The sequence below is a fragment of the Paenilisteria riparia FSL S10-1204 genome (assembly GCF_000525995.1).
Taxonomy (GTDB): Bacteria; Bacillota; Bacilli; order Lactobacillales; family Listeriaceae; genus Listeria_A; species Listeria_A riparia.
The window spans coordinates 1-57,671 of record NZ_AODL01000022.1 but is presented as its reverse complement, the minus strand read 5'-3'; the positions used below and the strand labels follow the sequence as shown (position 1 = coordinate 57,671).

The window sequence follows — 57,671 nt, the reverse complement described above, 5'->3', positions numbered from 1 at the left end:
TTTTATGAACAAACACTGTTCCAGCAACACCACGTCGACCTGTTGTAAACGAGCTGTCCTCCACGGCGATATCGTCATTCACAAGAACGGACGCGACGTGAATATCTTCTGCTTCGGCAAGTTCCGCCGCCATTTCAAAATTCATCACGTCACCAGTGTAATTTTTCACGATTAGAAGTACGCCTTTTCCTTGATCTGCGGCTTTAATTCCTTCCAAAATTTGATCTGGTGTCGGAGATGTAAAGACGTCACCACAAACTGCTGCGCTAAGCATGCCTTTGCCAACGAAGCCTGCATGCGCGGGTTCATGACCAGAGCCACCACCGCTTACTAGTCCAACTTTTCCGGGGCGTTTGTCGTTTCTGGCAATGACGCGCGTGCCTGCCACACGATACACTAGGTCATTATGCGTTTTGACTAGACCTTCCACCATTTGTTCCACGGCTTGATCCACTTCATTTAGAATTTTTTTCATGTTTACTATCTCCTCCTTGTTTTAGTTCCTACCATGTAAATTTCCCTGATGGTGGGAGATTAAACGTTATGATACAATAGATGAGATAAGATTGGAGGGCTTTAAATGCAAAATAAGATGCCAATTGTGGAGGCTTTGAAAAAACATGAGAATAGAGCTTCTCTACACGTACCAGGACACAAAAAATGGGCTATTATTTCCCCAAATATATCGTGAAGTGTTGCGTTATGATCTTACAGAAATTTCGGGTTTGGACGATTTGCATCATCCAGAAGGTGCGATACGTGAGGCACAGCAACTCCTTGCCGAATCTTACAATACGGATTGCAGTTATATGCTGGTGAACGGTTCGACCGTAGGGAATTTGGCAATGATTCTGGGAACTTGTAAGCGTGGAGATACGGTAATAGCATCGCGTGATTGTCACAAGTCAGTGATGCACGCACTAGATTTAGCAGGTGTCCATGTGATTTATTTGGCGACACGAAAGGAATCACAGACAGGGACAGCAAACGGTATTGATAACTCACTATTACTCGAAGCCTTACAAATGGAAGTGATTCGAGCTGTTATATTTACTTATCCGAGCTACTACGGTTTCGATTTTGATTTAGTAGTTTGCATTGAAGCGTGCCGAAAATTCGGTGCACTCGTACTCGTTGATGAGGCGCATGGTGCTCATTTTCAAGCGGATGCATCGTTGTTTCCAGCCTCGGCAATCAAACTTGGCGCTGATGTTGTTGTGCATTCCGCGCATAAAACTTTACCAGCTCTAACGATGGGATCCTATTTACATATACCAAAATGGCGGGACGAACTAGCCGGAATTCCAAGCTATCTACAAATGTTGCAATCAAGTAGCCCTTCTTATTTAATTATGGCATCCCTTGATTATGCGCGTCATTACGTGTCAAATTATAATAAAAAAGACGTAGAGGCATTCCGAAATATGCGCACAGAGTGGCTAATTTGGCTTCAAAAAAATAAGCTTGCCGTCATTACACCCGATGACCCACTAAAACTTATCGTGCGCAAAGACGGATTATCTGGTTTCAATCTTCAAACAATATTTGAACAAGCAGGCTACTATCCGGAGCTTGCAGACACTAATAATGTTTTACTTACACTGCCCTTAATTAAAGAGGGTATGGAATTCCCGACACCAACAACTGGTTTAAATTGGGCAGATGTCGAATTTCGCGCGTTAAATTCACCAGATTCAATTGCAATCCCAACCATTACTCGAATTCAAGCTTTTGATACATCCCGTCCAACTCTTTTTGGAAAAAATTGAACATACAATCGGCAAAAAAGCAGCAGAAATGGTTATCCCATATCCACCGGGAATTCCCATCATTATAACTGGCGAGACAATAACCGCAGCGCATATCGAGATGCTTCTAAGTGCCAAACAACATCATTACCAAGGTGGCGAAAAACTCCACGAAGATAGACTTAAGATTTTTATATAGATAAAATTGTTCTCATTTGGTTAAGTTACAAAATCAATGGGAACTTTTTTTAGTTCACAAAATGTTCACATGGAATCCCCTTAAAACACCAATTCGACCTCTTCACGATATTCCTGCTATCCCTTATAGTGAATTCAAGGGTCATATTTTAAATATGAATAGCCTAAATGAATTAAAAGAAAAGAGGAAATAATAACATGAAGAAAGTCGCAGTCCCAGTCATCGTTTTTTGCCTTGGGATGAGCTCATTAGTACCGCCAAATCAAGTATTAGCAACCGAAAATACAAGTATAGCTATTGAAGCTAGATTAGCTACTAGTGGCCAACTCATTAATAGTCCTTACTCAATTAAAGTACCAACACAAAAAGATCCACTACTCTACATTCCAAGTGAATACTCCTTCTTCCCAAGGTTTACATCAGATACAAAGATTTCCTACGTAGTTAATGGTGCAGAAAAAGCGCTACCAGCAAATGATGTTGTTTTTCAACCGAATACTATCACACCTGGAGCAGAAGATACCTATATGGAAGCCTCAAGAGTCGGTATTTATAACTCGAGATGGGTTGATTTGCGTCTTATCCCACTTGAGTTAACTTCACCAATTACAGTGGGGCACGCAGCGAACACGTTCCTAAGGTTCACGAATACAGGTAAAACATCAGATCCTATCGTTAAAATTCAATATTTAGATCACGAAACAAAAAAGCCCATCGAAGTATCTGGATTTTTCACGTACACAGATATTGATAACGCAGAGAGCCTGAAAATTTTCAAGGAAAGCAAAATGAAAAATATCTACGTCATGGAAAAAAGTACATTGCTATATAGTGACGACGAAACATCCACTTCTATCACATCTGCAGGCATTGCAAGCGACGAATTTGTCAAAGAAAGTTGGGGTTCTTTCATATACGGGCCAACTGATCATCTTATTATGGCACCGCGAGCAGAAGGAACGAGCGTTATGGGTTACATTGGTAAATCCCTTATAGCCATTGATTTTCCTAAACCACAGTTCATAGCAGACGAAGCTACATCAAATGTGGAGGACAATCAGGTAGAATACACGACAATCCAAGAAGTACCATATCGTGATACAGATGATCTTGAGAGCAAGCTAGTTATGAAGACATCACTCGAAAATATTCTCGACATTCGAGATGTTAAAATAACAAATATCGCTGGTAAAGACGCGTCATCTTTATTCACCATTGCTATCGATAAAAATTCGAATACGGTGACAGCAACAGCTACTGCAGCAGCGCTTAAAAACGCAGATCTATATGTCAATAGCTACATGTTAAAAGTAACTGCTGATCTAAAACCAGATGCTGATTACGGGTCTTACTTGAAAAATAAACATTTAGAAATACCCGCAACATCGGAAACTGAATTAGCGGACAAAATATTAAAAAGCGATAGTTCGATTGCTAAAATTCGAATTTTCGAAGCACCAGTTTTAACAGCAAGTGATCTTCATGCAACAGCTGGTTCTACCGCGTCAGATATCGATTGGGTGACTCCTGTGTCCGCGATAGACGAAGTTGATGGCGATATCTCAGATAATGTTACCATCGATTATAGCGCAGTAGATTTCAAAAAAGAAGGGCAATATCCAGTCACATACACGATTACAAATAGTAAAAACAAAATTGCAACGAAAACGGTGACGATGACAATCACAGCTGATGCTCCTATTATCGAGGCAACAGATCTTGATATCATCGCAGGAACAGACGAAAATGCAGTCCCATGGTACACTGGCGTTAGTGCAACAGACAAGGTAGATGGCGATTTAAGCAGCCAACTTGTCGCGGACTATAGCCAAGTGAATTTCAAAAAAGAAGGAAACTATCCGGTTATTTACAGCGTTAAAAATAGTAACAATAAAGCTTTAACGAAAACCGTGACAGCAAGAGTAACCGCGAACCTACCAGTCATCGCAGCACAGGATATCAATATTATCGCCGGAACAGCAGCAACGGATGTTCCATGGTATCAAAACACATCTGCAACGGACACAGTAGATGGAGATATTAGCGCAAATTTAGCAGTCGATTACAGCCAAGTGAACTTCAAAAAAGAAGGCCAATACCCAGTCACATATACGGTGTCAAACAGCAATAACAAGGTGACAGTGAAAACAATCCAAGTAACTATAAGTGCTGATTCACCTATAGTTCAAGCTGCGGACTTACAAATTCTAGCTGGAACAAAAATAGAAGACATTGCGTGGTACCAAGACGTGACGGCAACAGACAAGGCAGACGGAGATCTTAGCACTGAAGTAACCGCCGATTATAGCGCCGTTAATTTTAAAAAAGAGGGCACATATCCGGTCGTGTACACCGTGACAAACAGCAATAACAAAACAGCAGCAGTCACTGCTACTGTAACAATTACAGCAGAAGCACCGGCGCTGCAAGCTAGCAATCTAGCCGCATTAGCAGGGACAAAATCCGACGATGTGACGTGGTTCCAAGGCGTTTCGGCAACGGACAGAGCTGATGGAGATCTAAGCACAGATGTAAAAGTCGATTACAGCCAAGTCAATTTTAGCAAAGAAGGCAGTTATCCAGTCGTGTACAGCGTAACAAAACAGCAACAACAAAACAACAAACAAAACAGTCAATATGAATATTACTGCTCAGAATCCAGTGCTCCAAGCAATCAATCTAGCAACAATTGCTGGAACGAAACCCGATGAAGTCCAGTGGTTCCAAAATGTTTCCGCAGATGATCGCGTAGATGGTGATATTAGCACCGACATTCAGGTAGATTACAGTGCAGTAAACTTCAAAAAAGAAGGCAGTTATCCAGTCGTATACAGCGTAACAAACAGCAACAACAAAACAACAACAAAAACAATCAACATCACTGTTACCGCAGAAAAACCGGCCCTGCAAGCTAGCAATTTAGACATTTTGGCAGGAACAAAAGCCACAGATATTCCGTGGTTTCACAGCGTGACAGCACTTGATAAAGTAGATGGCGATATCAGTAAAGATATAACGGTCGATTTTTCAAAGGTTTCATTTAAAAAAGAGGGCAATTATCCAGTCATTTATACGATAACAAACAGCAATGGAAAAACCTCGACTAGCACAGTAAACTTGCAAGTTACAGCTAAGGAACCTGTCTTAACAGCAACAGATCTCGACATTGTCGCAGGAACTGATGCGCAAGATATCCCATGGTATCAAGGCGTTGCTGCAGAAGATTTGTCAGACGGAAACATCAGCACCGACATTACAGTGAATTACGACGAAGTGAATTTTAAAAAAGAAGGCAATTATCCAGCCACGTACAGTGTAACAAACAGCAATGGAAAAACAACAACAATGACAATCAACGTTCGAGTAACTGCTGAAAATCCAGCCCTTCATGTAAGTGACCTAGAGACTATTGCGGGTACAAAAGATCAGGACATTAACTGGTTCTATAATGCTAGTGCCGAAGATAAAGCAGATGGAAACATCAATGACCAAATTCAAATCGACTACAGCAGCGCGGACTTGAACAAGGAAGGCAATTACCCAGTCACATACACGGTCACAAACAGCAACAATAAAACAACCACAAAAACCGTGAACCTACAAGTGACCGCCGAAAATCCAATCATCGAAGCAAGCAATATCAGCGTTCTAGCAGGATCAAAAGGCGAAGAATATCCTTGGTTCCAAAATGTGACAGCGACCGATAAAGTAGACGGTGACATTTCACAACAAATATCCGTCGATTATAGCCATGTAGATTTCAACAAGGAAGGCAACTATCCAGTCAGCTATACCGTAACAAATAGCAATGACAAAGAAACAACTATCACAATCAACGTGCAAGTCACTGCTGAAATGGCAATTTTGAAAGCATCGAATCTAAGCGTGATGCAAGGGACAAGCGAAGATAACGTTGCATGGCTAGAAAACGTAACCGCCGAAGATAGTGTTGACGGCGATATAACAGATAAAGTCACCTACGACGCGAGCCAAGCGGATCTAACGAAAGCAGGCAGTTATCCAGTTATCTACAGCGTAACAAACAGCAATAACAAAACAACAACCATGACGGTAAACCTGCAAGTCACCGCACCAAAATTAGCACCAGCACAACCAGCGCCAGAACAGCCAACACCAAAGAAACCAATCATCAAAAAGATACTACCAAAAACAGGGGATACATCTGCTCTGCTTTACGTACTTCTTGGTTCTGCATTTATTCTATTCGGCACATTACTACAAAGACGACGCAAACAAGATTAGGCGCTAAATAAATGGAGGTAGGAAATCAGCATTTCGATTTCTTACCTCTATTTTCATATAAATATAAGCGTTTTGTGTCAGTTCATGGTATGCTTAGAACTAAGAAAATGAATAAGGATGGTAACAAAGATGAACGGTATTTTTATCACGTTAGAAGGTCCAGACGGATCAGGAAAAACAACGGTCGGCACACGTTTAGCCGAGCGTTTAGAAGAAGCAGGAATCCAATTTGTAAAAACGAGAGAACCCGGAGGAAGCAAGATTTCAGATGTTGTGCGAGAAATTTTTCTAAACGATCTCGACAGCAGAATGGACGCGAAAACCGAAGCTCTCTTGATTGCAGGAGCGAGGCGTCAACACGTGGTGGAACTTATTCGTCCAGCTCTCGCCGAAGGAAAACTAGTGCTATGTGATCGCTTTATCGATAGTTCACTTGCTTATCAAGGCGTTGGGCGCAATATTGGAATTGACGAAGTTTTGAAAATCAATCAATTTGCTGTGGAAGCAACAATGCCAGATGTAACATATTATTTAGATGTCCCAGCAGACATTGGCTTAGCAAGAATTGCTGCGAATAAAGGCCGCGAAGTCAATCGTCTCGACATGGAAGATGTGACATTTCATAATAAAGTACAAATAGGCTATGAAACTGTGCGCGACATGTTTCCAGAACGGATTGAAATCATTGATGCGACAAGAACTATTGAAGAAATCGTCACAGATATTTTCGAACGAATCCAAGCAAGACTGGGCTAACATCAGTTGTTACATACCAAGATGCGCCTCATCTGCCACGAGGTTTTATTAGTAAAGCTTTCGCCTAATTTCTGATATAATAAAGAAAAACATTGTAAGGGGATGGAAAATGATGAAACTTATTTTTGCGATTGTTCAAGACCAAGACAGCAACCGCCTATCCGATGCGTTAACGGATGCTAATTTCCGTGCCACTAAATTAGCATCAACAGGTGGCTTTCTAAAAGCAGGAAACACAACTTTTATTATAGGTGTGGAAGACGAGCAGGTCGAAGCCACGCTTGAAATTATTAAAAACAACTGCAAAGCACGCGAACAAATCATGAGCCCAGCAGCATCGCTTGGCGTAACGGTAGACACATATGTGCCGTACCCGATTGAAGTCCAAGTTGGCGGTGCGACTGTGTTTGTAATGCCAGTCGATCAGTTCCAACAGTTTTAGAAGGATTAAAAGCGCACTGTATTATCATACGCATTCAGCAAACATAGTTCATAAAAATCTCGAAAAAGCCAAAGTTACACGTCGTTTCATCTGGACGCGTAGCTTTGGCTTTGTTTCTATATTCAGGTAGATTGCATTGCTAAGATTATGTGGTAAATAGTATCCCAATCTTTTGTCGTAGGATGCCGTGAAGTCTTGTATGTTTGGCAATCAAATTGTTCAGAAGTCTCTTTGTAATTTTTAACAATTAAGTCCACGCCAAGCTCATTGGCGAGTTCATTCGTAATATGTTTATTATAGCTAAATGTCACTTTTGTATTACCACCCATAAAATTCTCCATAAACATATGCAAGTAGTTCAAATAAGCCGTTTTCCCATCAAATGAAAATAGAATATGGGGCATGCTATCCACATCTTTGTTCTTAGCATACAATGTAAACATCGTTAAGTTTACGCATATATCTTCCACGTATTTCAATTTTTTTAAAATCAGCAATCTCACTAGACGAAACAGCATCCATCCATTTTCTAAAAATTTGATAATGCGTGGACTTCACAAACTGATTTACTTCAAAAAAGTTCTTTTGAAAAAGAGGCGTTAGTTGCGTTAACAATAGGATATTCCGAATGTAAAAAATAAAAAGGTAGCGTGTTGCATCATTAGGTTTTGGAAGGTTTTCTTGGGCGAAAAAGTCACTTACAAACTGATTTAAATCTTTCGTTAAAAATGGGTACAGATGCTTTTCAATCGGGCCAGCAATACCTTCTTTATACATATAGTTATCAAGAATTAACATATCTAAAAACATGACCTCATCAACCGGTATAGCGGATTTAGGAGCAGCTACTAATATTTCATGTGCAAGCTTATCAATATATTTAAACGTTAAGGATTGGGCTTGTTTTGTTTTTACTTCATCAGGAATTTTAATATAATGTTCTTGCTCTATCCGTTTGTTTACAACCATAATCCAGTAAAGAATGCTTCGATGCTGTATAGAACCTTCGATATCCGTATTTTCTATAAAGAAGTCATAATTTTTTTTTTAAAATATCAAATAATTCTTGCCCAGGACGGTACTTTGGAGAGATATCATTCGTACTATAGAAAAAGTAGAAATAAAAATAGCGAATGTCTACTTCTGCGCCTTCAATTTTAACAGGGGTAAGAGACAGCGTTAGATTAAAGTCTCGTAGAATGTTTTTAAAACTGGAAAGATAGCGATATAAAGCAGATGACGACAAAAATAAATCGTCCGCCCACTCATCTATAGTTAAATAAATCTCTTCATAAATATTCTGGATAATTACAAAAAGGGGCGACTGTTCTGATATATCAAGTAGGAGTTCATCAATTAATGCGGTATTTTCAATCTCATATCCGACCGCTTTGTGCTGGACAATGAAATGTTTATCGACAGCACTTATTTCCGTTATATCCCGTTCAAGCGTGCGGACAGATATATCAAACTCAGTAGCTATTTCATCCAGAGAAATAGGATAAGGAGACTGCATAATTTTTTCAACCAAATGGATTTGACGCCGTATTTTTTTATCAGCTATAATGCTTAGACTAAAATTGTTCATTGCATCCTACTCCAATCACTCAATTTTTTTGTGTCGGAAAAATCGACAAAATAAAATAGCGAGATAATAAGCATCTCTGTATAATCTAAGTATACCCAAAACGACAGGTGATGAGCACTTGAAAAGTAAGGTATTTAATAAAATTCAAAGAAAAGACATAATATTGAGATGAAGCTGTTCAGATTGTGAATTATCCTTAATCGAAAGGATGAGATACTAACATTCAGGAAGGTGATAATATGGTTTTAAATGATCTATATTCGCGAGAAATTATTGAGACCGAATTTAACAAAGAAAAATTATATTCATTACTTTTAAACAATGATTTTTTTGAGGTGAAGAAGCAGGAGATAGTATTAAAAAAAAAATGACAACATAACATTGAGAAGTGGGAAAGTTGACTATGTCTATTACATCAGTCAAGGTATTGCCTTTACAAGCATCGGTGATCAAATTATGGATTTTTGTGGACAAGGAGAATTTGTTGGATTGGTAGACAATAGTTCAGTGAAAGAATCCGAATTTTATTTGAACCCGCTGACAGAACTCACTGTATGGAGATTTAAAAAAAGTGATGTAATGGCCAAAATCATGAGTTTACAAGATGGCTATCTATATTATTATAATTGTATGCAAGAACGATACCAAAGCTATACTAATAGAATAATGTTACATGAAGAGACAGATGAACAGCGCACTTTAATAGCATTACATGACATTGGAGAGAAATTTGGACGTTACATCCAGAGCTTAAATAGGTATGTGATTCCTAGGACTTTTACTAGAACACTGGTAGCCGATTACTTAGGAATCAGTCGAACTAAACTGAGCGATATATTGTCCAAATTAAAAAAAGAAGGTAGAATTTCTCTGAATGAGCGTCGGCAGATTACTATTCATAAGTGAATACAAAAAAGAAAAATCTTTTTATTATAAAATAAAGGCTGATATTTCTGAATAATAAATATGAAAAGAATTATGTTGACTTGTGCACTAATAGCTATTTTGGGGAAAACTTAGTTACCCTATTAAATGGTTTCAGTGAAAGTAGCAAAAGAGAGAACAAAGAACGTAACAATCAAACCAGCAACAATTTATATAAGTATCCAATCGAAGCGAATCTTATAAGTTGGTAATTATATCAGAATCAGATTCATCCAAAATGCCAATCCATTCAGATTCTCTACACGTGGTTTTGGATATGACCCACACACCTATACGCACGTTTCAACGACTGTTAAAAAAGTATAACGCGATAAGTAATGCATATTTAATGCGAGTCGCTTAACAAAATTCGAAAAAAAAGTCATAATTTCTGTAAAGAGACGACCAATAAGAGAATAATTCGATAATGGAAAGATGCGATAATGAAATCAAGGGGGTGAGGGACATGAGTTTAAAAGAATTGTATTCACAAGAAACTATCAAACGGGAATTTCGCGCCGAGAAATTATTTTCATTACTAATGAATAATGATTTTTTAGGAATACAAGCTCAATTAATGGCTGTTAAGAAAAATGAGAAGATGATATTTCAAGAAGATGGTGTAGATTATGTTTACTATATTCGTGAAGGAATAGCTTGCATCCATATTGAAGAACAGATTATTGACTTTCGAGGAGCGGATGAATTTGCGGGATTAGTGGATAGTACTCCTATGAACAGAAATGCATTTCATCTGACCCCTTTGGTGGACTTAGTGGTCTGGCGATTTGAAAAAAATGAAGTAATAGCAAAAATTATGAGCACGCAAGATGGCTATTTATTTCATTACAACAGCATGATAGATTGTTACCATATTTACACAAATCGAATTATGCTGAATGAAGAAAGCGCAGAAGAACGCACCCTTGTAACACTTCAATATATAGGAACTAAGTTTGGCGAGAAAAATGGTGATTATTTCGTAATTCCAATAGCTTTTACACGAAAGCTGTTGGCTGCATATTTAGGTATAAGTAGAACAAAGTTGAGTGATATTTTAAAGAAGCTTAGATATTTGGGATGGATTTCAATCGATAAAAAACGCCAAATAAAGGTTTATAGCAATAAATTAACATCCAAAGCAGATTTATGATATATAAAGATAGAATATTCGGAGTAATACTCTATTTTAAGGAGGCGATTAGCATGTAAGTCCCATTTAAAACTTGCTGAAATAGGAAAAGGATTTAAAAATTAGGAGGAACTAAATAACATGAAAAACGTATTAAAAAAACCATTAACAATTACACTAGCAACACTTTTACTAGCAAGCCAACCAGGTATGGCAAGCATCGCAGCATTTGCGGCAGAGGCTCCTGCTGGCGGAACACAAGCAATTCAAGGTCGCTCATTGGCACCTGTATATGTAAAGACCGCAGCAGAATTAAAAGCGGCAATGATAAATTCGTCTGTAAAAGATATCATTTTTACGGCAGATATTAATTGGTCAGGAACTATCAATCAAAAAGGTAGCAAAAGTATATACGGAAATAACCATAAAATTAACTTCAATGGTGGCAATATTTATGGTGATTGGGACAGCGTAAACGAATTGTACGATATGACTGTTGAAAATGGAGGCGCTTGGGGTGGCTTCTTCGGAGGAACTGATAACACAATCAACTCGTTTCACAATGTCAGCTTTACAGGAGCGAACACCCAGGCAGCATTTAATGTGCCTAATGGGACCCTTAATTTGAGTGGAAATATTTATGTATCAAGCAGTGCAAAAGATGCTATCCAAGCTGCTAGGGTGAATATTGATCAGAGCGCGATTGTTACTATCTATAGCTCTGCGTCAGCTTTAAATATAACTCCTGATACTGTAGGTAAATTGCCATCTCATTTAATGATTAATGACAAGGCAACTGTTACCTTACAAGGGGGAATAGCCTCTAACGCAATCAATAATACCTCAAAAGCGATGGTCTTTAACTGGGGTAGTTTATATGCTAACGGAGGCAGTGCCGCTTACGCTAGTAATGGGGGTAAAGTCTTTTTGGACGAAACAAGTACTAGTGAATTTACATCGAAATCAGGTGTAGCCTTTACTGGTGGACTAGAAATTGCAGACAATGCGAACCTTTCTATCAAGACTGGAGGAGGCGTAGCTGCTGACTTTTCACAATCAATAGGCTTTACTGCAGCACCTAAGGCGAATTTCGTTATTGAAGCCACAAATAAAGCGATTATTGGAGATTCAGGAACGCCAGTTTCATTACAACCAACGCAAGGGATATCTGTTTGGAACATATCAAGTGATCCAAAAGGAGCTCCAACAAACGCATATGCCTTTTCAAAAGCTGAATTCAAGATAGATAATAGCGGATTAGTAGCCGGAATGGTTACAGATAGCCCTACTTTCGCAAGCACTTTTAATAATGCATATATCAAGAAAATCGCTTACGGTTCTTACTCTGTTAATGTTGCTGAGCACAACCGCCAAGCAGCAGCAGAAAATGCTGTGAAAGATTTGTTCAATAACAGTGACGTAACAGGCACAATCAAAGATACAACTAACCAAGAAGCAATTGATAATGCACAAAAAGCAATCGATGCCGTAACAGATGCAACGAAAAAAAGCAGAATTACAAAAAGGCCTAGATGAAGCACAAAAACAATTGGACGCAAAAAATGCAGCAACAGAAGCAGAAAAAGCACGCCAAGAAGCAGCAGAAAATGCTGTGAAAGACTTATTCAACAACAGTGACGTAACAGGCACAATCAAAGATGCAACTGACCAAGAAGCAATTGATAACGCACAAAAAGCAATCGATGCCGTAACAGATGCAACGAAAAAAGCAGAATTACAAAAAGGCCTAGATGAAGCACAAAAACAATTGGACGCAAAAAATGCAGCAACAGAAGCAGAAAAAGCACGCCAAGAAGCAGCAGAAAATGCTGTGAAAGATTTGTTCAATAATGGTGACGTAACAGGCACAATCAAAGATGCAACTGACCAAGAAGCAATTGATAATGCACAAAAAGCAATCGATGCCGTAACAGATACAACGAAAAAAGCAGAAATTGCAAAAAGGCCTAGATGAAAGCACAAAAACAATTGGACGCAAAAAATGCAGCAACAGAAGCAGAAAAAGCACGCCAAGAAGCAGCAGAAAAAGCTGTGAAAGACTTATTCAACAACAGTGACGTAACAGGCACAATCAAAAATACAACCGATCAAGCAGCAATTGATAACGCACAAAAAGCAATCGATGCCGTAACAGACACAACGAAAAAAGCAGCATTACAAAAAGATTTAGATGAAGCACAAAAACAATTAAATAATCGAAATGCAGTTTTAGACGCACCGACGATTAATAAATATGAGTATTTAGATAGCTTTGTCACAGGTAAAGTAAGTGCTGGAACAGCAACTGTATCCCTTTATGTAAATGGCGTTCGCGTGAAACGTGCGACACCAGATGCTTCAGGTAACTACAAATTTGACGCATACGGCCTAGGCTTAAATGATGGTGTTACTTTTGAAGTACGTCCTGTAGATGCAAATGGTAAAGAAGGAACAGCCGCAATAGCAAAAGTAGAAGGAAAAAATATTCTTTCCAATGCTTTGACAGCAAATGATGCAGGTATCTCCACATCAACAATTACAGGAACAGTAGGCAATGGTATTGACAATGTCCGTCTATCTATTGATGGCGTTATTGTAAAAGTGGGTCAAATCAGCAATGGAACATATAGCATTGCTACAAACGGCCTTATCAAAGCAGGTTCCGTGGTACAAGTCGTGGGCTATAGTAAAACAAAAGTCGAACTAGCTCGTGTAACAGTTAAAATTGTGAACGATGAAAAACCAACACTTAGCCCATTAACAACAGATGATGATATGATAACAGGCTATGTAACAGCAGGATCAGCAACTTCTTTCCGCGTAAGCATTAACGGAGTAGCAGTGAAAACAGGTACTGTAGCAGCTAATGGAACTTTCCAATCATCTATTGGTAAACAAGCAGTTGGAACAGAAGTGAAGATTGAAATCAGAGATGCTACAGGTTACAATGCATTACGTGTTTCTACTATCACAGTAACAGGTTCAGCCGTTGCGAAATTAGACGCTCCAACACTAGTTCGCATGGATGGTAACTATATCATTGGTACAGCAGTAAAAGGAACAGAAACAGTAGTTCTTTATGAAGATGGCGTTGCAAAACGTACTATTTCAGCAGCACAAATGACTACTAATCCAGATGGCAGCCTATCTTTCCGTGGTTATGTAGCACCAGGTACGAAAAATGTTCAAGCAGCAGCAAAAAATAGCGATAAACGCATGAATAGTGTGTTGTCAGCAAGTTTTGAACTATAAGTTTTAATGAAAGGTTATGGGAATCAAAGGTTTTTGGTTCCCTCCCTTTCTGTTATTTTTTAAGTGTCGAAAAAACCGACAAAGTAAAATGGTGAGCATAGCAATAGTGATGTAATATATAAGTATAGCCGGTCAATAAAACGTTGCGGTATAAAGATTTAAGGAGGTATGAATGATGAAAAAAACCTGGAAAACAGTGATTATTTTTTCAGCGATTTTACTCGTATTAGCAGGATGCTCCAAAAGCGAGACAAAAAGAAAAAATTTTATCAGCTACGAGAAAGCATTGAAGCAAAGGCTTGGGAGATAAAACTAGATCAAGCAATCTATACGGACGAACGCGATCAAAAAAAGCAATCCTGTAGAAAAAGTACTCCGCTTAAAAGTAACCATAAAAAACATATCAGCAGAGGAACAGATATTTGATACAACGAAGCTTCAAGTCACAGATAGCAAAGGCCAATCACTAAAAATATACCCTTATGAAAACATGATAGAGAAAATATCCCCGAAACAAAGCCTTACAGGTTATAGCTACTTTATTGCCACAGAAAATGCCCCGTATCACGTGACTTACACGTATCCCGTCACAAAAGATGTTTTCACATGGGAAGTAAAACCAGAAGAGAAGTAAAGGCTCGAGTTAAAAATAATAAGATAGTGGAGAGGTGCCATATAATCGTGTTGAAACGAACACTAATAATAGGTGGTGGTGAGGCTGCGCAATATGTGCTCCACACCATTACAAGCGACAAAAAAAAATCAAATTATAGGAGTACTAGATGATAGCTCAAAAGTCCAATTGCAAACAGTACCACTCCTCGGAAAACTGGCTGATTTAGAACGAATTATCCTAGAAGAGGCAATTACAAGTGTTGTTCTAGCCATACCATCGTTGAAAAGCTACAAACGTAAACAAATATTAGAAACATGCCAAAAGTTAAAAATGGAAACAAAAGTTCTACCAGCATTGCAAGACATTCATTCGAAAAAAGAAACACTAGCTTTGCGAGCTGTCTCCTATCAAGACATCATTGAACGCGAAGAATTCGAACTAGATTATCAAAAAATAGAGACGGAAATATCAAATAAAACGATATTAATTACAGGTGCAGGTGGTTCGATTGGATCTGAAATAACACGGCAACTCATGAAAAGTAAACCTAAGAAATTAGTTTTATTAGGTCATGGAGAAGCGAGTATTTATGAAATCCATCGTGAACTCCAAAAGTTAAATGAGCAGACGGAACTTATACCTTGTATTGCCGACATCCAAAATGAACAGCGGTTAGCAGAAATCTTTCTGGAGCACAATCCCGATATTGTGTACCATGCTGCAGCACACAAACATGTGCCGCTTATGGAACAAAACGTTGCGGAAGCTATCGCGAACAACGCAAAAGGTACTTGGAACTTGGCACATATATCTCAAATACACGATGTAGAGAAATTTGTAATGATTTCAACAGATAAGGCAGTAAAACCTACGACAGTTATGGGTGCTTCCAAACGAATGGCAGAAAAAATAGTTCAGCTTTTTAATCAGACATCGAGAACATTGTTCTGTGTCGTTCGATTTGGCAATGTGCTCGGTAGTAGTGGCAGTGTTGTCCCACTTTTTTACGAGCAGATCTGTAATGATGAGCCAGTTACGCTGACACACCCAGACATGGAACGCTATTTTATGACTATTCCAGAAGCAAGTAAGCTCGTGATTCAAGCGAGTATGATTACGCGTGGTGGAGAAATTTTCGTCCTTGATATGGGTGAGCCAATCAAGATTATGGATGTGATTCATAAGCTCATTGACTTGACAGGAAAAGACCGTGAAGCCGTACAAATTACTTTTATTGGAATTCGACAAGGTGAAAAAGTACAAGAAGAACTATTTGAAAGCGATGAGAAGTCACATGCTCAGATTTTTGAAAAAATATTAGTTGGAGAGGGACATCCTCATCCATCAGAATTAACGAATATTCAAGTATTGCTAGGTAGTTATATGGACATGACAGACAAAAGACGTAAAGAACTGCTATTTGAACTAATAGAAGCAGATTGGAGCTATGAAAAAATATGATGAAAACAGTAACCATGAACAAAAATAGTTATGCTATATTATCAGAGAAAATCAAAGCAAAACAGGCCACAATAGGTGTTATTGGCATGGGATATGTTGGTCTTCCTTTAGCGATGGAACTCGCAACAGAAGGTTTTTCGGTGATTGGCGTCGACATTGATTCTCTAAAAATCGCGGAGCTAGCAGACGGGAAGTCCCACATCATTGATATTCCAACCGCAACGGTACGAAAAGTTATTGAAAACAATACATTCCTGCCAACAACTGATTATGCAATGTTACAAAATGCCAATGTCATTAGTATCTGTGTTCCAACACCACTAACCAAATCACATGAACCAGATATGAGTTATATACAAGATACGGTTACAAGACTGAAACCAGTTCTTCAAAAAGGAACACTTTTAGTATTAGAGAGCACGACCTATCCTGGGACAACGCGCGAATTGATTGCAACTGAGTTTGAAAAGGATGGTTGGATAATTGGTGAAGATATCTTTATCTGCTTCTCACCAGAACGTATTGATCCAGGAAATAAGCAATTCGAACCAAAACAAGTACCCAAAGTAGTTGGTGGAATGACAGAGAACTGTTTGGCGCTCGGACAGCAGTATTATGAACATGCTTTTGATACAATCGTTCCAGTCTCCACACCAGAAATTGCAGAGATGACCAAATTACTAGAAAACACTTTCCGTAGTATTAACATCGCTTTTATTAACGAAATGTCGCTACTTTGTGAAGAACTGGGGATTGATCTTTGGGAAGCTATCGACGCGGCAAAAACCAAACCATTCGGATTTATGCCATTTTATCCAGGACCAGGTGTAGGTGGACACTGTATCCCACTTGATCCTATGTATCTTTATTGGAAAGGCAAGGAGAAGAATTTCTTCAGTCGATTCATCGAGTTGGCGCAACAGGTCAATACATCCATGCCAAAACACGTCGTTGAGTTAGCCAGTCAAGCGCTTAATAAACATGGCAAATCGCTTAGTGCCTCTAAGGTTTTACTAGTTGGTATGGCTTATAAAAATGATATTGATGATGTTCGTGAATCACCGGCACTACACGTGTATGAACAATTAAAGCAAGCGGATGCTCAGTTGGATGTTTTAGATCCATTTGTAACGAGTTTTCGTGATGAAGCTGGTCAATTGATAAAACCGGTATCGACAGTAGCGAACATGGCTGATTACGATTGTGCGATTATCATGACGAAACATTCCAATATTGACTATGATGCACTTTTAACATCATGTGATTGCATTATCGACACACGAAATGTTTGGGACGAAAAAAAAAGCCAATGTATATAAAATCGGTGGCGTATAAAGAAAGCGAGTAAGATAGATGAATCTGAAAACAATGGAACTGGGCGTCGTACTAAAAATTATTAAAACGAATATTTGGTGGCTCATTGCGCTACCAGTTGCCGCAATGGTGTTAGCTTTTAGTATTAGCAAATATTATATTCAGCCTGTGTACACCTCTTCTGCTCAAATTTTTATTACAACCAATGTAGAGGCAGAAGAAGGGAAGACTACGGTTTATTCCGAACAATTAAAAACCAACATACAGATGGCAAACACATTCAACACTATTTTGAAAAGTTCGCGTACATTGGAAGCGGTGCGAGACGAATTACAGCTAAGTGAGACGAATGAAGAATTAGCAAAGAAAATCAGTATTCAATCAGATAAAGATTCACTCGTGTTCAGAGTCTCTGTAGAAGATACAAGCCCGAATCGCGCACGTGAAATTGTTAACAAAATTACAGAAACATATAAAGATGATTTGCCGAAATTAGTAGATAATAACAAAGTGATTATTTTAGAACCTGCGAATCTCCCATTGGAGCCAACATCTCCAAGTATTGTATTAAATACATTGATTGCTTTTGTACTGGGAATGATCGCTAATTTTATCTTGGTTTCTAGTATCTACTTGTTCCGAAACCATGTTGAAAACGAATCAGATTTAACCGAACTATCATTGAAATTTGTTGGTGATATCCCGCTAATTAAGGAAGGAGGACGCAATATCAGATGAAAACATACCATGACTTTAAACAAAATAAAGAGGTTCCCTTTTACAAAGAGAAATTTAACAGCATCCAAACTAACCTTCAATTTATGCTAAAAAAACAAAATATCCGAAACTTCATGATTACATCAGCAAACATGAGTGAGGGGAAAAGCTTTGCAAGTGCAAATATTGCGGAAGTTTTTGCGGAAAAAGGAAATAAGACATTACTAATTGATGCTGATTTTCATCGACCATCTTTACGCAAATATATGCAGGTTAGTGAAAATGTAGGGACGATTGATTACTTGATGGGCGATTTAGCGCTTGAAGATGTTTGCCAAGACACATATCATCCCAATTTGAAGCTAATGCCAACAGGAATTGCGCCACCGAACCCGAGTGAATGGGTGGATTCGGTGGAGATGAAACAGTTGATTGAGACAGCGAAGCAATCGTTTGATTATGTGATTATTGATGCGCCGCCATTATTACCAATTACGGATAGCCGAATTTTGAGTTCCTTGTGTGACGGTGTCCTGTTTGTTGCATTTGCGAAAAAGACCAAACGAAACGAAATCAAGCAAGCGATGCGTTATCTGGAAATTGCAGATGCAAATGTTATCGGCGGAATTTTAAATGGTGTTGCGGTGAGCAAAAATGATCGAAAAGGCTATCGCTACAAATATTGATGGGAGAGGATGTAGCTTGGATAGACCACTTATTTTGAAAATCGCTTATGTACTCAGTTTTCTTATCACATTAGTTCTTAGTCTTTTCTATCCACTACTGATAATTGTGCCTCTTCTCGTTGGGCTTCTTGTGTTTAGCTGTTTCTTTACACTGAAACAACTTGCAGAATTAACATGGTTCATGCTAATCATCGCCTCCTTTTTTGGGTCTATTCTCTCAGTTCCAGGCTTTGAAAGTTTGTTCCTCTATCGCGTACTGCTACCTGTTCAAGTCATCTTATTTTTGCTTACTTGGAGTAACTGGTCATGGATGAGCAAACGAACACGGGTAATGCTGCTTCTGCTTGTCGGGTGGTTGATTACGGCGATTATAACGATTAGTTGGGCCGAGTATCAAGGCGTCGCTTTTCGAAATGTGTATTTTATTATGGAAGCAATATATTTGGTATTCACAGCAGTTTATTACCTGAAAACTGAAAAGAAAATAGAAGGGCTCATCAAGGCAATTAGTATTGTTATTGTAGTCAATATCGGCATCGGGTTATATGAAATCAATACAGGATTACATTTAAAGAAATCAGGCCTTACAGATATCATTGGTAATGCCCAATTTTTACCGAGTGGTACTTTCTTTAACCCGAATGACTTGGCATCTTTCTTGGTTTTATTTTTGCCAATGACACTAGTCTATATGAAAAGTAAAAGTATTATTGGGAAATTATACAAATTATTGTTAGCGATTGGCTCTGTTTATATCATTATTGCGACTCAATCACGAATTGCGCTCATCCTGATTATAGTTATACTTTTCTTCCTTTTATTACGCTATTCATGGAAATGGGCAGTATTAGTACTTCTATGCGTACCACTTTTTTTACAACTACCAAGCATGCAAGAAACGATTGGACAAGTCAATCAAACGTATACAGATAAAACGAATTCGACAGATTTACGTCTCGATATTACGAAATATACATGGCAAACTGCAAAAGACAGTTATTTTCTTGGTGTTGGTTCAGGAAATGTTCAAATTAAATTGGCCCAATACTTCCCAGCGGACGAGCAAAATAGTGATGGCGCTGTATCAGTCCACAATTTCCTTTTAGAAGTGCTTGCGAATTATGGTTTATTATCTCTACTTTTTTTCCTGTCTTTTCTGCTATATCTTTTCTATCAAAGCTGGTATTACTGGCTGAAAAATAAAGCAAAAGCAGTAAAATATTTGATTCCGCTACTAATCAGTATCGCTTTCCCGTTCATTACTTTTGCTTCCAGTACGACGCTTGAAAAAAGTTACATCTGGATTAGCTTTGGGATTATTTTAGCGGTACTTAATCAATACGATAAACGAATGGAGACGAAAAATGAAACGATTTAAATGGATACCATTGCTACTATTAGCGGTATTTTGTATAACGGCATGTACGAACGAAGCAGATGTTATCAAAGAACCACAACAAGTCCAAGCATCTTTTCCAGAAGATAATAAGGTAAATGTAGCAAGCTTAGATATGACAGTAGGGGAAGTAACGGATGCCAATAAAGATATTCCGGTTGGTGATAAGCTTGGGAACAACAAATTGGTGAAGTTAGATGTGACATTGAAAAACACAACAGAATACGGTATTCCGATTGCTTCCAGTACATTTCGCATATTGGATTCTAGTGGTAAATACCATAGGAATTATGCGATGGAAGATGAGTTAGGTCAAATTATTTCAGGCGGTGAAGTGCTAGAAGGTATGATTTACTTTGCCATTCCAAAAGAACGCACGATTGAGAAAGTAATCTATGAAGACACGACAAGAAGCGCTTACCAGGAATGGAGGGTGGAGAAATAGATGATAGAAGCAACGACGTTCAGAAAATTAAATATATTGATGGTATCGGATGATTTTTATCCACGTGTTGGAGGAATTGCGGCACATGTACTAGAAATTAGTAAAGCTATTAGTCAGTTGGGCCATAATGTGGTGTTACTAACCAAGATATACGATCCCCATCATGAACTACCAGAAGAAGAAATGGTCGATACAGTACGAGTAGTGCGTGTAAGAGTCAGCGAGAAACGCAAAATCCGTGCCTTACAATTCATGTACAAGGGTCGAAAAAAAAATAAAAGAACTACTAGCAAAAGAAGATTTTCAAGTGATTCATTGGCATAAATTAATTGCTGATTCGATGATTACGAAAATACCATTTGATGGTGTGAAAATATTTACGAACCACTCATCCACTTTCCTTCATTGGTATAAAGATGAAAAATTTGCAAGATTACGATTTTTATTAGGTCATATGGATGGCGTGATTGCACCGAGCACCGAGTTAACATCAAAAATTGCAACGGTTTTTCCGAAGACAAGAGCTTTAACGATTTCAAATGGTGTTGATACGACGAAGTTTTATCCAGATATAAAGAAGCGTGAGCAGATGCGTGAGAAGTTAGGATATCAAGAAAATGATAGAGTCGTAATGATTGCTAGGCGACTAGAAGCAAAAAATGGCGTCTTATATTTTACAAAGGCTATTTCTACAATGCTGGCAAAAGATGCTCGAATTCGAATTTTGATTGTAGGTAGTGGGAGTCAAGAACAAACGATTCGAGATTTCATCCAAAAGAATGGATGGAAAGAGAAGGTGACCATCGTGACAGGTGTTGCTAATCCAGACATGCCTTACTATTTTAATGCAGCAGATGTCGTTGTTCTTCCTTCTTTAATGGAAGCTACAAGTATTGCTGGTTTAGAGGCAATGGCGTGTGGAAAGGCTATTGTTGGTACGAAAGTTGGCGGGATTCCTGAAATTGTTACACCAAATGAAACAGGACTGCTCATTCCAGCAAAATCGGAAACAGCTATTGCTACAGGTGTCTTGACCATATTAGAAGACGATAATATGCGTCTGAAAATGGGACACGCGGCCTTAGAATCCGTTCAGAGAAATTTTGCATGGCAAGAGATTGCGCAAAACACAACGGCTTTTTATTACGAACAATTACAACGCTCAATATGACATAAAGTAGGTGGATTATAATTTCTAATAGACTGTTAACATCCTTCTTATGGATGACTTTACTCACCATATCGATTCAATTTGTTGGCTTGGTTAAAAATATTTTTATTGCGAAAGAGTTTGGGGTTAGCACAGAGATAGACGCATACAATTTAGCGAACACATATACTGTCTCGATTACGAACTTAGCAATACCAGCTATCATCATTGTTTTGATTCCTTTTCTAACTAAACGAACGGGCGAATTATCAATGCAAGAGGCGCTCAATACCTATATCAGTACGATTTTACTCAGTATTTCGCTACTTGTAGTTGTAGGGATAGGAAGTACCATGTTCTTTTTGCAAAGTGGTATGCAATTATCTGAGACGATGCGTTGGACGCTCTTGATTATTATGATTTTGAATGTGGCGCAAATATTCCGTGTGTTAAGCGCAATTTTAACGGCATTTAGACAAGTAGATAATGATTTTATCACGCCAAAAGTAGCAACTTTGTGTAGCACGATTTTCAGCGGTGTATACGTTGTTGTAGCTTCTGAGCCATCCATTATTGGTGTCAGTATTTTTCTAACCGCTTCTTTCCTCCTGGAATGTATCCTGCTTGCTATCAAAAATAAAGGCTTCTCTTTCAGGTTCCAATTTCAATGGAAAAACTTAGCCTTTCGTCAATTGATGCGTCAAACAGGGCCGGTTGTTTTCAACTCGATTGTATTTCAAATTTCGTTAATTTTTTCGATGACGTTGGCGGGTTTTCTCGGTTCTGGCTACGTGGCGACGATAGGTTATGCCAACCAGATGGTAAGCATTATTCAAGCGCTTGTGATTGTTAATATATTGACGGTAGTTTATCCAACATTGTCTCGTATTTTTAGTAAGCAAATCGAAGCAGGAAAACAACTTTTCATCCAATATGTGACGGTGGCGAACATGCTCGTAATTCCACTTCTTGTGGGGATGGTGGTTGTTGGTGATCTGCTAACGGCTTTGTTATTCCAACGTGGTGCATTTACGGCTGCGGATACGACGCAAGTGACGTTTTTTATGGTAATGATTAGTATTGGGTTACCTGGCTTGGTTTTGCGAGATTTCGTGTATCGCGTCTACTTTTGTCTGGATGACACGCGCACACCTTCCCGAATTTCGGTGATTACGATTGGCGTAAATATTCTCTTATTGCTTTGTTTGACACCGATTTTTGGAATTTATGCCGTGCTTCTGATTCCAAGCATAATGAATATTGTGTCGGGATTAGTCGCCTATCGATTACTAGAAAAGCGAATAGGTAAAATAGATCCGAAGCGCACATTAGTAAAGCAACATATTGTGATGCTATTGAATGCAAGTGTGATGGGCACCGTTCTTTACTTACTGCGCATACACTGGAGCTTGACATCAAATGTCGCGTTTTTAGTATTAGTGATTATCGGAATACTGATTTATGGGTTATTGGTAGGCATGACACAACGAAACGTCATCCGAAAATTGAAGAACAAAGGAGTTTCAAATCAATGAAACAAGTAATAATCATGAGTTCCGTTCACCCCTGGAATGACACGCGTATTTTTCACCGAGAAGCCGTTAGTTTAGCAAATGCAGGCTACGCGGTGACTCTTTATGCGATTGAGAGTAACCGGAAGTATCAGAACGAAATACCGAATTTAACTGTGAAAACATTGCCGAGAACAAGCAAACTGAAACGATTTCAAACATGGCTTAGGTTGTATCACATTGCGCGAAAATCGCAGGCGAGCATCATTCATTTACACGACCCCGAATTACTGCCACTTGGCTATTTCCTTCAAAAACTCCACAAAAAGCAGGTTATTTTCGACATGCACGAAGACTTTCCTGCAGTACTACAATCAAAAAAAATAGCGAAGCACATATTTGCTAAACCGATTCTTCGCTTTATCGCTTACATGGAGAAAAAAATGCTTCAAAAAGTCAGCGCCGTCGTTTTTGCAGAAGCTTACTATAAAGAAAATTATCAAGATGTCACGACGAAACAAGTAGATATTTATAATTATCCGTTTTTGCAAGAACAAATGTCCATCCCGAAATATGAAATACCAACCTTGATTTATGCAGGTGCCATTCACGAAATCCGCGGATTTAAAGAAATGCTAGATGTGGCTAGGTTGCTAAAAATGGCAGGTTATACTTTTCAAATACTAATCATAGGTCAAGTTCCTGCAAGATTGGAAACCTACGCTATAAATTTTCAAAAGGAACATAGACTTGAACAAGAAGTGAAACTCATCGGAAGAGTGGATCTAAGCCAATTAACGACATACTATGCAAAGTCCCATATTGGCCTGGCGTTGCTTCATCCAGTGGACAATTATTTACGATCTTTACCAACTAAAATATTTGAATATATGTCGTTCTCCTTACCCTATATTCTATCCGATTTTGAAGCTTATAAGAAACTAGCGACGAGTACATCGAGTGGGATTACAGCAAATGCTGAAAACCCACATGAAATCGTAAAGCACATTCAATTTTTGTTAGAACATCCTGAAGAGCAGAGACGCTAGGTAAGAGCGGTTATGCTTATCATCAAGCAAGGTTTAATTGGGCGACACAAGAACAACAACTATTACATCTATACCAAGTAATATTGGAGGAGAAATAAGGTTTGAAAATTTTATATTTACATCAACATTTTCAAAAAAAAGCGGGAGCAACGAGGTCCTATGAATTTTCTAAACATTTCTTGCAACGTGGACACGATGTCACGCTTATTACGGGCACTGGCAAAAGTGAGCGAACAGAAGAAGGAATTGAAGTGCTATCCACAGCAACGAAGTATAACCAGAAAATGAGTAAGGGACGCAGAATCCTAGCGTTTGGACATTTTATGCTCGGAAGTTTTTGGCGAGGCTTGACACGTCGGCAAGTGGATGTCATTTATGCTACATCGACACCACTAACAGTTGGATTTATAGGCTTGCTACTTAGCAAAATAAAGCGAATTCCACTCGTTTTTGAAGTGCGGGATGTTTGGCCGGATGTTCCGGTTCAACTTGGATATATCACGAACCCGTTACTGATACAAATGCTTACAAAGGTAGAAAAGATGATCTATAACGAAGCAAGTGAGATTATTGCTTTGTCCTCAGCTATGAAAGAAAGGATTGTTGCCAAAGGTATAGCTGCTGAAAAGGTAACCGTTGTTGAAAATGTAGCAAATAATGATTTGGTGGCGAAAATCGAAGTTCAACCATGTGTGGATAAGGAGCTACAACAATGGATACAAGATCGTTTTGTGGTAATACATCCTGGGACAATGGGAGAAGTCAACGGATTAAAGCATCTTCTAACAGTAGCTTCTCATATGAAAAAAGATAAACATATTGGTTTTCTGCTTATTGGGGAAGGCTCGGAGAAAGCGGCATTACAAGAACAAGTCACAGCCATGCAATTAGAGAATGTGAAAATAGTTGATGGCATGGCAAAAGAATCCGTTTTTAGTGTGATGAAACAATGTAATATAGGCGCTATGAGCGTTAAAAATGAACGCATTCTGTGGGATAACAGTGCGAATAAATTTTTCGATTTTTTAGCAGTAGGTTTGCCAGTTGTTTTGAATTATCAAGGATGGCAACATGAGGTTTTGCAAGAAAGTGGCGCAGGTCGTGGTTTTTTGTATCACGATATAGCGGGTTATTGTGAGTTTTTACAAGATATGGCTGAAAATGAGCAGAGCTACCATCAAGCGCAGGTCGCAAGTAAAAACTTGAGTAAACGTTACGATGTCACTTTACTTTCAGAACGTGTGGTCAACTTACTGGAAAAAATGATAGAAAGGAAGAAATGATGATGAAGCGTGGAATAGATATTGTTTTTGCGATTTCGATTGGATTAGTTGCTTTGGTTCCGATTTTTGTTAGTGCCATGCTGTTTTTAATTTTATATCGCGAAACACCGTTTTATGTCAGCATACGAGCGGGAAAACAGGAGCGTAGCTTTAAGATATATAAGTTAAAATCGATGCGTCAGCTTTTTGATGAGAATGGAGAAGCCTTACCTGATTATATGCGAATCACGAAGTTCGGCCAATTTTTGCGTAAGTATAGTATCGATGAGTTACCGCAGTTATGGAATATTTTGGTTGGAGATATGAGCTTAGTGGGCCCTCGCCCTTTGCCAGTTGCGTATAATAGCCTCTACAATCAGCGTCAGCGTAAAAGACTTTCTGTAAAACCTGGTCTGACAGGTCTAGCTCAAGTAAACGGGAGAAACGCGATTAGTTGGGAAGAAAAATTTGAACTTGATGCACAATACGTCGAGCAGCAATCTTTGAAGTTAGATAGTAAGATAATTCTCCAAACAATTGGAAAAGTATTTCGCGGAGCCGATATTAGCCAAGAAGATCATGTGACAGTAGAAATTTTTCAGGGAACGACGAAATAAAAAACAAGGAAGAGGTAGAACAATGCAAACACCGATTTTATTATCCACACCACATATGAGTGGTCGGGAGCAAGTATACGTACAAGAAGCATTTGATACGAATTGGATTGCGCCGCTGGGGGCAAACGTAACAGCGATGGAAGAACAAATAAAGGCATACACAAATGCAAATGCGGTCTGTGTGACAAGTTCTGGTACTGCAGCCATTCATTTAGCTTTGCGATTACTAGAGGTCGGTGTTGGGGATACCGTTTTTTGCGCCTCGTTTACTTTCATTGCTAGCGCAAATCCGATTAAATATATGGGTGCTGACGTGGTGTTCATCGATTCAGAACCAGAGACGTGGAATATGTCACCAGAAGCATTGGGACGCGCTTTACAAGATGCAAAAGAGCGAGGACAACTACCGAAAGCAGTTATTGTGGTGCACCTCTACGGTCAGAGCGCGAAAATGGAAGAAATCGTAGCAGTATGTGAACAATATGGTGTCCCAATCATTGAAGATGCCGCAGAATCTCTAGGCTCGACCTATAAAGGCCAACAAACCGGAACATTTGGTGATTTTGGTATCTACTCATTCAACGGCAATAAAATTATCACAACGTCTGGCGGAGGCGCGCTTGTAGCTAAGGATCCAGCCATGATTGAAAAAGCTGTTTTTCTAGCTACGCAAGCACGAGAAGAAGCACCACATTATCAGCACGAGCAAGTTGGCTATAATTACCGAATGAGCAACGTTTCAGCAGGGATTGGTCGAGGTCAGATGGAAGTTTTAGATGAGCGTGTGGCGGCGAGACAAAATATATATCGCTATTATGAACGTTCTTTAAGCAACGTAGAAGGTATTACAATGATGCCGGAATTAGCAGGTACTGTTTCCAATCACTGGCTCACAACGATAACGCTAGATGTGGAAGCACTAAATATGTCACCGTACGATGTGATGGAAGAAATGAAAGCAGCAAATATTGAAACGCGCGTACTGTGGAAGCCGCTTCATTTGCAACCAGTTTTTGAAGGCACGACTTTTTATCCGCATGATACGACACAATCAGCTATTTGCGAACAATTATTTAAGACAGGACTTTGTTTGCCATCAGGTTCGAATTTGACAGAAGTGGAGCTTGAAAGAGTTAGTAAAGAATTGAGCCGTATTTTAGTTGAAAGTCCAAGCATTGCTGTCTAGTAACCGCAAGAAAATAAAGGGAGAAAAGGGGTTTTTATCATGACTAGATTTACTTTGGTAGTGCCAGTTTATAATGCAGAGGAGACTATTAATCGCTTACTAAAGAGTATCTTAGAGCAAACATACAAAAATTACCAAATTATCCTTGTAAATGATGGTTCTACAGATAAATCAGGAGAAATTTGTGATATGTATGCAGAAAAATATACGAATATACGCGCTGTGCACAAAGATAATGGGGGACTTTGCGCAGCGCGGAATCAAGGCATGGCGTTGGCACAAGGAGAGTATACCATTTTCCTAGATAGCGACGATTACGTAGAGCCAGAAATGTTGTCTGGGTGGAATGAGATTATCATAAAGCAAAATCCAGACTGCATTATCAGTGGTTTTAAAAGAAGGAATATAGATACCGGTCAGGAAAAAATATTTCAAGCAGAACGAGCAGGTTTATGTCGATTTACAGAAGAGGAAGGGGCTTTATTTGGAAAGCTTTACTGCGAATACTTACTAACTTCTGCCTGGGCGAAAGCTTTTAAAACAAAAGTAATTACTGAAAATCAAATCCGATATAAAGAAGAAATGTTATTTGGTGAAGACGAATATTTTTGTATGGACTTCTTTACCCATAGCAAATCCAATTATATCGATTCAAATAGCTATTATATCTATATAAAAAGTGAGAATCCTAATGCGCTAACGAACAAGACAATCGATTTCAATTTTTATAATATTTTATACGAGCGAGTAAAACAGTTTTGTGAAGAACGTAGTATTTGGAAAGGAAACAAAATACATGTCGCAAACATGTACCTGAGAGCAGTGCTAAATCATGCAACAAAGCTAAAATCACAACAAAATAAGTCATTAATTAACTACATAGCAATCAGGTCGTCGAAGCCGGTACGCAGTAACCATAAAATAGCAAAGATATTACTACTAACACCATTTTTTCGACACATGATATTCTTTTTTAAAAATAGCCACACTATAAAAAAACCACGCGAGGATAAAATAGCGTGGTTTTTTATACTAGTATTTAGCTCACCCTTTTTTATCTGACAGTAGCAACGCGAGCCGTAATTTAAGTGAAAAATCTGCATGTGTAATAGGGTGGTCAAGAAGTGCCGCACATTTTGCAATTCTGTATTTCACTGTATTCCGATGAATATACAACTGCTTTGCCGTCTCGGTGATCTCGCATTGACAACTTAAATACACCTGCAACGTTCGCCGTAACTCTTGATGTGTCTCCGATTGCGGATAGGCCAGTGTCTTGAGTGTAAACAAACAGAAATGCTGAATCTGCTCCACTGGAATAAACTGCATCAATTCCATAATCCCTTTTGATTCATAGAAATGAACAAACGAATGATAATGGTCCTTCTCACTCTGCCGATACGTATCCACAGCTTCCATATACGAATAGTGAATAGAAGCTGTTTCGTACACTTCATTACCCGCGGCAAAAGAAATTGAAATCGGGAACAGGCGATCAAGGGCTGTCTGGATTGCTACTAATTTTGCCTTCAAATCCGTCTCATATTGTTGCAGCAAAATAATAAATTTCTCTTCTGTCGGATGTGGAAATATTAATGCATTCTCGAAATTCCGATGTAATTCTCGTTCCAACCACTCATACGTCAACGAATAAACTTCCTCTTGCAATGTCGCATTTTTTAAAGCCATCGAGCTCTCATCGATACCAGCAACTAAGCAACGATAATAATCCGAAGGCAACAATCCATAACTTTTCCCATAGTCTAGCAAGTTCCGCGTGTATTCCGCGTCATCCTCGCCTTTTTGTAACAACTTCGTAAAAAACTTCCCGCGCAACGTCCGGTTACTCTCCGACAACTTCTGATTTTTATAAATCGTAAATGAAATAATCGTATTCGCCTGCTCAATAGCTAGCTGGGAATAGGGATACGGAATCTGATCCGCCTTCAAAATTACCAAAAAATACGGATAATACGTCGTCACTTTCACTGGAAAAACCGAAATGAGTAGCGAATCATTGTCTAATAAAAACGTCAACTCCGTCGCAAGCTCAGGCGTTTTTTTTTAATCGATCCTGAATCTCATCCAATTTTGCAGCATAGCCCGCCTGTTTAAAATGTTGCGTACTTGCAACGACTTCCAGAAATGGATTCACTAGCAAAACAGGCCGTTTCAAAATCCCGCCTAAATTCTGAATCAAAGACTGCAACGACGCGCCTTTAATCATCATCTTTGAGAACTTCTGCTGAATATCAATCGCATAATGGAATTTCTCCGTTTGATGGTCCCAAATATAAGACAGCAACTGGTGCGAAATCGTTCCTAGCGTTACTGTCAGCGGAATCCGTAAAATAGGAAACCCTAACCGATTCGCCGTCTCAATCACCATCGGATCTAACTTATCAATAAACCGACCAAGCTTTATACCGAGCCCAGCAGCAGGTAAACGATGCAAGTCCTCAATCAATTTGCACAACGCTTCTGGATCATTTTGAAAAGCCATCGCCGTGGTTAACAAAAAACGTGTTTTTAGGTAAATAAGCGACAACATCTGGCGTCTCTGAAATCTCAATCGTATCGACCACATTATCTAAATTCGCAGCCTCATTTATCACTTCAATATTGGAAAACCTTGGCGTTAGTAATAGTTCGGACATTGTTGTCATTTTAAAACCCCCTCATTTTACAGATGAACAACATGGTTGCGCTTACTTTCTGTTTCCATTGTACTATACAAAAGCCCAGTTTGTCGTTAGAAAAATTTGTCTACTATAGACAAAACCTAAGTATCTTTTCGTGCTATCTAGCTAATGTTTCCGATTTCAAAATATTTTAAAATATAGGTAGAACATAGCTATTTAAGGCGGTCAGTCACTGGAGAGTGTATACATTTTCAAAATAGTTGTGAAACGGTGTACATAATAAGGCTGATCGCTCTTTTTGAATCAGAGATAACTTAAGGAGGAACTAAAGATGGTAAAAGAACTACAAGCTTCCATTCGGACAATTATGACCCCAGGGCCCGTTGAGGCGGAGCCACGTGTATTGCGAGCAATGAGCACCCCGATTCTAGGACAATATGATCCGGAGTTTTTTGCGTTAATGCAAGACGTTACAGACCTGTTAAAAATGCCATTCCAAACAGACAATGAATGGGCGCTAGCCGTTGATGGGACAGCGCGTGCAGGACTAGAAGCAGCGGTTTGTGGCATTATCGAACACGGCGATAAAGTACTTGTTCCCGCTTTTGGCCGTTTTGGCTATTTGATGGCAGAACTTGCCCAGCGTGCCGGTGCTCAGGTGAAAATAATCGAACAAGAGTGGGGCACCATTTTTGATCCAAAAACAGTCATTGATGAAATAAAAGCGTACAATCCAAAAATGCTAATCATGGTGCATGGTGAAACATCGACAGGTCAGATGCAAAACCTGAAAGAAATCGGCTTATTCTGTAAAGAAAACGATGTGCTTTTCATGGTCGACGCCGTGGCTACCTTCACAGGCGCAGACTTCCAAACAGATGCGTGGGGTGTAGATATCGCCGTAGCCGGAACCCAGAAATGTCTGAGCGTCCCAACAGGTATGGCACCACTCACATACAACGATAAAGTAGAAAAAATCCTAGCATCTCGCTACCAAGTGGAATTAGGTTTAACAAAGGATGTTCGAAATGACCGCTTCATTTCAAGTAACTACCTTGACCTTAGCCAAATTCAACAATACTGGGGACCAAAACATATCAACCACCATACAGAAATGACATCGATGATTTACGCACTACGCGAAGGCTTGCGCATCGTCCACGAAGAAGGCTTAGAAAATCGCTTCGCTCGCCACCGCAAACACGAGAAAGCCATGATGACAGGCTTGAATGCGATGGGCTTAACGCTATTCGGCGACATGTCCAGCAAAATGCCAACCGTGACTTGCGTCAACATCCCAGAAGGATTAGACGGAGAAGCCGTTCGCGCCACATTATTACATCACTACGGCGTTGAAATCGCAAGCTCGTTCGGTTCACTAGCCGGCAAGATTTGGCGCATCGGTAATATGGGCTTTAGTAGTCGCAAAGAAAACGTCCTACACACACTAAACGCACTAGAAGCTTCGATCACATTCCACGGCGGCAAAATCGCAAAAGGCGAAGCAGCACAAGCCGCGTTGAAATTTTATAACGAGAATTAATAACGAAAGAAAATCCCCGTTCCGATGTAGAGTGGGGATTTTTTTGTGGCGACGTATTTTTTACTTTCATTTTAAAAACCTCTCAACTCTCGCTTGAACCAAGGCACGCAAGATGACAAATTGCTGGCCATCGTTGAAAGTCATATTCAATTGGAACGAATCTATCTATTTAGCAGTGGAAATGGTAGGACAGGTAGAATGATAATGAACTATCTCTTTGCACAACAGAAACTACAAGACGACCAAACAATTCCTAAATAGCGCCTAATAAACAAAACCAGAAGCCACATCACCATGGCCTCTGGTTCTTAGTCTAATGCGTCTAATAACAGCATTAATATAATAAAACACATGCCCGCAATCAAGACGATTTTAAATGGAGATACTTGTTTAGAAGCAGGTTTTTCTGGCGGGGCTTCCGTTTGGATTGGCGCAACGCCTGCCTTTTTTATCACCGGTGCTTGTTCACGTTTAGGCTCGACAATGTCGCCATGCACATATTGCGTGATAATATCGGCTGGTGGACCTAATAATGCAATTGCCTCGGCTTCATTTATGCCATTCTCCAAACTAACGGAAATATGCTCATCTAAATCGTTGATAATGCTCTCTCGTTCCTCAGCTGGCAGTGAGCGTAACCCGTGTTGCAATGTCTCCAAGAATTCGCTTCTATTCATGCGGTTTTATCTCCTTTCGTAATGCCTCGATACTCGCTGTGAATTCGTCCCATTCCTTCAATGTTTCCTTTAAAAAAACGCGACCTTGATGTGTAATATGATAATATTTACGCTGCGGACCATTCGGCGATTCCACCGTGTAGGTCGCACAATATCCGTCTTTCACAAGGCGGCGCAAAAGTGGGTATAGCGTACTTTCAGTAATTGGTATATGTTTTTTTTATTTGCTGAGTTAAATCATATCCATAAAAATCATCTGTTTGCAAAATAAAAAGCACACACATATCTAGCGCACCTTTTCGAAACTGCGTCGTTACGCTCATATTTGGCCTCCAATAAACGTTATTTCTAACCTAAGTATAGCAATTTTAGCTTTCTACGGCAATAAAAAAAGAGATTCTGCGATAAACGCAAAACCTCCTTTAAGTTTCTTATTGAACGGTTTCTTTCGCATTTTGGAGAACAAACGCGCCTTCGTGAGTATCGCGAACACCGTTTTCTTTGTCGTAAATCACGGAACCGCGTAGAATCGTTGTTACAACTTGTGCACCAATTGTGCGTCCGATATACGGGCTTACTTTGTGACGGTATTCTAGGTCTTCAGCAGCCAATGTGTACGGCGCATTTGGTTGAATAAATGCAAAGTCGGCGTCCTTGCCAATCGCGATATGTCCTTTGTTGTTTAGTTGATACAAATCAGCCGGATTAGAGGCGATAAGTTTTGCGAATTGTGTCAATGCCATGCCGCGTTTTTGTACGGCTTCGTCGAACATGATGTCCACGTTATTTTGAAGTCCTGCAATACCGCCCCAAGCCGTGAAGGCATTACCGATTTTCATATCTGGAGGACAAGGGGAGTGATCGGATGTTACGAAATCGATTTCACCAGCGAACAACTTCTCCCAAAGGCGTTCTTGATTTGCTTTATCACGTAATGGTGGTGCACATTTCGCTGTTGTACCAATGGTTTCGAACTGTTCTTCGTCAATTGCGAAGTAGTGAGTACATGATTCACACGTCACTTTTTGGCCTTCGTTGCGGGCACGAGTTACTTCTTCTACACCTTCTGGAGAGCTTAAGTGACAAATATGGATTTGACAGCCCGCGATTTTAGCAAGGTAAATGGCGCGACGTACGGCTTCTACTTCCGTGAAAACAGGGCGTGATGCCACGTAATCTTTGGCCGATGTTTTGCCTTCGTCTTGTGCGACTTTGCCTAATTCATCGCAGATTAACGCATTTTCGGCATGGATTGCTAAAATTTTGTTCATTTTGGCGATTTTTTTCATGCCGGCGAAGAAGGAGTAGTCGTCAACGTTACGGAAATCATTGTCGACGCCATCAAAGCCACATGTTGCTAAGAAACATTTGTAAGCTGCGACGCCATCTTCGTTAAGTTCGTGCAGTCTATCTAAGTTATGCGGAACGAGCCCACCAAAAAGTGCTACATCGACGCTAAGTTTGCCTTTTGCAGCGTCAAATTTCAATTGTAAAGATTCGCGATCAATAGTTGCTGGAAGTTGGTTTAACGGCATTTCGATGAACGATGTTACGCCACCTTTTGCAGCTGCTTTTGTGCCAGTTTCATAGCCTTCCCATTCTGTACGGCCAGGTTCTGAGATGTGCACATGTGCGTCAACCATACCTGGAGATACGACAAGACCACTCGCATCAATAACTTCTTTTGCTTCGCCAAGTTCTGCGCCAATTGCCACAATTTTACCGTTTGTTACTGCTACGTCTGTCACTACTGCCTCTGTGTCCAAAATTACTTGTCCGTTTTTGATAATTAAATCATAACTCATTTTTCCTTCAACTCCTATTTTTTTAAATATTAATTTCTGTTTCTAATTTTTCGGTTGTGTCTTCGTAAAATGAGGGGTTTTTCTTGCGGTGTAGAGAGGCGAAGAACGCATAAGCGCCGAACGCGACAATGACACCGACAAACCAGGATAGTCTGGAAACTGGCTCTAGCGCCGGGATGAACTTACCGCTTAGCGATATGATAACCGCGACAATCGTGACGATAAAAGCCAGTGAATTAAAGCCGTTTTTATAGTACGAAAATTGCCCTGGTTCTGTGTAAAGGCTATCCAAATTAATGTTGCGCTTCATAATAATAAAGTAATGCGCTAACATTACACCGATCACAGGTCCTAAAATGCCGCCAATAATATCGAGGAACAAATAAATACTTGCTTGGTTTTCCATCAGTTTCCAAGGGCAAATAAGAACACTAATAATACTTGCAATCATAACGCCATGTTTGTACGTCAATTTTTTCGGGAAAATCGCGGCAATCTGATAGCCCGCTGGAATAATGTTCCCTGTGGCATTCGTCGAAATCGTCGTCATCAAAATAACTAATACTGCAAAAATCGAAGCAAACAAACTATCCCATTTCTGCACGATATCAAGTACGTTCCAAGTTTCCGTACCGTAATGAATGCTTGCGCCAGCTAAAATACAAACACTAGCTACAGCGAATAATACGTAAGCAACGGCAAGCCCGAAAGTTTGTCCAGTTGCCTGTGCTTTGAAGTTCTTCGCGTTTTGTGTGAAGTCAGAAGCACTAACCGCAGGAGCCGCCCAAACAGCAACAACCGCGTTAATCACAACTAGGAATAAGAACAACGAATTCCCACCAGTCTGAACATTCGCCGGCACATAATGAACGATATTGCCGAATCCAGCCAAGTAAATCGCCCAAATTGCCATTCCACCAAAAACAATATAAATACAAGGATTTAGAATCGCGGTAAACTTATTTAAAACCCCCCCCCCCACCAAATCCAATGGCAACATTAACCGCCCAGAAAATCAAGAAGGCGATGAGACCAGGAACCGTAATTCCTAAGATACTAATTCCGCCACCAATCTCCAGAAAACCAGGCCAAATTTTACCGATTAAAATTAGGAAAGCGAGCGATCCGGCGTAACATTGCAAGCCAAACCACATAATTGCGGCGACACATCCCCGCAAGATACCTGGAAATAGTGCACCACGAACACCGTAAGAAGCCCGTAAGATCATTGCAAATGGTACGCCATACTTAGAACCAGCCGCTCCATTTAAGACCATTACTGCTGCAATAATGAAAGCACTAACAACAATGGCCGCCATAATACTCACCGTTGATAATCCAAGAATCAGAAATCCACCAACCGCGACGTAGTTTGGAACGTTATGTACAGAACCCATCCACAATGTGAAATAGTTAAACGTACCCCATGTCCGTTTTTTCTCTGTTTTCGGTAGCAGGTCATCACTATACCCGCGAGACCGATACTTCTCTAGTTGCGCGTCATCCATACCATCACTTCCTTTTTTATTTTACGAGTAAGCGCTTTTAATTCGTTTGAAAAGAAAACGCTTCCCTTTTTGCCTTTTAAATATAGCATGTCACGAAATGGATTTCCTTAGGCGTTTCACATAAACTTTAGAAATAGTTTGTTTGTTTTGAACAAAGTGAAAAAATGCACAAACAGAAGGCGTTAACAGTAGGGGAATTGGACAATTAGTGCTAGAATAAAAGAGAATGACAAAGCTGTTCTAAAATAGGAGCGTGAAGACAGTGGCTAATTATATTAACGAGAAACGTCGCGAAATTGACTTTGATCCGTATACATTGCCTATCATCGCTTTACCAGAAGTTATTGCGACCTCTTTTAAACCAATTGGCGATAATCCAATTATGATTCGAATTGCTGATAAAGATAAAACATTCGCCCCTCTGAAAGCCCCCGATAAATATCAAGGTGTGCTAGAAGTGCATTTCAATGACATAAACGAAGAAGATGATTATTGGGGACTAAGCAAGAAGGAGTCTGACGAAATGGTACTGTTTAATAAAAAACATGCTGACATGATTCATGGTTTTGTGGATCAGTTTTCAGAAATAAGTCAAATTGTTGTGCATTGTTATGCGGGTGTGAGTAGAAGTAGTGCTGTGGCAATGCAACTAGCGGAATACACAAATAATCTCGATACGTATACCAAATTACGCGAAATAAAGCGCTACATTCCAAATACACGTGTGCTAGCCATTATGCGTGGTGAAGAATTTTAACCATTTTTTTTAGCAAAATTAGCGCCACAACCTTGCCCGTCATGTTATAATGTAGAGAAATGATTGGAGGGGTTTTTTCGTGGGACGACAAGCAGATTTGCTATCGATGCAACCAATCGCGATGCAGCTATTCACTAAAAGCATTACTACGGACCGATTAGCGCATGGCTATTTGTTAGAAGGCGGGCGCGGAACTGGGAAGAAACGCACAGCGAAATGGCTGGCTCAAACACGCTTTTGCTTGGAGAAAAGCGACGATGAATTGGCTTGTGGTACATGCAATAACTGCTTGCGAATCGAAAGCGACAACCACCCCGATGTTCATTGGCTAGAACCAGATGGTAATAGTATCAAAATTGATCAAGTACGAGAATTGAAGCAAGAACTGGCCAAGCGCGGTATGGAATCGGATCGTAAAGTTCTGATTATTGATAGCGCGGACAAGATGACAGTTCAATCTGCTAATTCCTTACTTAAATTTATAGAAGAACCAGACGGAGGGATGTTGATTTTATTTTTGACAGCCAATCCGCAGCAGATTTTGCCAACCATTCAATCACGATTGCAACCGGTGAGCTTTCGGGCTTTGCCGTTTGATGCGTTTGTGGCAGATTTGATGGCGCAAGGAATTTCTGAGCAGAAGGCACGTGTATTAGCGAGTGTTGCAGGAAATACAGAACAGGCGCTCATTTGGAATGAAGATGAGTGGTTTGGTGAGGCACGCAATGTGACAGTGAGGCTTTATGAAGGTTTGCATCATCAAGGTGTGGACCCAATTTTGCTCATTCAAGAAGCGTGGATGCCAGTTTTTAAAGACAAGCAACAGTTGCATCTTGGCTTGGAACTTTTGCTATTAATTTATCGCGACCGTTTACATTTATCGCTTAACGAGGATTACAAGCCGATTTGCATGGAGCAAGAACAGTTATTAAAGCAAGGAATACTGCGGAAATCATTGACTGATACAACCGCTGAAATGGAATGTATTTTAGCCGCTAAGCGCAAACTAGATTCCAATATGAATACCCAACTATTGATGGAACAACTCGTATTGAAAATTCAAGGGAGGTAGTCCAATTGCCAAAAATCGTAGGCGTTCGTTTTAAAGAAGCCGGTAAAATATATTATTTTTCGCCTGAGAAACTCGCGATTCAAGAGGGTCAAGGCGTTATTGTTGAAAATGCACAAGGCATTGAATTTGGAAAAGCAGTCATTGCACCACGCGATGTAGACGAAGAAGATGTTGTATTACCTCTAAAACGTGTGATTCGTGTGGCGACAGATGCTGACTACAAATGCGTGGAAGAAAATGCAGCATCGTGCCAGCGTGCGTTTTTATTGTGTGATGAGAAGATTCATGAACACAAAATCGAGATGAATTTAGTGGATGTTGATTATACATTTGATCGCAACAAAATTATCTTTTACTTTACAGCAGAAGGACGCGTTGATTTCCGTGAACTTGTAAAAGATTTGGCGTCGATTTTTCGGACACGAATCGAGCTACGACAAATCGGTGTGCGTGATGAAGCCAAACTGCTCGGCGGTGTTGGCCCGTGTGGCCGGATGCTTTGCTGTTCGACATTTTTAGGCGATTTTGAACCAGTGTCTATTAAGATGGCGAAAGATCAGAACTTGTCGCTCAACCCGACGAAGATTTCTGGGCTTTGCGGTCGTTTAATGTGTTGCTTGAAATATGAGAATGATGAATACGAAGCGGCGAAAAAAGAAATGCCAGATGTTGGTCAAAGTGTCGTGACGCCTGATGGGAAAGCGCGCGTTGTCGGCATCAATCTACTGAGCCGTCTGCTGCAAGTGAGACTACCAGATCAAGAAGCGGTTATTGAATACGCATTAGAAGAATTACGTCCTTTCAATGCTTTTTCAAAAACGCCAGCGAAGTCTTGAGGTGACTAACCATGGACAAAAAAGCACTTTTTGATACAGTAAGCAATATGGAAGAGCAAATCGGTGAATTATATCAACAACTGGGTGATTTAAAACACAATTTAGGTGAGATTTTAGAAGAAAATAACCGTTTGAATTTAGAAAATGAACATTTGCGTCGTCGCTTAGAAGAGTTGGATGGACACGAACATCTCAGCAAAGTTCCAGCCGAACAAGCGCTTGGTGCAATGGCCCCAGCCCGTAAAGAAGCGATGCGACAAATGATTGAAGTTGGCGAAGGTTACGATAACCTAGTCAAACTATATAAAGAAGGCTTCCACATTTGCAACGTCCATTTTGGAAGTCCACGCGGAAACGACGAAGATTGCCTTTTCTGCATGTCGTTATTAAATAAGAAATAAACAGCGGCTTTCTCATTTTTTGTGGGAGAGCCTTTTTATGAAGAGAGGTTTAGAATATGTTAGTTGGAGACGAGCGATTAGATCATTTATTGGCAGAAGGCCTGCGGATTATCCAGAGCCCATCAGTGTTTTCATTTTCACTTGATGCGGTGCTACTGGCGCGATTCGCCTACATTCCGTATCAAAAAGGTCCCATCATTGATTTGTGTAGTGGAAACGGGATTATTCCATTATTGATTAGTTCGCGAACAAAAGCGCCAATCATCGGTGTGGAGATTCAAGAACGACTTGTGGATATGGCGCGCCGGAGCGTGGCGTACAATGATTTAACTACTCAAATTGAAATTTTGCAATATGATTTGCGGGATGTTGTGCCACTGCTTGGTAGAGAGAAGAATAGCTTTGTGATGTGTAATCCGCCGTATTTCGCGCTCGATACAACGGCGATAAAAAATGAAAACGAGCATTTGCGAATTGCCCGCCATGAAGTGCATTGCACATTGCGTGATTGCATTCAAGTATCCGCGAAACTGTTGAAACAAGGCGGGAAAGCAAGCTTCGTTCACCGTCCTGAACGCCTGCTTGAAATCATTGATATTATGCGCGAATATGGACTTGAACCGAAACGAATCCAGTTTGTACATCCACGTGTGGAACGTGAGGCTAATACCATTTTGATAGAAGGCGTGAAGGGTGGCAAACCAGGCATCAAATACTTACCACCAATTATCGTTCAAAATGAAGATGGCGAGTATTCTAAACAAGTGAGGGAGTTGCTTTATGGCAAAGAGTGACGCACATTATTTCTATGTATTGCAATGCAAAGATGGTTCCTATTATGGCGGTTATACGACGGATGTAGCGCGTCGCGAAGCTGAACATAACGCGGGAATCCGTTGCAAATACACCCGAAACAGACGTCCCGTACACGTCATTCATTCCGAATGTTTCGCGACACGCTCAGAGGCAACCAAAGCCGAAGCCGCTTTCAAGAAATTACCACGCGCGAAAAAAGATAGCTATCTACAAGAAAATAAGGAGTGAGAACCCAATGAAAAGCCAAAAAAGTTTTGCTGAGATAGGGAATAATCAAGGCCTGCTATACCTAGTTCCAACACCAATCGGTAACCTAGAAGACATCACGATGCGCGCCATTCGCATTTTGCAAGAAGCTGATCTAATTGCTGCTGAAGATACACGCAACACTATTAAGCTACTCAATCATTTCGAGATACATACAAAAATGATCAGTTATCACGAACACAACAAAATAACCCGCCAAGATGAGTTGATTGAAAAACTACAAAACGGCCTGACAATAGCCATCGTAAGCGACGCAGGCATGCCTTGTATTTCTGACCCAGGTTATGAACTAGTTGGCGCTGCCATCGAAGCAGGCATCACAGTTGTTCCTTTACCAGGAGCTAATGCCGCAATGACCGCTCTCATCGCGTCTGGCTTAACGCCACAGCCGTTCTACTTTTACGGCTTTCTGCCACGCAGCAACAGGGGTCGAGAAGAAGCACTGAACAAGCTAGCTCGTCGTGAAGAAACATGGATCATCTACGAATCGCCACACCGCCTAAAAGAAGTTTTAAAAGCGATGACAAAAACATTAGGAACGACCCGCAAAATCGTCTTATGTCGCGAATTAACAAAAAAATATGAAGAATTTTTACGAGGAACAGTAGGAGAAGCACTAGAGTGGGCAAAAGAAACCGAAATAAGGGGTGAATTTTGCGTCATTGTGGAGGGAAATGAAGAAGCACCAAACGAGGACGAAGAAATTTGGTGGGAAAGTGTCACAATCAAGGCGCACGTCGAACAGGTGATGGAAGCAGAAAACCTGTCCTCTAAAGAAGCCATCAAGCAAGTCATGAAAACTCGCCAACTTCCAAAACGTGAAGTATACCAAGCATATCACGAGCTATAATTGGAAATACAGAAGTAAAGGAGGAATTTCTAATGACAAACTTACCAAACATCGGCAAACCAGCTACAAACGCGCTACAAAACATCGGTGTAACAACGCTGGAGCAAGTCGCAGCAATGGATGAGCCAACATTACTAAAAATTCATGGAGTCGGTCCAAAAGCTATTAAGATTTTACGTGAAGCATTGACAGAACAGGGAATGGGGTTCCAATCAGGTGAATCCTTATCGAAAGATTTCGCTGTTATTTGTGACTTTGAATGCGATAATGCTCCGAAAAAACGGATGATTCGTGACTATTTGATAGCAAGTGCTACTGCAAACCAAGCTGATTTGGAGGCGGTGCTAGAGGAGGACTTTGTATGGACGGTTCCAGGTGAATTTCAAATAGAAGGGCGTCAAGAATTCATTGAAGAACTCGTAGCGCATGCTCAACCGATTAGTACACTTGAGATTCAGTCATTGTTAACTCATGGCAAAGGTGGTTCGGCACATGGGACTGTTACTGATAAACGTGGGAAGAAGGTTTATTTTTCAGATATTTTTGTGTTTAGGAGTAGTGGGAAAGATGCGAAGATATCTGGGTTGACGTCTTTTGTGGTGATCGAGGATTAGGGGGGTTAGTTCATTGCTGGGTTCAGACTTATATTTGGGTTTTAACTCAGTATAGGAGGCTTTGTAAGAACTGGATAGAAATTTGATGGATTGTGGTGAGGGAAAGGAATGTTTTTGTTTTAAAGGCGTGCTTAGCGAAGAGAACGGGGAGGATTAACCCATCGCTACGCTCACGCTTATATTTGGGTTCTAACGAAGCACACTACGCTTCGTTAGAACTGGAGAGAAATTTGATGGATTGTTGTGGTGAAGGGAAAGGAAATTTTTTTGTTTTAAAGGCGTGCTTAGCGAAGAGAACGGGGAGGATTAACCCATCGCTACGCTCACGCTTATATTTGGGTTCTAACGAAGCATAGTACGCTTCGTAAGAACCCAAACAAAAAAGCATCCTATTTGAGGCTAGCACGCTTTCAAATAGGATACTTTCTTTAATTGTAGGCTTAGATATCATCGCCGAATTGACGACGGATGTCAGCTACTAATTTCTCAGCGCCATCACGACTAAGTGTTAATTTACCGTCAACAACTTGTTTGTTTTGATCGGAAAATTCACCAGTGATGTCACAAAGGTTGCTAGCTGTATATTTCTTTAGAATGATTTCATCTTCATTGATATAAATTTCTAAAGCATCTTTAACAGCAACGCCTAGGTTACGACGAATTTCAACTGGGATTACAATTCGTCCTAGTTCGTCAATTTTTCTCACCATACCTGTAGATTTCATTTTCTTACCTCCTATCTATGTGGTCTAATATACATAATACCAAGAATTTCCTAGAAAAGCTAGACGAAAATAGCAATTAATTAAAAAAAATTTATATTTCCAAGAAAAATACTTTGTAAATGGCTATATTATGCGATTTTTGAAATAAAAGTTGCGCAATTTCCAATATTTATTTATTGTTTATTTTTAAACAATAATATTTTTTTTCGCCACATGGTATTTTGTTTTGAAGATAAAATGATATAATAGGAGGTAATTGTGAATTTAACACCGGAAAACAGAATTTCGGCGGAGGAATGGGAGAGGATTAGTTTGCCAAAAGAGAATAATACATTTTATCTTACAACGCCAATTTATTATCCAAGTGGAAAGGCACATATTGGGCATGCGTACACGACTGTTGCAGGGGATGCGATGGCGCGTTATAAACGTCTGCGCGGATTCGATGTGTTCTATTTAACTGGAACGGATGAGCATGGCCAAAAAATCCAGCAAAAAGCGGAAGAGCAAAATGTATCACCGCAAAGCTATGTAGATGACATCGCAGCTGGTTTTAAAGAGCTTTGGGAGAAGCTTGAGATTTCGAATACGGATTTTATTCGGACAACAGAGTCGCGTCATAAAGATGGTGTCGCGAAAATTTTCCAAAAGTTATTGGATCAAGGCGATATTTACTTAGGTCAATATGAGGGTTGGTATTCGGTTTCTGATGAGGAATATTTCACGGAAACACAATTAGAAGAAGTTTATCGTGACGAAAATGGGAAAGTCATTGGTGGGAAAGCACCAAGCGGCAATGAAGTGGAGCTAGTGAAAGAAGAGTCGTATTTCTTCCGCATGAGCAAATACGCAGACCGTTTATTGGCTTATTATAACGACAACCCGGAATTTATTTTACCAGAATCACGCAAAAACGAAATGATTAACAATTTCATCAAACCAGGTTTGGAAGATTTAGCTGTTTCCCGAACTACTTTTGACTGGGGAATTAAAGTACCTGGCGATGCGAAACATGTTGTTTACGTGTGGATTGATGCGTTGTCTAACTACATCACAGCGCTTGGTTATGGTTCGGATGATGAAATGAACTTCAACAAATACTGGCCAGCAGATGTTCAAATTATCGGAAAAGAAATTGTCCGCTTCCATACGATTTATTGGCCAATTATTTTGATGGCGCTAGATTTGCCATTACCAAAGAAAATTTTCGGACACGGCTGGATTCTAATGAAAGACGGCAAAATGTCGAAATCAAAAGGAAACGTCGTAGATCCATATATGCTAATTGATCGTTACGGCTTAGACGCTGTACGTTATTACTTACTACGCGAAGTTCCGTTCGGCTCGGACGGCTTATTCACACCAGAAGACTTCGTGGACCGCGTAAACTATGACTTGGCAAATGACCTTGGCAACTTATTAAATCGGACAGTCGCGATGATAAATAAATACTTTGACGGCGAAATTCCAGCTTATCAAGGCCATGTAACACCTTTTGATGCTGAGTTAGAGAATTTTAAAGACAATGTCTTAAAAGAATACGAAACCAATATCGAAACAATGCAATTTTCAGTAGTGCTGTCTCAACTTTGGACTTTAGTAAGCCGCACAAACAAATACATCGATGAAACAGCGCCATGGGTACTTGCTAAAGAAGATGACAAGCGCAATGAATTGGCGAGCGTTATGACCCACTTAGCAGAGAATTTGCGTATCATCGCTGTTATGTTAAAACCATTCTTGACACAATGTCCAGAAGGCATTTTTACACAGCTCGGTATAGAAGACGAGTCGTTAAAAGAGTGGGCGTCCATCTCAGGATACGGTAAAATCCCAACTGGCACAAAAGTAGTCGCAAAAGGAACACCAATTTTCCCACGCTTAGACGCGGCAGAAGAAGTAGCATACATTCAAGAACAAATGAAAGCAACCGCACCAGCACCGGTAGCTGAACCAGAACCAACTTTAGTAGCGCTAGAAACACCAGAAATCGGCATCGAGGATTTCGACAAAATCGATCTCCGCGTCGGTGAAGTGAAGCAAGTCGAGAAAGTCAAAAAAGCTGACAAACTATTATGCTTCCAATTAGACCTTGGTGAAGGCAAACTCCGCCAAGTATTATCAGGAATTGCAGAATTCTACGAACCAGAAGAACTAATCGGCAAGAAAGTCATCGTCGTCTCCAACCTAAAACCGGTCAAGCTTCGCGGACTTATGAGCGAAGGCATGATCTTATCTGGGGAAAAAGACGGCGAACTGCGTATCATCGAAGCAAGTGACGCTTTACCAAACGGCGCAAAAGTAAAATAAACAATAAAAGACAGTTCCGAACTCGGAACTGTCTTTTCATACAAGTAAAATCCGACTTTCTACTATTATTAAAAACAACGATCCATTCCCAAAATACGATAATGTGCTATTATATAGAAGAAAGTTGCATAAAAATAAAGAAATGAGGGATAAAAATGCTTTTTGATACGCATGTACACTTAAATGACGACGCGTTCAACGATGATTTAGAAGAAGTCATCGCGCGCGCTAAAGAAAATGACGTAACACGAATGGCTGTTGTTGGCTTTAACGAAGAAACCATTAATCGAGCACTCGAGCTCGCAGAACAATATGATTTTATTTATCTAATTGTTGGTTGGCATCCGACAGACGCGATTACATTTGCACCGGAAAAACTAGAATGGCTAAGGGAACTAGCATCGCATCCTAAAGTCGTGGCACTTGGCGAAATGGGATTAGATTATCACTGGGATACCTCGCCAAAAGAAACACAATTTGAAGTCTTCCGCCAGCAAATCCGTCTTGCAAAAGAAGTAAATCTCCCAATTGTTATTCATAACCGCGAAGCAACAGAAGATGTTGTCCGCATTTTACAAGAGGAAAACGCAGCAGAAGTTGGTGGGATTATGCATTGCTTTGGTGAAACTGTCGAAGTGATGCAAGCCTGTCTTGACATGAATTTTTACATTTCATTTGGTGGTACAGTTACCTTTAAAAACGCAAAATTACCAAAAATTGCAGCAGAAATGGCGCCGTTAGACCGTATTTTAATCGAAACAGATGCTCCGTATCTTGCGCCACACCCAAATCGAGGGAAGCGAAATGAGCCGAGTTACGTCAAGCTTGTTGCCGATAAGCTCGCAGAATTAAAAGAACTGAAATATGAGGAAATCGCCTACCATACCACAGAAAATGCAAAAAGGCTCTTCCGAATAGAGTGATTTCTGTAATGCCTTTGTAACAATGAGCGAACTCTGTAATGGAATCTTAAGCAAGGTTTGCTAAAAGTTAAAGAAATCTTTAAGAACCCGCTATATTATGCCTACGACTAGAGACTGAATGGGTTGAAATATTTTTGACACATTAGACATATAATGTAATGAAAAAGCTTTGTGATGGCTTAGTAGCAACGTTTAGGTTCGCTTATTTGGTCTATACATTTTAATCCCTTCATTCGTTGACAGTTCTTTCGTCCCCCGTATATAATCACAACAGAACTAGAAAGGGGAGAAATACATGACCATGGAAACTAGCAGTAACGCAAGCCAGAAATCAAAATGGCGTTTACCAATTATGATTGGCGCGTTTGTTATTGTCATAGCTTTGGTTTTTTATTTCGTTTTCGAGGGAACTAAAAACGATATCACCATTGTAAAAGCAGGCGAGGTTACCAAAGTAAGCACACATGCTAAAACAGTAGCTGAAGTACTGAACGATGAAGGGGTCAAAGTTGGAAAACATGATGAACTATCTGTTTCCAAAGACGCATCATTAAAAGATGGAATGAAAATTACTTATGTTCCAGCTAAATCAATTACAATTAACGACGAAGGTAATGAAGTGAACGTGTGGACAACAAAAAACACCGTAGCTGAAGTACTGAAGGACGAAAATATTACAACACGTCCACAAGATGCTCTAAACGTAGCGCTAGATGCCAAAGTTGCTAAGAACATGGAAGTTAAAATTGACCGTGCAGTAGCTTTATCCATCCAAAACGGTGCGAAAAAAGAGACAACTTGGACTACAAAAGATACAGTTGCAGACTTATTAGCAGAAAAAAACATCAAGTTAGACGCACAAGACAAAGTATTGCCAGCAAAAACGGCGAAACTTGCAAACAATATGACGGTTGTTGTTACATACGTGGACAAGAAAACCGACGAAAAAAAAATCTCAAGTTGCTTACAAAACAGTTGTTAAAGAAGACGACAACTTAGCAGCTGGCGTTGAGAAAGTAGTACAAGAAGGAAAAGTAGGCGAAAAAGTAGCCAAATACAATGTTATTCTCGAAAATGGGAAAGAAAAGCAACGTAAGCTACTTGCCGAAGAAGTTACTGCAAAACCTGAAGATAAAGTCGTTGTTCGTGGTACGAAAGAGAAAGTCGTTGCAACACCAGTTAGCAATAGCACTTCTTCTTTCTCTCCTTCTAAAAAAGCAACAACATCTTCTAAATCTTCCACATCAAATAGTAATTCGGCACAAGTAAGTAGCAAACCATCTGGCGGTCAAACGATTAAGATGGAATCCACTGCTTATTCAGGTGGCGGTACTACTGCAACAGGTATTAACTTAACAGCAAACCCAGGCCTAAAAGTAGTTGCCGTTGATCCGAGCGTTATTCCATTAGGCTCTAGGGTTTACGTTGAAGGCTACGGAGAAGCAATTGCTGGTGACACTGGCGGAGCGATTAAAGGAAATATCGTTGACGTATACTTCCCGAATGAAAGCCAGTGCTATTCATGGGGACGCCGTACTGTGAACGTTACAATTTTAAACTAAGTTAAATCAAGGAAGCAGGTCACTAGCCCAATATGCGGCAGTTTCCTGCTTCTTTTTTATGTTCAGCTTTGTTAGAATGTATGGTATGATAGATAGACTATGAAAAAAGGAGCGTTAGAGATGGAGAAGCCAGTGATTCACGAGGTCATCGTTGTCGAGGGACGGGATGACACAACAGCTATACATCGCGCGGTAGAGGCAGACACCATCGAAACAAATGGATCAGCGCTATCTGAGATGACAATCGAGCAAATTCGTCATGCGAAAGAGAAGCGAGGTGTTATCATATTAACTGATCCAGATTTCCCTGGAGAGAAAATCAGAAAGCAAATTGATGTAGCGGTTCCCGGTTGCCATCATGCGTTTATCAAGCGTAGCGAGGCCTTACCGAAACATGGCCGTGGCCTAGGTGTTGAACACGCTACACCCGAAGTCATTCGTGAAGCATTACAGCATTTTCGCACGAGCAACAATCGGATTATGACAAGTGAGGTTTCCTATGAACGCCTAATCAATCTAGGACTGATGGGTGGTTCAGGCGCTAAAGCGAAACGACAAAAATTAGGAGAAATCCTTAAAATAGGATACACCAATGGCAAGCAACTACAAGCACGATTACGTATGTTTGGTATTACCAATGAACAATTTGAAGCCGCATGGGGCATCATAATGCAGGAGGAAGCGAATGAGTAAAGATATAGCGACACCCGGTCGTACGAAGGAAATTCTAAAGAAATACGACTTTCTATTTAAGAAAAGCCTGGGTCAGAACTTTTTAATCGACAGCAATATCTTGCGACGGATTACGGAGACGGCCGAGCTAGATAAGGAAACGGATGTTATCGAAATTGGACCAGGAATCGGCGCGTTAACGGAGCATTTGGCGCGGACGTCCAAGCGTGTGTTAGCGTTCGAAATCGATCAACGTTTGATGTCTATTTTGCCAGACACTTTGGCAGCCTATGATAACGTGGAAATCGTGAACGAAGATATTTTGAAAGTAGATGTTGGTGAGATGATTGCAACGAAGCTTCCGAATCGCCATCAACCTGTGAAAGTCGTTGCCAATTTACCATATTACGTGACGACGCCGATTATTTTGCAACTACTTCACGAAGACCTGCCTGTTTCTAGTATGACATTTATGCTACAAAAAGAAGTAGCAGACCGCATTTCCGCAAAACCTGGTACGAAAGCATATGGTAGTTTATCTATTGCTATTCAATACTATATGGAAGCCGAGCTGTCCTTTATCGTTCCAAAAACAGTCTTCATGCCACAGCCAAATGTAGACTCAGCGATTATTCACTTAAAAAGACGCCAAGAACCACCAGCAGAAGTAAATAACATTGATTTCTTTTTCGACATAACACGATCTTCCTTCGCGCAAAGACGTAAGACGCTATGGAACAATCTCGTGAACCGTTTTCCTGAATTAAAAGCACAAAAAGAAGCGCTGGAGCCTGCACTTGCCGAACTTGGTATTGATGTAAAACGTCGCGGTGAGACGCTTACAATCCCTGAATTCGCGGTTTTAAGTAATTTTCTTGACGATTTCATGAGAAAATGAAGAAAAATTGCTTAAAAAGTAATCATAGAGGTTGACATGAGGGCGTTTCGCTGTTAAAATGTTTATTTATTGATTTTTAGGCCTCATTATGCTATACTAGTATTTAGTGAGGTGGAAAATAAATGTCAAAAACTATTGCAAGCATCAAACAAAATCTTGAATCCAGACTTGGAACAAGACTAACTTTGAAAGCTAACGGCGGACGTAAGAAAACAATCGAGCGTTGCGGTGTATTAGCCGAAACTTATCCATCTGTTTTCGTTGTTGAGTTGGATCAAGACGAGAACAATTTTGAAAGAGTATCTTATAGTTATACAGACATTTTAACAGACACTGTAGAATTAGACTTTACTGATGATGTAAGTAAAGAGTTAGCACTTTAATCACTGATATCTCAAGACCAGTTCGCATGCGGGCTGGTTTTTTGATGCGCCGAGTTCATGCGAGAAGCTTAGCGTATACATTTCTAGTACATATTTAGGTAGCGATGTGTTAGAATAAACAAAGAGAAAATAAATGGTTGAACGATATGGTTCTATAGAAAGGCTGTAGAGACGATGAAAATAAATGTGAAAGCACCTGCGAAGATTAATTTATCATTGGACGCATTGTACAAAAGAAAGGACAATTATCACGAACTCGAAATGGTAATGACAACAATTGACTTAGCGGATCGTCTGCAGCTTGTTTTACTCGAAAAGGACTGCATCAAACTCGATGTAAAGGCGCACTTCATTCCAGATGATAAACGCAACTTGGTATATCAGGCCGCGGCGCTTTTGAAGGAACGGTTTCAGATAAAACAAGGTGTAGCGATATCGCTTGACAAAAGTATTCCTGTAGCGGCAGGTCTCGCGGGTGGAAGTAGTGATGCAGCGGCGGCCCTTAAAGGCTTGAATCAATTGTGGGATTTGAACTTGTCGTTGGAAGAATTGGCAGATCTCGGTGCAGAACTTGGTTCGGATATTCCATTTTGCCTGTATGGGGGCACTGCACTTGCTACGGGTCGCGGCGAAATTATTGAGCCGTTGCCGATGATGCCAAATTGTTGGATTGTACTTGCAAAGCCATCGATTAGCGTTTCTACACCGGGTGTATACCGCGATTTAAAAGTTAGCGAAGTAACGCACCCAAACACGAAAGGGATGGTACAAGCCATTCAAGAGGGTAGCTTTGAAGGAATTTGTGATAACATCGGGAATGTTTTGGAAACGGTCACGCTTGTGAAACACCCCGAAGTAAAGCGGATCAAGGAGAAGATGCTGGAATTTGGCGCAGATACAGCTTTAATGAGTGGTAGCGGCCCGACAGTGTTCGCCCTTGTTAAACAATATTCACGAGCTAAACGTGTCTATAACGGCCTGCGTGGATTTTGTGAGGAAGTTTACTTAGTAAGACCGTGGCAAGAACAAAGATGATATAAAAGTAAATTCATGAAGGAGTCGATAGTGATGAAAGTGATTTTTAATGCGGATGATTTTGGGTTATCTAAAGGTGTTGTCTATGGAATTCTTGAAGCGTACAAACACGGTGTCGTGAAATCAACCACGATGCTTGCGAATTCTCCTGCTTTTGATTTAGGTGTAGAAGTGGCGAAAGAGAACCCAGGACTGGATATTGGTGCCCATTTAACGCTAACATTCGGTAGCCCGATTTTAAAAGACGTGCCTACATTGACAGCGCCATCTGGTAAGTTCCTAGCACAAGATGTTTTGCGTGCTTCAGGTGATCAGCTTGATTTTGATGAAGTAGAACGTGAATTCACAGCGCAAATTGAAAAAATTCTAGGAGCGGGTCTTTCCATCTCACATTTTGACACGCATCATTTAATCGAACCCATCGTACTCCCCGTAATCCAAAAATTAGCGAAGAAATACGGCGTTGGTATGCGTCGCTCTGTGCACGATGCAGATTATACTGGCATTCCAACAACGGATCGCTTTGCAGATGAGTTTTACGCAGAAGGCATCAACGCAAAAGTGGTCAAACAAGTCATCGCAAAACATAAAGACGATACGAAAACATTAGAGTTTATGTGTCATCCAGCTTTCATTGACGAAACATTGTTATCTCTAAGTTCGTATTCTGATTATCGAATAAAAGAGCTGACATTCCTTACATCGAATGAAGTAGTAGATGCCTTGCAATCAGTTGGCGCAGAAGTAGCTAGCTTTAAAGAGGTCATGAAATAAAGCGATTCAAACCAAGCCGCGCATGAATAAATAGTTTATCGCTATCTTTTCCAGCCAAAAATCTTTATAATAGACTTAAACACGTACAAAAAAAGGGAATCATGTTATATTGTTTGGAAAAGCATCTTTAAAAAGAGGAGAAGAAGTGCAATGAAAATTCGGCGTAGCGAACGTTTAATTGATATGACACAGTTTTTGCTAAGTCATCCACGTAAATTAGTCCCATTAACGTTATTTGCAGAACGTTACGGTTCAGCGAAATCGTCTATTAGTGAGGATTTAGTTATTATAAAGAAAACATTTGAAGATAGAGGCATCGGTACGCTTGAGACAGTTCCAGGCGCTGCTGGTGGCGTGAAATACATTTCGATTGCGGATAACGCAGATGTGCTAGATTTTGTTCAAACGCTCTGTAATCGCATTGCTGAGCCTAATCGTCTTTTGCCAGGTGGTTATTTGTACTTATCTGACTTACTAGGTGAACCAGTAACACTTAATCACATTGGCAAAATTTTAGCGACGAAGTTCAACAAACAGCCAATTGATGCAATCATGACGGTGGCGACGAAAGGCATTCCGATTGCCCAAGCGGTGGCAGAACATCTGAATGTCCCGTTTGTTATCGTTCGTCGTGACAGCAAAGTAACAGAAGGCTCGACGGTAAGCATCAATTATGTCTCTGGTTCCAGTAAACGAATTGAGAAAATGGAGCTTTCCAAGCGAAGCCTACCAGAAGGCTCGAATGTTGTCATTGTCGATGACTTCATGAAAGCTGGCGGAACCATTAATGGTATGAAGAATTTGCTGGAGGAGTTCAATGCGAACCTTGTTGGCATCGGTGTCCTTGTTGAATCTGAATACGCCGAAGAACGCCTTGTAGACGATTATATTTCTTTAGTCAAAATCAAGAATGTCAACGTGAAAGAAAAGCAAATCCAAGTCGTCGAAGGAAATTATTTTCAATATCCAAGTGAATAGAATAGAAACTGGAATCCATGGGTAGCAATCATAATGCTCTCTAGGGGTTTCAGTTTTTTTATGAATAAATAAGACCTCCGTATGACTGGTTTTATTTTGATTTATGCTACAATAAGAACTTATAGAAAGGTAGCGAACAGTTTAGTTAGTGAAGTTTTTTGTTTGCTGACTTTTTGTATGATTGGTTACCTACATAATAAGGCAACTAACACATTATTACGGAATTTGGAAGGGGCAATACACATGAAGAAGTGGGTTAAATGGTTGATTGCGATTGTTATTATTGTAGTCATTATCGTTGGAGCAGTCCTGTTTTTGGGCAATAAATCGGGTTCTGACACGGCAGCAACGAAAGATCTTGTGACAACAAAAGTGAAACAAGGTGATTTAAAAATTAATGCGACAGCAACAGGCGCAATTGTTCCACAGGATCAAAAAGCACCTGATTATGATGCGTTAGAATTACAAGTACAAATGGATGAGCTTGACGTTCCGAATGTAAAGAAAGATCAAGAAGCAAAAATTTCAGTAACCGCACTACCAGACAAGACATTCATTGGTAAAGTGAAAGAAATTGCTGAACAAGGAACAGTTATGAACGGCGTATCTTCGTTCTTAGTAACGATTTCTATCGATGACACAACTGACTTGAAATCAGGCATGACTGCTGACGCTTCTATTCTTGTAAAAGAGAAAGCAGACGCGCTATACGTTCCAGTAGAAGCTGTACAAAAAAATGACGACGACAAATATTACGTACTCGTTCCTAAAAAAGGTAAGAACAACACAACAAAAGAAGTAAAACAATATGTAACAATTGGGCTTCATAATGAGGACAACATGGAAATCACCAAAGGTCTAGAAAAAGGCGATGAAGTTATCCTGCCAACGAAAACAACGTCGTCACAACCAGGATTTTAATGACTAGACGAAACAAGGAGGTGATCGCATGGCGAGTCCACTTATAGATATGAGAAATTTAACGAAAACATACACACTTGGCGACGAAACATTTAAAGCACTTGATAATGTTACATTAGCTGTTGAACAGGGCGAATTTTTAGCGATTGTTGGTCCGTCTGGTTCTGGTAAGTCAACCTTAATGAATATGATTGGTTGTTTAGACGTTCCGGATTCTGGCGAGTATCACTTGGACGGTGTCGATGTAGCAACGTTAAATGATAATAAACTATCCGCTATTCGTAATAAGAAAATTGGTTTTATTTTCCAACAATTTAACTTACTGACGAAACTATCTGCTTTTGAAAATGTCGAACTACCGCTGATTTATGGCGGGATGAGTGTCTCTAAACGAGAAGAAATCGCATTAGATTGCTTAAACAAAGTAGGATTGCTAGAGAAGAAACGAAATTTACCAACGCAATTGTCAGGTGGCCAACAACAACGTGTGGCTATCGCTCGGGCACTTGCGGCGAATCCGCAAATTCTACTAGCCGATGAGCCAACTGGCGCGCTCGATTCTAAAACAGGAAAAGAAGTCATGTCTATTTTGCAAGAATTGAATCGTGCTGGAAATACAATCGTGATGATTACGCATGATTTGGATATTGCAAATTACGGAACACGGACTATCCGTATCCAAGACGGTCAACTTTTTCATGAGGGGGTTAAACAATGATCCTTCAAAGTATGAAAATGGCTTGGAAACAGTTAAAAACAAGTAAGATGAGATCGTTCCTGACCATGCTAGGTATCATTATCGGGGTTTCTTCGGTAATTCTGCTAGTGTCACTAGGAAAAGGCGTGACAGAGCAAGTAAACAGCCAGATGGGCGACCTAGGCTCCAACTTGGTTACTGTCATGAATAGCTCTACCAATCCCAACGATAAATTCACCTACGATGACGTCATGAAATATAAAAATATTGATGGTGTTAAGAGTGTGTCACCAGAAATTTCAGGCCAAGTCAAAGCAACCTATGATTACAAATCCAAAGACCTGAAAGTAGTGGGAACAAACGAACAATATAAAGACGCCCGAGGCTTGAAATTAGATAGTGGGCGCTTTCTGCTTCCAATTGACGTAGAATATGGACAAAAAGTAGCAGTTATCGGACCAAATGTTGCGAGCGATTTATTTGGCTTCTCCAATGCAATCGGAGAATACGTCCGAATTGATGGGATGCCATATAAAGTTGTCGGAGTTCTCAAGGAAAAAGGAAATTCGATGATGGGCTCAAGCGACGATCAAATTTTTATTCCTTTATCTGCAGCGCAACGTATGTTGAAAGATACTAATGTTCGAACTTTGTACGTTGAAACAGATACAGCAGATGATGTGGACCGTGTCGTCAATACATTAGAATCACGCCTTTCAATTCAATTCGATTATACAGCTTCAGATTCATCAAGTGGTGAAACCGCACCATATCAAGTCATTAACCAACAAGAGATTTTAAGTGCCTTCAACACCATTAGTTCGACATTAACGACAGCACTGGGCGCTATCGCAGGAATTTCGCTTGTTGTTGGTGGTATTGGAATCATGAATATCATGTTAGTTTCCGTATCCGAACGAACAAGAGAAATAGGTATTCGTAAAGCTCTAGGCGCGAAGAAAAGAGATATTTTGACGCAATTTCTAATTGAATCTATTGTTATAAGTGTTGTCGGTGGCTTGATAGGTATTGCTATCGGTGTATCAGGCGCACTCGCGTTTAGCTCTTTTGCAGGAATAGCATCTGGAATTGCAGCGAGTACAATTATAGGTGCATTCTTATTTTCCATGTTAATTGGTGTCGTTTTTGGAATTATGCCAGCGAATAAAGCTTCCAAATTACGTCCAATTGACGCATTACGATCTGAATAACAGCTTTAAAAAAGAGGATTTTTTTACATAAATCCTCTTTTTTTATTATTTAGGCACAAAACAATGATAAAAAAATGTGATTTTTTTATCTATAATGCTTTGAAATAGGGATAAAATGCAACGTCATATATTTTTAATCTTTCTGTTACAATTACGTTAAAAATAACGATGAAATCACCTTGTTTGTCTGTTAATTCTATCTCTAGTAATAGCTTTAAGCACTGATATAACTGGTTTTTTGGATATATATATTTCTCTGTTTTATTTGTCATAATAGCATCAGATTTTTTAATGAATTAAAAAAACAGTGTGCAAAAATGCCAATAAAAAACATCAGAATAGATTGATTTAGTATACAAAAAAAGACGATACAATTGTTGTTTAACGATATAAAATATGTATTTTTAGAAAGCTGAAATATGTTTATAAATGAGCAAAAATGCTGTAACGGTGAGATTTGTGTGTATTCTTAACTAGCGTAGTTTATCATAGTATACAATTATTTTATTGTTAAAAACAATTTGTTTTTGTCAATAAAAAAGTGTATAGAAAACCAAATTTTATATGCGAAGTCACAAAGTTGTCAAATTTAGCTTTTTTTATTATGATGTTGTTAGAGAAAAATTCTGGGCTTTCCTTTTTGGGAACAAGAAGTATTTGTTACTTCTTGGATGGGAGAAATGTCAATAGAACAATTCTCTAGTGTTATCTTTATGATGTTGCGTGTGTATTGATTCAACAAGTAGCATGTCAACAAGAGCTAAGGTGGTGAAGAAAATGGAAATTACAGATGTGAGATTACGTCGAGTTGAGACTGATGGAAGAATGAAAGCTATTTCTTCAATTACGATTGATAGCGAGTTCGTAGTACATGATATTCGCGTGATTGATGGTAATGATGGATTATTTGTGGCAATGCCAAGTAAGCGTACTCCAGATGGAGAGTTTCGCGATATTGCGCACCCAATTAATTCAGATACTCGTGCTAAAATTCAGGACGCTGTTCTAGCTGCTTATGCAGAGGCTGATGAAGTTGTCGGTGAAAGTGCTGAGGCTCCAGTTGAAACAGAAGAAGGAAATGAAGAATAAACACTACTTTTTATAGGCCTGGGTAAAGCTTGTTGTGATGCAGGGCTTAAAGGGAAACCATGTTTGTCCCAGTAACAAGATGAAAAACCCCGAGAAGCTATGAGAAGACAAAAAATGGGATAAGGAGTGACTAATAATGCAGGTAACTGATGTGAGATTACGTCGTGTAGAAACTGATGGAAGAATGAGAGCAATTGCTTCTATAACTTTGGATGAGGAGTTCGTTGTTCACGATATTCGTGTGATTGATGGAAACAATGGTCTATTTGTTGCAATGCCAAGTAAACGAGGCGTTGACGGCGAATTCCGTGACATCGCTCATCCAATCAATTCTGACACTCGTGGAAAAATTCAAGAAGTAGTGCTAGCTGAATACGTTCGCGTAGGCGAAGAAGAAGCAAGCGCAGTTTCAGAAGATGTTGCAGTGGAAGAAGAAGTGACTGCTGAATAATATAAAACATTTCAACAACCAGCTTAGTGCTGGTTGTTTTTGTTTGGGCTGTTCGAACGCAGTGAGTTACAGCCCAAATATAAGCGTGAGCGAAGCGATGGGTTAATCCTTTTAAAAGAAACAATCAACAACCGCCCAACAAAGTAAGCGAAATCCAATTTTTCTTACATATTCAAAACGTCTGAAAAAGCCTTCCGATTCTTTCGTTATTTGTTGATTAGGCATTATTCACCAAAATGTTATTTTTTAAAATTCCAATGTAATTTCTTACTCGGTCTATTTACACCTTGAAAAAAAGCTGTATTTACGGTATTATTCATTATGAAGAATAGTGGATATTGGAGGGTCTTGTCAATGATGAATAGATATGCAATCGTTTTAGCGGCTGGGCAAGGTACAAGAATGAAATCGAAGCTTTACAAAGTGTTGCACCCCGTATGTGGAAAGCCTATGGTGGAGCACGTGGTTGATCAAATTAGTCAACTTCAACCAGAGGAAATTGTAACGATTGTTGGGCATGGTGCCGAAGCAGTACAGACCCATTTGAAAAATCGAAGTACGTTTGCAGTACAAGAAGAACAACTAGGAACGGCTCACGCTGTATTGCAAGCAAAGATTGCTTTAGGTGATAAAGATGGCTTGACGCTCGTTGTGTGCGGGGATACGCCGCTGATTCAAGGACATACGATGGAAGCCTTGATGAAATACCATCACGAGAAACGAGCAAAAGCAACAATTTTGACGACAGTTTTAGACAATCCAACAGGTTACGGACGGATTATTCGTGATGACCTTGGAATCGTCGAAAAAATCGTCGAACAAAAAGACGCTTCTGAAAAAGAGCAACGCGTCAATGAAATCAATACGGGAACATATTGTTTTGATAATTTAGCCCTGTTCGAAGCTTTGGAAAAGGTTTCTAATGAAAATGCGCAGGGGGAATATTATTTACCAGACGTTATCAAAATTTTGAAAGACGAAGACGAAGTAGTTGCAGCTTATCGCATGGATAACGCTAAAGAATCTTTGGGCGTTAATGATCGTGTCGCTTTGGCGGAAGCACAAGAAATTATGCGCCACCGTATTAATGAAAAGCACATGCGTAATGGCGTAACCTTGATTGACCCTGCAAACACATATATTGATGTGGACGTAGAAATCGGTCAAGATACGATTATTGGACCAAATGTCTCCATTCACGGCAAGACTGTTATTGGCGACGATTGCGAGATTACAGGAGCAAGCTTATTGGATAATGCGATTCTTGGTGAACGCGTCAAAGTAAGACATTCATCCATTTATGACAGCAAAGTAGGCGATGATGTACAAGTCGGACCTTACGCGCACTTGCGCCCTGAATCAGAAATCAGCGAAGGCGTTAAAATTGGTAACTTTGTCGAAACGAAAAAAGCAACAATCGGCAAAAAACACTAAGATTCCGCATTTCATCTACATGGGTGACGCAGAAATCGGTGAGAACGTCAATATTGGTTGTGGCTCTATCGCAGTCAACTATGACGGTAAAAAATAAAGCAAAAAA

63 protein-coding genes and 2 pseudogenes (1 of these 65 running past the window's edge) are annotated in these 57,671 nt (G+C 39.9%); 51 read left to right on the top strand and 14 right to left on the bottom strand.

What is annotated here, in order from left to right; translation table 11 throughout:
* Positions 1–475 carry the 5' end (the start) of a dihydroxyacetone kinase subunit DhaK gene (gene dhaK, locus PRIP_RS11675; protein WP_036101319.1) on the bottom strand. 518 nt of this gene lie to the left of the window's left edge, so only the first 475 of its 993 coding nucleotides appear in the window; its start codon is at positions 473–475; its stop codon lies beyond the left edge, outside the window.
* 145 nt (positions 476–620) lie between these two features.
* On the opposite strand from dhaK, the gene PRIP_RS11670 reads away from it, so the two are divergent.
* The 6 genes from PRIP_RS11670 to PRIP_RS11650 all read left to right on the top strand — a co-directional run bounded on the left by PRIP_RS11670 (position 621) and on the right by PRIP_RS11650 (position 7,408).
* Positions 621–1,769, top strand: a complete 1,149-nt coding sequence (locus PRIP_RS11670) for an aminotransferase class I/II-fold pyridoxal phosphate-dependent enzyme (RefSeq protein ID WP_052008887.1) — start codon at positions 621–623, stop codon at positions 1,767–1,769.
* A 28-nt stretch (positions 1,770–1,797) separates the two neighbouring features.
* Positions 1,798–1,947: an Orn/Lys/Arg family decarboxylase gene (locus PRIP_RS18360; protein ID WP_241434164.1), complete on the top strand. Its 150-nt coding sequence runs from the start codon at positions 1,798–1,800 to the stop codon at positions 1,945–1,947.
* A 197-nt stretch (positions 1,948–2,144) separates the two neighbouring features.
* Positions 2,145–4,658, top strand: a complete 2,514-nt coding sequence (locus tag PRIP_RS11665; protein WP_036101318.1) for an immunoglobulin-like domain-containing protein — start codon at positions 2,145–2,147, stop codon at positions 4,656–4,658.
* The gene (locus PRIP_RS11660; protein ID WP_036101317.1) at positions 4,585–6,210 is read left to right on the top strand and encodes an LPXTG cell wall anchor domain-containing protein; all 1,626 of its coding nucleotides are present in this window, start codon (positions 4,585–4,587) and stop codon (positions 6,208–6,210) included. The genes PRIP_RS11665 and PRIP_RS11660 overlap by 74 nt, the downstream gene beginning before the upstream one ends.
* Positions 6,211–6,339: 129 nt before the next feature.
* Positions 6,340–6,966: a dTMP kinase gene (tmk, locus tag PRIP_RS11655; protein WP_036101316.1), complete on the top strand. Its 627-nt coding sequence runs from the start codon at positions 6,340–6,342 to the stop codon at positions 6,964–6,966.
* 112 nt (positions 6,967–7,078) lie between these two features.
* Positions 7,079–7,408: a cyclic-di-AMP receptor gene (locus PRIP_RS11650; RefSeq protein WP_036101339.1), complete on the top strand. Its 330-nt coding sequence runs from the start codon at positions 7,079–7,081 to the stop codon at positions 7,406–7,408.
* A gap of 122 nt (positions 7,409–7,530) precedes the next feature.
* Here PRIP_RS11650 and PRIP_RS11645 read toward each other — a convergent pair whose 3' ends face one another.
* The 3 genes from PRIP_RS11645 to PRIP_RS11635 all read right to left on the bottom strand — a co-directional run bounded on the left by PRIP_RS11645 (position 7,531) and on the right by PRIP_RS11635 (position 8,996).
* Positions 7,531–7,812, bottom strand: a complete 282-nt coding sequence (locus PRIP_RS11645) for a hypothetical protein (RefSeq protein WP_149023816.1) — start codon at positions 7,810–7,812, stop codon at positions 7,531–7,533.
* A 19-nt stretch (positions 7,813–7,831) separates the two neighbouring features.
* Positions 7,832–8,377, bottom strand: coding sequence for a hypothetical protein (locus tag PRIP_RS11640; protein ID WP_036101314.1), 546 nt, complete (start codon positions 8,375–8,377; stop codon positions 7,832–7,834).
* 64 nt (positions 8,378–8,441) lie between these two features.
* Positions 8,442–8,996, bottom strand: a complete 555-nt coding sequence (locus PRIP_RS11635) for an AcpB/EbpR/MafR family transcriptional regulator (RefSeq protein WP_036101313.1) — start codon at positions 8,994–8,996, stop codon at positions 8,442–8,444.
* Between the two features lie 381 nt (positions 8,997–9,377).
* Between PRIP_RS11635 and PRIP_RS11630 the strand changes: the two genes are divergently transcribed.
* The 20 genes from PRIP_RS11630 (at position 9,378) to PRIP_RS11535 (ending at position 28,776) form a co-directional block, all read left to right on the top strand.
* Positions 9,378–9,902, top strand: a complete 525-nt coding sequence (locus PRIP_RS11630; RefSeq protein ID WP_036101312.1) for a Crp/Fnr family transcriptional regulator — start codon at positions 9,378–9,380, stop codon at positions 9,900–9,902.
* Between the two features lie 484 nt (positions 9,903–10,386).
* Positions 10,387–11,073: a Crp/Fnr family transcriptional regulator gene (locus PRIP_RS11625; protein ID WP_036101311.1), complete on the top strand. Its 687-nt coding sequence runs from the start codon at positions 10,387–10,389 to the stop codon at positions 11,071–11,073.
* Positions 11,074–11,193: 120 nt separating this feature from the next.
* Positions 11,194–12,588 (top strand): pectate lyase-like adhesive domain-containing protein, encoded by a 1,395-nt coding sequence (locus PRIP_RS11620; protein ID WP_036101310.1) that lies wholly within the window; start codon positions 11,194–11,196, stop codon positions 12,586–12,588.
* Positions 12,548–13,027 (top strand): toxin Cry1Ac domain D-VI-related protein, encoded by a 480-nt coding sequence (locus PRIP_RS11615; protein WP_036101309.1) that lies wholly within the window; start codon positions 12,548–12,550, stop codon positions 13,025–13,027. Before PRIP_RS11620 ends, PRIP_RS11615 begins: the two co-directional genes overlap by 41 nt.
* Complete coding sequence (locus PRIP_RS11610; protein WP_036101308.1) at positions 13,024–14,304, top strand: immunoglobulin-like domain-containing protein; 1,281 nt, start codon at positions 13,024–13,026, stop codon at positions 14,302–14,304. Before PRIP_RS11615 ends, PRIP_RS11610 begins: the two co-directional genes overlap by 4 nt.
* A gap of 168 nt (positions 14,305–14,472) precedes the next feature.
* On the top strand, positions 14,473–14,730 hold the full coding sequence (locus PRIP_RS11605; protein ID WP_036101307.1) for a hypothetical protein: 258 nt from the start codon (positions 14,473–14,475) through the stop codon (positions 14,728–14,730).
* Positions 14,731–15,031: 301 nt separating this feature from the next.
* Positions 15,032–16,381 (top strand): polysaccharide biosynthesis protein, encoded by a 1,350-nt coding sequence (locus PRIP_RS11600; RefSeq protein WP_052008885.1) that lies wholly within the window; start codon positions 15,032–15,034, stop codon positions 16,379–16,381.
* Positions 16,378–17,700, top strand: a complete 1,323-nt coding sequence (locus tag PRIP_RS11595) for a nucleotide sugar dehydrogenase (RefSeq protein ID WP_241434161.1) — start codon at positions 16,378–16,380, stop codon at positions 17,698–17,700. Before PRIP_RS11600 ends, PRIP_RS11595 begins: the two co-directional genes overlap by 4 nt.
* A gap of 34 nt (positions 17,701–17,734) precedes the next feature.
* Positions 17,735–18,433 (top strand): YveK family protein, encoded by a 699-nt coding sequence (locus PRIP_RS11590; protein ID WP_036101306.1) that lies wholly within the window; start codon positions 17,735–17,737, stop codon positions 18,431–18,433.
* Complete coding sequence (locus PRIP_RS11585) at positions 18,430–19,098, top strand: CpsD/CapB family tyrosine-protein kinase (RefSeq protein ID WP_036101305.1); 669 nt, start codon at positions 18,430–18,432, stop codon at positions 19,096–19,098. The genes PRIP_RS11590 and PRIP_RS11585 overlap by 4 nt, the downstream gene beginning before the upstream one ends.
* 16 nt (positions 19,099–19,114) lie before the next feature.
* Positions 19,115–20,476 carry an O-antigen ligase family protein gene (locus PRIP_RS11580; RefSeq protein ID WP_159101539.1) on the top strand — a complete coding sequence of 454 codons (1,362 nt, stop codon included), beginning with the start codon at positions 19,115–19,117 and terminating at the stop codon, positions 20,474–20,476.
* The gene (locus PRIP_RS11575) at positions 20,463–20,939 is read left to right on the top strand and encodes a DUF4352 domain-containing protein (RefSeq protein ID WP_036101303.1); all 477 of its coding nucleotides are present in this window, start codon (positions 20,463–20,465) and stop codon (positions 20,937–20,939) included. The genes PRIP_RS11580 and PRIP_RS11575 overlap by 14 nt, the downstream gene beginning before the upstream one ends.
* Positions 20,940–21,263 (top strand): glycogen/starch synthase, encoded by a 324-nt coding sequence (locus PRIP_RS17010; protein WP_036101302.1) that lies wholly within the window; start codon positions 20,940–20,942, stop codon positions 21,261–21,263.
* Positions 21,247–22,110, top strand: coding sequence for a glycosyltransferase family 4 protein (locus PRIP_RS11565; protein WP_036101301.1), 864 nt, complete (start codon positions 21,247–21,249; stop codon positions 22,108–22,110). Before PRIP_RS17010 ends, PRIP_RS11565 begins: the two co-directional genes overlap by 17 nt.
* A 53-nt stretch (positions 22,111–22,163) precedes the next feature.
* Positions 22,164–23,624 (top strand): murein biosynthesis integral membrane protein MurJ, encoded by a 1,461-nt coding sequence (gene murJ / locus PRIP_RS11560; protein ID WP_077912991.1) that lies wholly within the window; start codon positions 22,164–22,166, stop codon positions 23,622–23,624.
* Complete coding sequence (locus PRIP_RS11555; protein WP_052008883.1) at positions 23,621–24,649, top strand: glycosyltransferase; 1,029 nt, start codon at positions 23,621–23,623, stop codon at positions 24,647–24,649. Before murJ ends, PRIP_RS11555 begins: the two co-directional genes overlap by 4 nt.
* A 101-nt stretch (positions 24,650–24,750) precedes the next feature.
* Positions 24,751–25,932: a glycosyltransferase family 4 protein gene (locus PRIP_RS11550; protein WP_036101299.1), complete on the top strand. Its 1,182-nt coding sequence runs from the start codon at positions 24,751–24,753 to the stop codon at positions 25,930–25,932.
* A 2-nt stretch (positions 25,933–25,934) separates the two neighbouring features.
* The gene (locus tag PRIP_RS11545; RefSeq protein WP_277620095.1) at positions 25,935–26,528 is read left to right on the top strand and encodes a sugar transferase; all 594 of its coding nucleotides are present in this window, start codon (positions 25,935–25,937) and stop codon (positions 26,526–26,528) included.
* A 22-nt stretch (positions 26,529–26,550) separates the two neighbouring features.
* The gene (locus PRIP_RS11540; protein ID WP_036101297.1) at positions 26,551–27,714 is read left to right on the top strand and encodes a DegT/DnrJ/EryC1/StrS family aminotransferase; all 1,164 of its coding nucleotides are present in this window, start codon (positions 26,551–26,553) and stop codon (positions 27,712–27,714) included.
* Positions 27,715–27,753: 39 nt separating this feature from the next.
* Positions 27,754–28,776, top strand: coding sequence for a glycosyltransferase family 2 protein (locus PRIP_RS11535; protein ID WP_036101296.1), 1,023 nt, complete (start codon positions 27,754–27,756; stop codon positions 28,774–28,776).
* Here the strand turns inward: PRIP_RS11535 and PRIP_RS17435 are convergent.
* Genes PRIP_RS17435 through PRIP_RS17425 form a run of 3 tightly spaced genes read right to left on the bottom strand, consistent with a single transcriptional unit; the run spans position 28,759 to position 30,380 of the window.
* On the bottom strand, positions 28,759–29,751 hold the full coding sequence (locus PRIP_RS17435) for a PucR family transcriptional regulator (protein ID WP_206538202.1): 993 nt from the start codon (positions 29,749–29,751) through the stop codon (positions 28,759–28,761). The genes PRIP_RS11535 and PRIP_RS17435 overlap by 18 nt on opposite strands.
* A 13-nt stretch (positions 29,752–29,764) precedes the next feature.
* Positions 29,765–30,217 (bottom strand): PucR family transcriptional regulator ligand-binding domain-containing protein, encoded by a 453-nt coding sequence (locus PRIP_RS17430; RefSeq protein ID WP_206538201.1) that lies wholly within the window; start codon positions 30,215–30,217, stop codon positions 29,765–29,767.
* Entirely contained in the window at positions 30,201–30,380 is a 180-nt protein-coding gene (locus tag PRIP_RS17425) for a hypothetical protein (RefSeq protein WP_206538200.1), read from the bottom strand. Before PRIP_RS17425 ends, PRIP_RS17430 begins: the two co-directional genes overlap by 17 nt.
* Before the next feature lie 307 nt (positions 30,381–30,687).
* On the opposite strand from PRIP_RS17425, the gene PRIP_RS11525 reads away from it, so the two are divergent.
* Positions 30,688–31,899 (top strand): pyridoxal-phosphate-dependent aminotransferase family protein, encoded by a 1,212-nt coding sequence (locus tag PRIP_RS11525; protein WP_036101295.1) that lies wholly within the window; start codon positions 30,688–30,690, stop codon positions 31,897–31,899.
* Between the two features lie 93 nt (positions 31,900–31,992).
* Entirely contained in the window at positions 31,993–32,160 is a 168-nt protein-coding gene (locus PRIP_RS18280) for a Fic family protein (protein WP_077912989.1), read from the top strand.
* A gap of 47 nt (positions 32,161–32,207) precedes the next feature.
* Here PRIP_RS18280 and PRIP_RS16340 read toward each other — a convergent pair whose 3' ends face one another.
* The 6 genes from PRIP_RS16340 to PRIP_RS17995 all read right to left on the bottom strand — a co-directional run bounded on the left by PRIP_RS16340 (position 32,208) and on the right by PRIP_RS17995 (position 35,889).
* On the bottom strand, positions 32,208–32,576 hold the full coding sequence (locus tag PRIP_RS16340) for a DUF1700 domain-containing protein (RefSeq protein WP_052008881.1): 369 nt from the start codon (positions 32,574–32,576) through the stop codon (positions 32,208–32,210).
* Positions 32,569–32,742 carry a PadR family transcriptional regulator gene (locus tag PRIP_RS17730; RefSeq protein WP_241434162.1) on the bottom strand — a complete coding sequence of 58 codons (174 nt, stop codon included), beginning with the start codon at positions 32,740–32,742 and terminating at the stop codon, positions 32,569–32,571. The genes PRIP_RS16340 and PRIP_RS17730 overlap by 8 nt, the downstream gene beginning before the upstream one ends.
* A 31-nt stretch (positions 32,743–32,773) precedes the next feature.
* Positions 32,774–32,899, bottom strand: coding sequence for a PadR family transcriptional regulator (locus PRIP_RS17725; RefSeq protein ID WP_241434160.1), 126 nt, complete (start codon positions 32,897–32,899; stop codon positions 32,774–32,776).
* Between the two features lie 108 nt (positions 32,900–33,007).
* Entirely contained in the window at positions 33,008–34,381 is a 1,374-nt protein-coding gene (allB, locus tag PRIP_RS11510; protein WP_036101294.1) for an allantoinase AllB, read from the bottom strand.
* Positions 34,382–34,403: 22 nt separating this feature from the next.
* Positions 34,404–35,381, bottom strand: coding sequence for a cytosine permease (locus PRIP_RS11505; RefSeq protein WP_277620094.1), 978 nt, complete (start codon positions 35,379–35,381; stop codon positions 34,404–34,406).
* A complete protein-coding gene (locus PRIP_RS17995) occupies positions 35,341–35,889 on the bottom strand; it encodes a cytosine permease (protein ID WP_277620093.1) in 549 nt (182 codons plus the stop codon). Before PRIP_RS17995 ends, PRIP_RS11505 begins: the two co-directional genes overlap by 41 nt.
* Before the next feature lie 262 nt (positions 35,890–36,151).
* Here PRIP_RS17995 and PRIP_RS11500 point away from each other — a divergent pair, with 262 nt between their 5' ends.
* The 8 genes from PRIP_RS11500 to PRIP_RS11465 all read left to right on the top strand — a co-directional run bounded on the left by PRIP_RS11500 (position 36,152) and on the right by PRIP_RS11465 (position 41,502).
* Positions 36,152–36,646 (top strand): dual specificity protein phosphatase family protein, encoded by a 495-nt coding sequence (locus PRIP_RS11500; RefSeq protein ID WP_036101293.1) that lies wholly within the window; start codon positions 36,152–36,154, stop codon positions 36,644–36,646.
* Between the two features lie 79 nt (positions 36,647–36,725).
* Positions 36,726–37,718 carry a DNA polymerase III subunit delta' gene (gene holB / locus PRIP_RS11495; RefSeq protein WP_036101292.1) on the top strand — a complete coding sequence of 331 codons (993 nt, stop codon included), beginning with the start codon at positions 36,726–36,728 and terminating at the stop codon, positions 37,716–37,718.
* Positions 37,719–37,723: 5 nt separating this feature from the next.
* Entirely contained in the window at positions 37,724–38,554 is an 831-nt protein-coding gene (locus PRIP_RS11490) for a PSP1 domain-containing protein (RefSeq protein WP_036101291.1), read from the top strand.
* Between the two features lie 11 nt (positions 38,555–38,565).
* A complete protein-coding gene (gene yabA / locus PRIP_RS11485) occupies positions 38,566–38,955 on the top strand; it encodes a DNA replication initiation control protein YabA (protein ID WP_036101290.1) in 390 nt (129 codons plus the stop codon).
* 56 nt (positions 38,956–39,011) lie between these two features.
* Positions 39,012–39,749, top strand: coding sequence for a tRNA1(Val) (adenine(37)-N6)-methyltransferase (locus PRIP_RS11480; protein ID WP_036101289.1), 738 nt, complete (start codon positions 39,012–39,014; stop codon positions 39,747–39,749).
* Positions 39,736–39,999, top strand: coding sequence for a GIY-YIG nuclease family protein (locus PRIP_RS11475; RefSeq protein ID WP_036088351.1), 264 nt, complete (start codon positions 39,736–39,738; stop codon positions 39,997–39,999). The genes PRIP_RS11480 and PRIP_RS11475 overlap by 14 nt, the downstream gene beginning before the upstream one ends.
* Before the next feature lie 7 nt (positions 40,000–40,006).
* Complete coding sequence (gene rsmI, locus PRIP_RS11470) at positions 40,007–40,888, top strand: 16S rRNA (cytidine(1402)-2'-O)-methyltransferase (RefSeq protein WP_036101288.1); 882 nt, start codon at positions 40,007–40,009, stop codon at positions 40,886–40,888.
* A 32-nt stretch (positions 40,889–40,920) separates the two neighbouring features.
* Positions 40,921–41,502 (top strand): nuclear transport factor 2 family protein, encoded by a 582-nt coding sequence (locus PRIP_RS11465; protein WP_036101287.1) that lies wholly within the window; start codon positions 40,921–40,923, stop codon positions 41,500–41,502.
* 440 nt (positions 41,503–41,942) lie between these two features.
* On the opposite strand, the gene PRIP_RS11460 is transcribed toward PRIP_RS11465, so the two are convergent.
* A complete protein-coding gene (locus PRIP_RS11460) occupies positions 41,943–42,227 on the bottom strand; it encodes an AbrB/MazE/SpoVT family DNA-binding domain-containing protein (RefSeq protein ID WP_036060638.1) in 285 nt (94 codons plus the stop codon).
* A gap of 312 nt (positions 42,228–42,539) precedes the next feature.
* Between PRIP_RS11460 and metG the strand changes: the two genes are divergently transcribed.
* The 15 genes and pseudogenes from metG to glmU form a co-directional block, all read left to right on the top strand.
* Positions 42,540–44,537 carry a methionine--tRNA ligase gene (metG, locus tag PRIP_RS11455; protein ID WP_036101336.1) on the top strand — a complete coding sequence of 666 codons (1,998 nt, stop codon included), beginning with the start codon at positions 42,540–42,542 and terminating at the stop codon, positions 44,535–44,537.
* A 155-nt stretch (positions 44,538–44,692) separates the two neighbouring features.
* Positions 44,693–45,460: a TatD family hydrolase gene (locus PRIP_RS11450; RefSeq protein ID WP_036101286.1), complete on the top strand. Its 768-nt coding sequence runs from the start codon at positions 44,693–44,695 to the stop codon at positions 45,458–45,460.
* 295 nt (positions 45,461–45,755) lie between these two features.
* Positions 45,756–47,022 (top strand): annotated as a pseudogene (locus PRIP_RS11445) (ubiquitin-like domain-containing protein).
* A gap of 120 nt (positions 47,023–47,142) precedes the next feature.
* On the top strand, positions 47,143–47,715 hold the full coding sequence (gene rnmV, locus PRIP_RS11440) for a ribonuclease M5 (protein WP_052008878.1): 573 nt from the start codon (positions 47,143–47,145) through the stop codon (positions 47,713–47,715).
* On the top strand, positions 47,708–48,592 hold the full coding sequence (gene rsmA / locus PRIP_RS11435; RefSeq protein WP_036101284.1) for a 16S rRNA (adenine(1518)-N(6)/adenine(1519)-N(6))-dimethyltransferase RsmA: 885 nt from the start codon (positions 47,708–47,710) through the stop codon (positions 48,590–48,592). Before rnmV ends, rsmA begins: the two co-directional genes overlap by 8 nt.
* A 122-nt stretch (positions 48,593–48,714) precedes the next feature.
* The gene (veg, locus tag PRIP_RS11430; RefSeq protein ID WP_036067518.1) at positions 48,715–48,975 is read left to right on the top strand and encodes a biofilm formation stimulator Veg; all 261 of its coding nucleotides are present in this window, start codon (positions 48,715–48,717) and stop codon (positions 48,973–48,975) included.
* A 174-nt stretch (positions 48,976–49,149) separates the two neighbouring features.
* Positions 49,150–50,010 carry a 4-(cytidine 5'-diphospho)-2-C-methyl-D-erythritol kinase gene (gene ispE, locus PRIP_RS11425; protein WP_036101283.1) on the top strand — a complete coding sequence of 287 codons (861 nt, stop codon included), beginning with the start codon at positions 49,150–49,152 and terminating at the stop codon, positions 50,008–50,010.
* A gap of 33 nt (positions 50,011–50,043) precedes the next feature.
* Positions 50,044–50,784, top strand: a complete 741-nt coding sequence (gene chbG / locus PRIP_RS11420; RefSeq protein ID WP_036101282.1) for a chitin disaccharide deacetylase — start codon at positions 50,044–50,046, stop codon at positions 50,782–50,784.
* A 150-nt stretch (positions 50,785–50,934) separates the two neighbouring features.
* A complete protein-coding gene (gene purR / locus PRIP_RS11415) occupies positions 50,935–51,762 on the top strand; it encodes a pur operon repressor (protein ID WP_036101281.1) in 828 nt (275 codons plus the stop codon).
* Between the two features lie 243 nt (positions 51,763–52,005).
* Entirely contained in the window at positions 52,006–52,683 is a 678-nt protein-coding gene (locus tag PRIP_RS11410; RefSeq protein WP_036101280.1) for an efflux RND transporter periplasmic adaptor subunit, read from the top strand.
* Between the two features lie 28 nt (positions 52,684–52,711).
* Positions 52,712–53,401: an ABC transporter ATP-binding protein gene (locus PRIP_RS11405; protein WP_036101279.1), complete on the top strand. Its 690-nt coding sequence runs from the start codon at positions 52,712–52,714 to the stop codon at positions 53,399–53,401.
* Complete coding sequence (locus PRIP_RS11400; RefSeq protein WP_036101278.1) at positions 53,398–54,591, top strand: ABC transporter permease; 1,194 nt, start codon at positions 53,398–53,400, stop codon at positions 54,589–54,591. The genes PRIP_RS11405 and PRIP_RS11400 overlap by 4 nt, the downstream gene beginning before the upstream one ends.
* A gap of 777 nt (positions 54,592–55,368) precedes the next feature.
* Entirely contained in the window at positions 55,369–55,680 is a 312-nt protein-coding gene (spoVG, locus tag PRIP_RS11395; protein WP_036101277.1) for a septation regulator SpoVG, read from the top strand.
* Positions 55,681–55,816: 136 nt separating this feature from the next.
* The gene (gene spoVG, locus PRIP_RS11390) at positions 55,817–56,131 is read left to right on the top strand and encodes a septation regulator SpoVG (RefSeq protein WP_036088375.1); all 315 of its coding nucleotides are present in this window, start codon (positions 55,817–55,819) and stop codon (positions 56,129–56,131) included.
* 354 nt (positions 56,132–56,485) lie between these two features.
* Positions 56,486–57,656: pseudogene (gene glmU / locus PRIP_RS11385) on the top strand (bifunctional UDP-N-acetylglucosamine diphosphorylase/glucosamine-1-phosphate N-acetyltransferase GlmU); the annotation flags it as partial.
* Positions 57,657–57,671: the final 15 nt, after the last annotated feature.

Coding starts and splice junctions, on each gene's coding strand:
- PRIP_RS11670 (WP_052008887.1), top strand. CDS start 621: ATGAGAATAGAGCTTCTCTACACGTACCAGGACACAAAAAATGGGCTA.
- PRIP_RS18360 (WP_241434164.1), top strand. CDS start 1,798: ATGGTTATCCCATATCCACCGGGAATTCCCATCATTATAACTGGCGAG.
- PRIP_RS11665 (WP_036101318.1), top strand. CDS start 2,145: ATGAAGAAAGTCGCAGTCCCAGTCATCGTTTTTTGCCTTGGGATGAGC.
- PRIP_RS11660 (WP_036101317.1), top strand. CDS start 4,585: ATGAATATTACTGCTCAGAATCCAGTGCTCCAAGCAATCAATCTAGCA.
- tmk (WP_036101316.1), top strand. CDS start 6,340: ATGAACGGTATTTTTATCACGTTAGAAGGTCCAGACGGATCAGGAAAA.
- PRIP_RS11650 (WP_036101339.1), top strand. CDS start 7,079: ATGAAACTTATTTTTGCGATTGTTCAAGACCAAGACAGCAACCGCCTA.
- PRIP_RS11645 (WP_149023816.1), bottom strand. CDS start 7,812: ATGCCCCATATTCTATTTTCATTTGATGGGAAAACGGCTTATTTGAAC.
- PRIP_RS11640 (WP_036101314.1), bottom strand. CDS start 8,377: ATGGTTGTAAACAAACGGATAGAGCAAGAACATTATATTAAAATTCCT.
- PRIP_RS11635 (WP_036101313.1), bottom strand. CDS start 8,996: ATGAACAATTTTAGTCTAAGCATTATAGCTGATAAAAAAATACGGCGT.
- PRIP_RS11625 (WP_036101311.1), top strand. CDS start 10,387: ATGAGTTTAAAAGAATTGTATTCACAAGAAACTATCAAACGGGAATTT.
- PRIP_RS11620 (WP_036101310.1), top strand. CDS start 11,194: ATGAAAAACGTATTAAAAAAACCATTAACAATTACACTAGCAACACTT.
- PRIP_RS11615 (WP_036101309.1), top strand. CDS start 12,548: ATGCAACGAAAAAAAGCAGAATTACAAAAAGGCCTAGATGAAGCACAA.
- PRIP_RS11610 (WP_036101308.1), top strand. CDS start 13,024: ATGAAAGCACAAAAACAATTGGACGCAAAAAATGCAGCAACAGAAGCA.
- PRIP_RS11605 (WP_036101307.1), top strand. CDS start 14,473: ATGAATGATGAAAAAAACCTGGAAAACAGTGATTATTTTTTCAGCGAT.
- PRIP_RS11600 (WP_052008885.1), top strand. CDS start 15,032: ATGTGCTCCACACCATTACAAGCGACAAAAAAAAATCAAATTATAGGA.
- PRIP_RS11595 (WP_241434161.1), top strand. CDS start 16,378: ATGATGAAAACAGTAACCATGAACAAAAATAGTTATGCTATATTATCA.
- PRIP_RS11590 (WP_036101306.1), top strand. CDS start 17,735: ATGAATCTGAAAACAATGGAACTGGGCGTCGTACTAAAAATTATTAAA.
- PRIP_RS11585 (WP_036101305.1), top strand. CDS start 18,430: ATGAAAACATACCATGACTTTAAACAAAATAAAGAGGTTCCCTTTTAC.
- PRIP_RS11575 (WP_036101303.1), top strand. CDS start 20,463: ATGAAACGATTTAAATGGATACCATTGCTACTATTAGCGGTATTTTGT.
- PRIP_RS17010 (WP_036101302.1), top strand. CDS start 20,940: ATGATAGAAGCAACGACGTTCAGAAAATTAAATATATTGATGGTATCG.
- murJ (WP_077912991.1), top strand. CDS start 22,164: ATGACTTTACTCACCATATCGATTCAATTTGTTGGCTTGGTTAAAAAT.
- PRIP_RS11555 (WP_052008883.1), top strand. CDS start 23,621: ATGAAACAAGTAATAATCATGAGTTCCGTTCACCCCTGGAATGACACG.
- PRIP_RS11545 (WP_277620095.1), top strand. CDS start 25,935: ATGAAGCGTGGAATAGATATTGTTTTTGCGATTTCGATTGGATTAGTT.
- PRIP_RS11540 (WP_036101297.1), top strand. CDS start 26,551: ATGCAAACACCGATTTTATTATCCACACCACATATGAGTGGTCGGGAG.
- PRIP_RS11535 (WP_036101296.1), top strand. CDS start 27,754: ATGACTAGATTTACTTTGGTAGTGCCAGTTTATAATGCAGAGGAGACT.
- PRIP_RS17430 (WP_206538201.1), bottom strand. CDS start 30,217: ATGGCTTTTCAAAATGATCCAGAAGCGTTGTGCAAATTGATTGAGGAC.
- PRIP_RS17425 (WP_206538200.1), bottom strand. CDS start 30,380: ATGACAACAATGTCCGAACTATTACTAACGCCAAGGTTTTCCAATATT.
- PRIP_RS11525 (WP_036101295.1), top strand. CDS start 30,688: ATGGTAAAAGAACTACAAGCTTCCATTCGGACAATTATGACCCCAGGG.
- PRIP_RS16340 (WP_052008881.1), bottom strand. CDS start 32,576: ATGAATAGAAGCGAATTCTTGGAGACATTGCAACACGGGTTACGCTCA.
- PRIP_RS17725 (WP_241434160.1), bottom strand. CDS start 32,899: ATGAGCGTAACGACGCAGTTTCGAAAAGGTGCGCTAGATATGTGTGTG.
- allB (WP_036101294.1), bottom strand. CDS start 34,381: ATGAGTTATGATTTAATTATCAAAAACGGACAAGTAATTTTGGACACA.
- PRIP_RS11505 (WP_277620094.1), bottom strand. CDS start 35,381: ATGTTGCCATTGGATTTGGTGGGGGGGGGGGTTTTAAATAAGTTTACC.
- PRIP_RS17995 (WP_277620093.1), bottom strand. CDS start 35,889: ATGGATGACGCGCAACTAGAGAAGTATCGGTCTCGCGGGTATAGTGAT.
- yabA (WP_036101290.1), top strand. CDS start 38,566: ATGGACAAAAAAGCACTTTTTGATACAGTAAGCAATATGGAAGAGCAA.
- PRIP_RS11480 (WP_036101289.1), top strand. CDS start 39,012: ATGTTAGTTGGAGACGAGCGATTAGATCATTTATTGGCAGAAGGCCTG.
- PRIP_RS11475 (WP_036088351.1), top strand. CDS start 39,736: ATGGCAAAGAGTGACGCACATTATTTCTATGTATTGCAATGCAAAGAT.
- rsmI (WP_036101288.1), top strand. CDS start 40,007: ATGAAAAGCCAAAAAAGTTTTGCTGAGATAGGGAATAATCAAGGCCTG.
- PRIP_RS11465 (WP_036101287.1), top strand. CDS start 40,921: ATGACAAACTTACCAAACATCGGCAAACCAGCTACAAACGCGCTACAA.
- PRIP_RS11460 (WP_036060638.1), bottom strand. CDS start 42,227: ATGAAATCTACAGGTATGGTGAGAAAAATTGACGAACTAGGACGAATT.
- PRIP_RS11450 (WP_036101286.1), top strand. CDS start 44,693: ATGCTTTTTGATACGCATGTACACTTAAATGACGACGCGTTCAACGAT.
- rnmV (WP_052008878.1), top strand. CDS start 47,143: ATGGAGAAGCCAGTGATTCACGAGGTCATCGTTGTCGAGGGACGGGAT.
- rsmA (WP_036101284.1), top strand. CDS start 47,708: ATGAGTAAAGATATAGCGACACCCGGTCGTACGAAGGAAATTCTAAAG.
- veg (WP_036067518.1), top strand. CDS start 48,715: ATGTCAAAAACTATTGCAAGCATCAAACAAAATCTTGAATCCAGACTT.
- ispE (WP_036101283.1), top strand. CDS start 49,150: ATGAAAATAAATGTGAAAGCACCTGCGAAGATTAATTTATCATTGGAC.
- chbG (WP_036101282.1), top strand. CDS start 50,044: ATGAAAGTGATTTTTAATGCGGATGATTTTGGGTTATCTAAAGGTGTT.
- purR (WP_036101281.1), top strand. CDS start 50,935: ATGAAAATTCGGCGTAGCGAACGTTTAATTGATATGACACAGTTTTTG.
- PRIP_RS11410 (WP_036101280.1), top strand. CDS start 52,006: ATGAAGAAGTGGGTTAAATGGTTGATTGCGATTGTTATTATTGTAGTC.
- PRIP_RS11405 (WP_036101279.1), top strand. CDS start 52,712: ATGGCGAGTCCACTTATAGATATGAGAAATTTAACGAAAACATACACA.
- PRIP_RS11400 (WP_036101278.1), top strand. CDS start 53,398: ATGATCCTTCAAAGTATGAAAATGGCTTGGAAACAGTTAAAAACAAGT.
- spoVG (WP_036101277.1), top strand. CDS start 55,369: ATGGAAATTACAGATGTGAGATTACGTCGAGTTGAGACTGATGGAAGA.
- spoVG (WP_036088375.1), top strand. CDS start 55,817: ATGCAGGTAACTGATGTGAGATTACGTCGTGTAGAAACTGATGGAAGA.